Consider the following 50,256-nt stretch of genomic DNA (forward strand, 5'->3'; position numbering starts at 1 on the left):
ACACGCCGAACGGTCACACCATTTCAGGCGCCACCACCGACTTCGACACACGCCCTAGAGGTCTAGGAGGAGGGTGCGGGGGCCTGCGTTGCGGCTGTCGACGAGCATGTGGGTGCGGAAGCGGCCGGTCTCGACCGTCGCGCCCCGGGCGCGCAGCGCCTCGACCACGGCGGTGACCAGGGGCTCGGCGACCTCGGCGGGGGCGGCGGCGGTCCAGCTCGGGCGGCGTCCCTTGCGGGCGTCGCCGTACAGGGTGAACTGGCTGACCACCAGCAGCGGGGCGCCGGTGTCGGCGGCCGACCGGTCGCCGTCGAGGATGCGCAGCTCGTGCAGCTTGCGGGCCATGGTCTCGGCCACCTGCGGGGTGTCCGTGTGGGTCACCCCGAGCAGCACCAGCAGGCCGTCGGTGATCGCGCCGACCACCTCGTCGTCGACGGTGACACTGGCCCGGTCGACGGTCTGCACCACCGCCCGCATCAGCCGGCCACCGGCTCGATGACGCCGCGTTCCACCAGGTGCGCCACGATCGGCCCGGCCGCCTCGGCCAGCTCGTCGACCGTGACGTCGTGCGCGGCGGCGAGCAGGGCGAGCTGGTCCCGCAGCGGCAGCTTCCCGTCCGCGCCGCCCACCAGGGCCAGCACCAGCGGGTCGATCTCCTCGCTCCACCGCAGCCCGTGCGGCATGACGAGCACCTGCCGGTCCACCGCCCAGCCCTCGTCACCCATGGTCGCCTCCTGCCGGAGCTGGAGGCCGTCGGCGGCCCGGTACCGCTGCGCGAGCAGCCCGTCGGTGTCGCGTACCCGCAGCCAGTCCTGGCGGTCGAACCAGTCGGCGATCCGGTCGCCCAGCGGCGGCTCCACCCGCTGCCGCAGGTCCTCCACCCGGACCACCGGGTCGTCGTGGCCGCCCCGGCGCAGCGAGACGATGCCGAACCCGACCGCCTCGATCTTGTGCGCGTCGAACCAGTCCAGCCAGGCGGCGGCCCGCTGCGGGTCGACGGTGCCGCCGACGTCGGCCAGCCACAGGTTCACGTACGCCATCGGGTCGGCGACCTCCCGCTGGAGCACCCAGGCGTCCAGGCCGGTCCCGGCGAACCAGCCGGCCACCCGGTCGCCCCAGTCCTCCCCGGCGACGTGCACCCAGTTCGCCAGGTACTGCATGGTGCCGCCCTCGGTGAGCAGTCCCGGCGCGGCGGCGGCCAGTTCCGCGCCGACCGCGTCGCCGACCCGCCCGGAGTCCCGGTACACGTGGGTGGTGGTCCCCGGGCCCACCACGAACGGCGGGTTGCTCACCACCAGGTCGAAGCGGCGTCCGGCGACCGGGGCGACCAGGTCACCCCGGAGCAGTTCCCAGTCCTGACCGTTGAGCGCGGCGGTGGTGGCGGCGAAGCGCAGCGCCCGCTCCGACAGGTCCGTCGCGGTGACCCGGCGGGCGTGGGTGGACAGGTGCAGGGCCTGCACACCCGAGCCGGTACCCAGGTCGAGCGCGGTCTCCACCGGCCGCCGGACGGTCGCGCCGACCAGCGTCTGGGTCGCCCCGCCGATGCCGAGCACGTGCTCGGCGGGCAGTGGGCGACCCGGCCGGGCGCTGGCCGGCACGTCGGAGAGCACCCACCAGTCGGTGCCGTACGGCTCCAGGTCCAGCCCCATCCGCAGCCCGTCGCCGTACCGCTCGACCAGGCCGGCGGCGAACGCGTCGGCCAGCGGCAGCGGGGCGAGGGCGGCGGCCACCGCCTCTTCCGGCTCGACCTGTTCACCGACGAACAACCGGATCAGCGTGCCGAGCGGGTCCCGGTCCTCGGTCGCCCGCAGGGCGGCGCGGAAGTCGTTGCGGGCCACCCCGGCGGTGGCCTGCGGGCCGAGCCGCGCGGCGATACCGTCCGAGGTGTAACCGGCCCGGGTCAGCGCGGTGCGCAGCGCGTCGACACCGGCGGGGGAGAGCAGCATGTCGTGTCCGTCCACCTCGCCATCCTGCCCTCTGCGGCCCGGCCGGCTCGGCACCACCCGCGACATTCCGGTCCCCGCCGCCCGACCGGGGGCGGGGACCGGCTCCGCGCGGGGGACCACCGCCGCCGGCCGGCGGCGGGCGGCGAGCCGGGCCACCAGCACGGTGTACGCCAGCAGGAGCGGCACGCCGACCGCCAGCACCTGCCCCGGCGCCTGGGGCGTAGCCCACCTCCTGCCCGGGGCGGAGACCGGCGGTGGCGGGCGGTTCGTAGGGTCGTACCCATCATGGATCTCGTCCGCACCTGGCTGCTGCCCACGGCCCTGGTCGGTGGGCAGCTCCTGCTCTGGCCCGGCCTGCCCGTGCTGCGCGGCACGACACCGGAGCCGTGGCGGCTGGTCGTCGTCGTGGTCGCCGCCGTCGTGGTCGGCGGGGCGCTGGGCTGGCGTCGGCGGGCTCCCGTGCCGGCCCTGGTGGTGGTGCTGGCCGCGCAGGCCACGGGTTTGCTGGCGATCACGGCCGACGAGCTGTGGCTGCTCGTCGCCGCCGAGCTGGTCGCGCTCTACTCGGTCGGCGTACGGGCACCGGGTCGGATCACCTGGCTCGCGGTGGCCGCCGCCACCGGCTGCGCCGCAGTGGTCGGCCTGGTGCGGTTCGGCGTCGGCCCGACCTGGCTCGGCGAGGTGGTGCTCGCCCTCCTCGGGTACCTGATCGCCGCCGAGCTGGGGCGCAGCCGGCAGCGGTGGCTGGCCCGGCGCTCGACGGTGGCCGAGCGGCTGGTCGCCGCCGAGGAGGAGCTGCGCCGGGCCGCCGAGGAGGAACGCCACCGGCTGGCCCGGGAACTGCACGACGTCTCCGCCCACCACCTCACCTCGATCGTGGTCACCGTCGGCGCCGCCGAGCGACTGGCCGCCCGGCGTCCCGACCTCGTCGCCGAGGCGGTCTCGTTCGCCGCCACCACCAGCCGGGACACCCTCACCGCGCTGCACCGCCTGGTGGCCGTGATGCGCGACGGCGACCGGGACGCCGACCGTCCCCTGGCGGCCCGGCTGGAGGAACTGGCCGCCGGGTTCCGCCGGCTCGACCAGCCGGTCACCCTCGACGTGCGCGCCGACCTGCCGGCCGGCCTCGCGGAACCGGTGTACGCCCTGGCGCGGGAGGCGCTGACCAACGTGCTGCGCCACGCCCGAGGCGCGCCGGTCCGGGTCCGGGTCGCCGTCGAGGGCGCGACGGCGGTGCTGGAGGTGACCGACGACGGGGCCGGGCACGCCGCCCCGGTGACCCTCGGGGCCGGCCGGGGCATCGTCGGGATGCGGGAGCGCGCCGTCGCTCTCGGCGGCACCCTCACCGCCGGGCCGTCCGGTGCGGGCTGGCGGGTCCGGGCGGTGCTGCCGCTGGGCGGGCCCGGTGCCCCGGTACCCCCGTCGGGGGAGTCGTCCCGGCGGTCGTTGCTGACCGCCAGCCTGGTCGCCGCGGCCACGGCGGTGCCGATCGCCTTGGCCGTGGTGTCGGCGGAGACCGAACCACTCCTGGTGGAGCTGGCCGAGCCGGGCACCCTGGCGGTGATCGCCCTGCTCTGTGCGGTGCACGCGATGCCGCTGCTGCTACGGCGGGACCGACCCTGGCTCGCCCTGGCCGGGGTCGGCGCGGCGATGGCGCTCTGGCCGTCGGCGGCGCTGTGGGGCGGGCTGCCCACGAACGCCTCTCTCGTGCTCTTCACCGCCGGGGTCGCGGAGTTCGCGGCGGTCTACGCCGTCGGGGCGTACGCCGGTCGGCCGGCGGTGAGCTGGCTCGGCGCGCCCCTCGCGGCGGTGGGGCTGGCCGTCGGGCTGGTCGGCACCGCCGCCGCCGACGGTTCCCTCGGCGGCGGGCCGGTGGACCTCTCCGCGGCGGTCGTCCTGGGGCTGCTGGTCGCGGTGCTGCTGACCGGGCCGTTGCTGCTCACCTGGGGGGTCGGCGCGGTGCTGCGGGGCCGGCGGGGGAAGGTGCTCAGCCGGGAGGACGACGCGCTGGCCGCCGCCGCCGCGCAGGCGGTGGTGGCCGCCGCCGCCGAGCGAGCCCGGATCGCCGACGGGCTGCGGGCGGCCGTGCTCGACCGGGCCGGCCGCCTGGTGGCGGTCACCGACGCCGGCCGGCCCGCCGACATCCTGGTCGAGGCGCGGGCCACCCTCGCCGCCATGCGGGAGCTGCTGGAGGAGCTGCGCCCGGCGCCCCCGACCCCGCCCGCCCCGGAGGATGCCGTCCCGGAGGGCGCCGTCCCGGAGGGCGCCCGCGCAGACGGTGCCGGCCCGGAGGGGGCCGCCCTGGAGGGGGCCCGCAAAGACGGCGCCGGCCCGGAGTCTGCCGGGTCGGGTCGGGTCGAGGGGGTACCGGCCTGATCCGGGTGGTCCCGTCGGCCCGGTGCGGTGCTGCCGGGCGGCTCAGGCGGGCCAGGCGCGGGCGGTGCCGTCCACCCGGACCGCCACGTCCGCGCCGACCGGGGCGGTGGCCGCGTCGTCGAGGATCCGGGCGGTGATCCGGGTACCGTCGGCCAGCCGGAGCCCGACCAGCGCGTCGTGGCCGTGAAAGTCGTGCCGCAGCACGGTGGCCGGCACCGTGCCGGGACGCGCCGACGGCACGATGCGGACCTGCTCGGGCCGGAGCAGGACGGTGACCGCGCCCGACGACGACGCCCCGGTGATCGGGATCGCGCCCAGCGGGGTGCGGGCGCTGCCCGCCTCGGCGACCGCCGGCAGCAGCACCGCGTCACCGACGAACCCGGCCACCCACGGGTCGGCCGGCTCCCGGTAGATGGTGGTCGGCGGGCCGGCCTGGACCACCCGGCCGGCGCGGAGCACCACCACCCGGTCGGCCACCGACAGCGCCTCGCCCTGGTCGTGGGTGACCAGCACGCCGGTCGCCCCGTCGGCGCGCAGCGCCTCCCGGATGTCGTGCCGCAGCCCGGCCCGCAGCCCGGCGTCGAGCGCGCTGAACGGCTCGTCGAGCAGGACCAGCGACGGCCGGGGGGCCAGCGCGCGGGCCACCGCCACCCGCTGCTGCTGCCCGCCGGAGAGCTGGTGCGGCATCCGGTCGCCGTACCCGGCCAGCCCGACCAGGGCCAGCACCTCGTCCACCCGGTCGCCGCGCCGGGCGGCCCGGTCCAGGCCGTACCCGATGTTGGCGGCCACGCTCAGGTGCGGGAACAGCGCCCCCTCCTGGGGTACCACGGCGATCCGGCGGCGGTGCGTCGGGACGTGCCGGCCACCGCCGGCCACCGCCCGCCCGTCGAGCCGGATCTCGCCGGCGTCGAGCCGTTCGAAGCCGGCCAGGCAGCGCAGCAGGGTGGTCTTGCCGCAGCCGGACGGCCCGAGGACGGCGGTCAGCTCGCCGGCCGGGACGGTGAGGTCCACCCCGTCCAGGGCGGTCACCGGGCCGTACCGCTTGACCACGCCGGTCAGCACGACCTCGCTCATCACCGATCCTCCTTGTCGAACGGGCGCACCGGGTCGTCCCGGTCGGGCCGGTTCACCGGTCGTCCTTGTCGAGCAGGCCGCTGCGGGCGACGAGCAGCCAGGTGGGCAGCGCCGAGATGACCACCAGCAGCGCGGCGTACGGGGTGGCCGCCGCGTACGCCCCGACGGCCGTGTTGGTCCACAGCTCCGTGGCCAGGGTGTCGGTGCCGGTGGGCCGCAGCAGCAGGGTGGCGGGGAGTTCCTTCATGCCGGTGAGGAAGACCAGCGCCGCGCCCGCCCCGATGCCGGGCAGGGTCAGCGGCAGCGTCACCGTGCGCAGCACCCCCCACGGCCCCCGGCCCAGCGAGCGGGCCACCTCCTCCAGACCGGGCGGGGCCTGCGCGGCGGCCCCGGCCACCGAGCCGACCGCCAACGGCAGGAAGAGTGTGGCGTACGCGAGCGCCAGCAGCCAGGTCGTCTGGTACAGCGGGTAGGCGACGTTGATCCCGAAGAAGATCAGCGACAGCCCGACCACCACACCGGGCAGGGCGTGCGAGAGGTACGCCAGCCGGTCCAGCACCGTGGTCAGCGGCCCCGGCGCCCGCGCGGTGAGCAGCCCCAGCGGGAGGGCGAGCAACATGGTCAGGGCGGCCCCGGCCAGCGCCAGCACCAGCGAGTTGCCGGCGGCGGCGGCCACCTCGGCCAGCGCGCCGGGCCGGGACACCCCGGCGACCAGCCGTCGGGCCAGGCTCACCGCCGGCACCCCGAGGGCGAGCGCGGCCACCCCGAGCAGCCCGGCCAGCGCCGGCCACCGGGCCGGACCCAACCGCAGTCGCGCGGCGGCTCGACGGGCGCCGCCGAGCCGGGCGTACCGGGCGCCGCGCCGCCGGGTGACCGTCTCCCCGGTGAGCAGCAGCAGGGTCAGCAGCACCAGCACGCTGGAGAGCACCAGCGCGCCGGTCCGGTCGAAGCCCAGGTCGAAGGCGACGAAGATGGCCCGGGTGAAGGTGTCCGTCCGCAGGATCGCCACCGCGCCGAAGTCGGAGAGCACGTAGAGGGCGACCAGCAGCGCCCCGGCGGCGGTGGCCGGCCGGATCTGGCGGAGCGTCACCCGCGTGAACGTCTGCCAGCCGCCCCGGCCCAGCGAGCGGGAGACCTCCTCCTGCGCCGGGTCCGCGCCGCGCAGCGCCGCCGCGACCGGCAGGAAGACGTACGGGTACGAGCAGAGGGTCAGCACCAGCGCCGCCGGCCAGAACCCGGCCAGCCCGTCGAACGCGGAGACCCAGGCGAACGCCGCGATGTAGGTCGGCACGGCGAGGGGGAGCGCGGCGAGCACCGCGAAGAACCGCCGGCCCGGCAGGTCGGTCCGGGTGACCAGGTACGCCGAGCCGACCCCGAGCAGCACGCAGGCGCTGGTCACCACGGCGGCCAGGCCCAGGCTGCGCAGCGACAGCCAGGCGACCCGGCCGGTCCACAGTTCGGCGACGATCCGGTCCAGGCCCGCCTCGGCGGTCCGTACCCCGAGGTAGGCCAGCGGGACGACGGCCACCGCCACCGCGGCGGTCGAGGCCACGAGCAGCGCCGGCCTCGGTGCCAGCCGGCGCACCACCGCCGGTACGCCGGACAGGGCCGGACCGCGTCGGCGGTCCGGCCCTGCGGGGGCGACGGTCGGGGTGGTCAGGGGACGAGCCCCGATTCCTTGATCAGGGCGACCGTGGACTCCAGCGCGTCGAGGTCGTTCAGGTCGATGTCCGGCACCTGGAGGTCGGCCAGCGCGGGCACCCCGGCCGGGCCGGTGACCCCCTCGACCACCGGGTACTCGAAGGTCTGCTCGGCGAAGTACGTCTGGGCCTCCGGGCCGAGCAGGTAGTCGACGAACGCCTGCGCGTCCGGGTTGTCGGCGGCCCGCTTCAGCACGCCCACCCCGGCGACGTTGACCAGGCCGCCGGTGTCCCCACCGGGGAAGAAGTGCAGCTTGGCCTTGAGCGCGTCGACCGTGGTCCCCTGCTCCTTGGCGACCTCGCCGAGGTAGTAGTGGTTGACCAGGCCGACCGGGACGGTGCCGGCGATGACGTCTTCGAGGATCTTGCCGTTGCCGTCGCGGACCTGCGGGTCGTTGGCTTTCAGCCCGGCCAGGAACTCCTTGGCCCGCGCCTCACCGTGCTGCACCGTGATCGCGGTGACGAACGCCTGGAAGGACGCGTTGGTGGGGGCCACCCCGACCTTGCCCTTCCACGCCGGGCCGGTCAGCTCGAACACCGACGCCGGCAGCTCCGCCTCGGTGACCGCGTCGGCGTTGTAGACCAGCACCCGGGCGCGGGCGCTCACGCCGACCCAGTGCCCGTTGCGGGCCCGGTAGGTGGCCGGCGCCTTGTCGGTGGTGGTCGACGGGAGGGTGACGAACATGTCCCGCTTGGACACCGTGCCGAGGGCGCCCGCGTCCTGGGCGAGGAAGACGTCGGCCGGGGACTTGTCGCCCTCCTCGACCAACTGCGCGGCGAGCTGCGCGGTGTTCGCGTACCGGGCGTTCACGGTGATCCCGGTCTGCGCGGTGAACTTCTCCAGCAGCGGCTTGATGAGCTGCTCGTTGCGCCCGCTGTAGACGGTGATCTGCTTGTCGCCGGACGTACCCGGCTCGGAGACCGCCTCGTCCTCGGAGCCGCAGGCGACCAGACCGGTGACGAGCAGCCCGGCGGCGGCCAGGGTCGCGGTGGACCTGCGGAGTGAGATGAACACGAGGACGAGCTCCTTCTTCCGGATGAACGGGAAGAAGTTAGCACAGCCTAACCTCAGTATCGTCGGCCGCAGCCTGAGGCACGTGTCACTCCGGTCCTGCTCAGCCCGCTCCTCGCCGGTCAGCCACCCCCTGCCTCGGTGCAGTCCGGCGACCGTACGACCAGAAAGCCTGATGCGGCTTCCGGTTCCGGTCGCACGCGCGGCGCTACGTGCGACGACGGTTCCTCCTGGCGGGACGCCCTCCCATCCGCGCGGCGATCTCTTTCAGGACCCGGTGGGCTTCTCGGGTCAAGGGGTGTTCCCTCCCGAGCTGGCTCGACAGGCCGCGATGAGCCTGCTCGGCCAAACGGCGTGCGGGCAGGAGTTGATTACTGCTCGCCAGGATCGCGGCCAGGCCCGCCATCGTGTGAAGCGTGTCGGGGTGCTGCTCACCGAGGAGGCGCCGGCGTCCCGCAAGCGCTTCTTCCTTGAGTTGACGTGCCCGCACGTAGTCGCCGAGGTCCCTGAGGGTGGTGGCGAGGTTGTTGGTGGCGGTGAGGGTGTCGGGGTGGTGGTCGCCGAGGTCGCGGTACGCCCAGACCAGTTCGGTGGCGGCGCGCAGGGTGTCTGGGTGGTTCTCGCCGAGCCGGGCCCGGCACGGTCGCCACCGCCCCGCAAGCGCACCTGCCGCCACCGGCACCGTCCGGAAGCCGACACCATTCGGAATCCGGATTGGTCTGCCGCAATGCGACAGCCGCGCCGGCTGACACGCGAGGAAGGCCCGGAACCGTCGCCGGGCCTGCGGGGTGCGGGAGGTCAGGTCAGGCGGTGGGGCCGGTGGCCGTCCGGGCGAGGGTGACGAAGGCCTGCCAGGCGGCGGGGGCGAAGTGGAGCGTCCCGCCGTCGCGGTCCTTGGTGTCCCGGACCAGCACCACACCGGGCAGGTTGTCGGCCACCTCGACACACGAACCGCCGTTGCCGCCGGACTTGGTCGACTTCCGCCACCGAGGGGCCATCAGATCCATGACTTCGCCACTTCCTTGATCAGCTCGGCTGACTGCCGACGGGAGAGCGCTTCGTTGCGGACAATCTCCCATGTCCTCGCGAGCCTGGCAACGTCGGTGGGTGAGTCGACGATCTGCGCGGTGAGCTGGTTGTCCGCATGAGCGATCCGGGTGCCGTCGGAGAGTTCGGCGATGATGAACTGGCCGGCGAGGCCCAGGTACATGCCGGCGTCGGTCGGCACGACGTGGACCTGGATGTGCTCCTGGGCGATCCGGCTGACGAGGTGGTCGAGCTGCTCGGCCATCAGCCCCGGCTGGTCGAGCACCGGCCGCCGGAGCACCGCCTCGTCGACCACGACGATGAGCTGGGGCGGCTTCTCCCGGTCCAGGATGGCCTGCCGGTCCAGCCGGGCCGCCACGATCCGGTCGACCTCGTCCGGCGTGAACCGGCCGCCGGCCAGGGTGGCCCGTGCGTAGCGCTCCGTCTGGAGCAGCCCCGGCAGGTACGACAGCTCGAACCAGCGCAACGTGATCGCCTCGCGCTCGAACTGGATCCACTCCCGCAGCCAGGCCGGTGCCGCGTCCAGCCGGGACAGCTCGTGCAGCATCCGGCCGAACCGCTCACCCGTCGAGTACGTGTCGTCGACCGCCTTCATGTACTCCCGGGTCGGCGGACGGCCGCCGGTCTCCACCGAACTGACATGGGAACCCGAATAACCGATGCACCTGCCGAAGTCGTCCTGACTGAGCCCGAGCGCGGTCCGGAAGATCCGTAACTCGCCCAGCACGTATCCGGTGGCGCTGCCCATGAGGTCCCCAATCTCCGCGCGGATTCTCCGGTGTGTTCGCCGGCCCTGCCCAGTCCGCCCGAGAAGGCGGTACGGCTGCGGTGAGCACGTATCGACGCTAGTGGAACACGGTGAAACTGTCACTCACGCGGATCTGTTTCGTGCCTTCCATGACCGGGATGGATTCTGCGCCGGGAGTCGCCGACGTTCCGCCCCGGACCGTCGGCGGCTCCCATTCCAAATCACGACAGGAGAACCGATGAATGCGAGTGTCATTCGCTGTTCTTCGTCCGGTGCGGCCGGCCGATGAATGCGCTTCCGTCGCCCGGACCGGCGCATGTGCCGTCCCGGCCGAGCTGGGCGTGCGCCGGCTGCGGTGCCCCCTGGCCGTGCCCGGCCGCGCGGACGAACCTCACCGGGCAGTACGCGGAGCGCACCGTGGACCTCGCCGTGTACCTCTGCATGCAACTCCACGACGCGACCGGGGACCTGCTGCGGCACCATCCCGACGACCTGCCCGGCCCCGCCGAGTTCCACGCGCGCTTCGTGGGCTGGGTGCGCCACCGACGCCAGCGGTGACCCGACGGTGCCGGAAGGCGCGTGTCGGGCGCGGGCGGCGGGGTGCGCGGGGGTGGTGCGGGGTGTGGGTCGCGTCCGGGGCGGCGGCGGGTACGGCATGATCGGGCCATGGCACTCACCCTCCCGGTCGACCCGGCGGCGAACGACCTGCTCAACCGGGATCCGCTGGCCCTGCTCATCGGGATGACCCTGGACCAGCAGATCCCGCTGGAGAAGGCGTTCAGCTCGCCGTACGTGCTGGCCGAGCGGCTCGGGCACGCTCCGGACGCGCACGAGCTGGCCGGGTACGACCCGGAGGCGCTGGTGGCGGTCTTCGCCCAGCCGCCCGCGCTGCACCGGTTCCCGAAGGCGATGGCCGCCCGGGTGCAGGAGGTGTGCCGGGTGCTGGTCGAGCGGTACGACGGCGACGCGTCCCGGCTCTGGGCCGACGTGGCGGACGGGCGGGAGCTGCTGTCCCGGATCACCGGGCTGCCCGGCTTCGGTACCCAGAAGGCGCAGATCTTCCTGGCGCTGCTCGGCAAGCGGTTCGACGTGCAGCCGCCCGGCTGGCGGGAGGCGGCCGGCGGCTACGGCGACCCGGAGGCGTACCGGTCGGTCGCCGACATCACCGACGCCGAGTCGCTGCGCCGGGTACGCGAGTACAAGAAGCAGGCCAAGGCGGAGGCCAAGGCAGCCAAGGGCTGACCGGGTCGGCTCCTGCTCAGCCGCGGGTGCGGCCCGCCGGTGTTTGTGGTCGGCCGGCGGTGTGGTTGCGCGGCGGTGCGGTCAGGCGGCGGTGCGGTTGGCCGGCGGTGCGGTCAGGCGGCGGCCTCGGGCTGGGCGAGGGCGGCGAGGGCGCGGCGGACGTCGGCGAGCGAGACGGTCGCCGAGTCGTCCAGGTCGGCCAGGCCGGCCTCGATCCACTGGCGCATCAGCGTGGTGACGCCGATGCCCCGGGCCTCGGCGGCCTCCCGGACCCGCTCGTACGTCTCCAGGGGCAGGCGCACCGAGCGGCTGACCATGGGCACGTCGGTGTCGGGGGTGGGCAGCCCGGCGGGGGCCTGCTCGTCGATCAGCTCCGCGATCCGCTCGTCACCGCCGTGGAACTGCTTGATGGCGTCGTTACGGTGCATGGTCGCCGCCTCCTCGTCGGCTCGCTCTCCGTACCGCCTCGTCGTAGCGTTTCGCCTCGCTGTCGCTCAGCTCGCGGGCGGAGAGGATGTCCCAGTCGTTGTCGGTGCCGTCGGCCTCGGCCAGCAGCACGGCCAGCCGCCGCCCCGCCCGGGTCACGGCGTAGACGACCATCACGTCGTCGCCCAGGTGCCGGATCACCCGTCGGCCGCTGTGCAGCGCCGCCCAGACCTCGCCCGGCGTGACGTCGTAGACCCGCAGGTTCGCCAACGCCTCGTCGGTGAAGCTGAACCGGTTGCCCACGTCGGCGAGCGTACCACGCACGTAACACACGGTCGCTGTCCGTGACCATCCGGGGTGGGTTCCTCGCCGAGGAGGCTGACTGACCGCTGTGGTGAAGTGACACAATGGGTCCGATCCCCTCAAGGAGGCCCGTGGTGAAGCGTCAGGCGTACCAGCCGATCCTGATCACCGACGCCTCGCGCAGCCAGCCCGACCAGCTCACCACCCGGCAGAAGCGGTACGTGGTGATGATGCTGATCCGGGTTGCCTGCGTCATCGCCGGCGCGATCCTGGTCGGCGTCAAGGCCCCGCTGCTCTGGCTCTGGCTGCCGTTGTGCGTGATCGGCATGGTCCTCGTGCCGTGGCTGGCCGTGCTGCTGGCCAACGACCGCCCGCCCAAGGAGCAACACCGACTGGCCAACCGCTTCCAGGCGCGTCGCCGGGAGCCGACCCCCCCGATGACCCTCACCACCGAGGCGAACCCCCACAAGATCATCGACGCCGAACCCTGACCCACCCCGGTCCGGACCCCGGCCCCCGTCCCCGCTTCCCGGTTTCCGCGATCATGCACTTGCGGCCCCGAACATGTGGCATTCACGCCATATGTCGGGGCCGTTACTGCAAGATCGGCGCGGGAGTGCGGGAGTGCGGGAGTGCGGGAGTGCGGGAGTGCGGGAGTGCGGGAGTGCGGGAGGGCGGGGGCGGGGGGAGCGCGGGGTCAGTGGGGTGGGCGGGCGCCGGTGGTGGTGACGGCGGTGGCGCCGAGGTCGGCGGCGCGGGCCAGCGCGGTAGGGGCGGGTGCGCCGGTGAGCCAGGCGGCCAGCAGGCCGGCGGCGAAGGCGTCGCCGGCTCCGGTGGCGTCGACCACGGGGACCCGCCGGGGCGCGGTTACCTCGACGAGGGTGTCCCCCTCGACCCAGAGCGCGCCGGCCGCGCCCCGTTTCACCACCACCCGGCGGACCCGCCCCGCCAGCGTCCGGGCCTGCTGCGCCGGGTCCGTCCCGCCGGCCAGTGCGGCGGCCTCGTCGGCGTTGACCAGGAGCAGGTCGGCGTCGCGTACCCAGGTCAGGAAAGCCGCCGCGCCGACCTGCCGCAGCGGGGCCGCGGAGGCCGCGTCGACGCTGGTGGTGAGCCCGTGCTCGTGGGCGGCGGCCAGCGCGCGCAGCCCGGCCGGCCGGGAGGCGGCGTCCAGCAGCGGGTACCCGGACAGGTGCAGGTGCCGGGCGTCCGGCGCGGCGGCGAGCGCGGCCTCGACGTGTTCCGGGCTGAGCCGCAGGTTCGCGCCCCGCTCGGTGATCATGGTGCGCTCGCCCTCGGCGGCCAGCACGATCACCGTGCCGGTGGCGGTGCCGGCGTGCGTCGCCAGGGCGCAGTGGACGCCGCCCCGGGCCAGTTCGGCGGCCCGGTCCCGGCCCGCGTCGTCGTCGCCGACCGCCCCGACCAGGGTCACCGGCACCCCCTGCGCGGCCAGCCAGGCGGCGGTGTTGGCGGCCTGGCCGCCGCCGGTCACTCGGATCGCGGCCGGGGTGTCCGAGCCGGGCGCGACCGGGCCGGCCAGCACCGCGACCACGTCGGTGACGACGTCGCCGACGACGAGGACCCGCCCCGGCCGCAGACCCGCCCCGGTGCCGGAGGCCGCGGCCGTCGCCGATGTCCCGGCCGGGGCCGGTGCCTCGGTCGGGTCGGGCACCCGCGCCCGGGGGCGGTCCCCGGCCGGGCCGGGGGTCGGTGGGGTCACGCCGCCGGGCCGGTGCGGCGCTGTGCCGCGGCCACCGCGATCCGGGCGGCGAGGTCGGCGTTGCGCAGGATGATCCGGATGTTCACCGCCAGGCTGGCGCCCTCGGTGGCGGAGTGGAAGTGGGCCAGCAGGAACGGGGTGACCGCCTTGCCGGTGACCCCGTCGCGGGCCAGCAGGGCCAGGCCCTCGGCGAGCGTGCGGTCGTGCAGGTCGGGGTCCAGTTGCTCGTCGGTGGGGAGCGGGTTCGCCACGATCAGCCCGCCGTGGTGGGTGGCCTGCTGGTCGCGGGCGGCGATCATGTCCGCCACCTGCTCGGGGGACTCCGCCGACCAGTCCAGGTCGAAGCCGCTGTCGGTGAGGTAGAAGCCGGGGAAGCGGCGGGTGCGGTAGCCGACGACCGAGACGCCGAGGGTCTCCAGCCGCTCCAGCGTCGCGCCGACGTCGAGGATCGACTTCACCCCGGCGCAGACCACCGCGATCGGGGTACGGGCCAGGGTGATCAGGTCGGCCGACTCGTCGAAGGTCTGCGCCGCCTCGCGGTGCACCCCGCCGAGCCCGCCGGTGGCGAAGACGCCGATGCCGGCCGCCGCGGCCACCGCGCTGGTCGCCGCGACGGTGGTGGCGCCGTCCGCGCCGGTCGCCGCCGCCACGGCGAGATCGCGGACGGAGAGCTTCGCCACACCGTCGACGGTGGCGAGCCGGGTCAACTGGGCGTCGTCCAGCCCCGCCACCAGCTCACCGCCGATCATCCCGATCGTCGCCGGCACCGCGCCCGCGTCCCGGACGGCCTGCTCGATCTCCCGGGCGACCCGCAGGTTGTCCGGGCGGGGCAGCCCGTGCGAGACGATGGTGCTCTCCAGGGCGACGACCGGGCGGCCGGTGCGCAGCGCCTCGGCGACCTCGGCGCCGAAACGGATGTGAAAGTCGGTCATTTTAGGTACGTTACGGGCCGTCCCCGGGCCGCCTCCTGTGGACCCGGCCGGAGTGACCTGCAAAACTGGAAAGTTGGAGGTGCAGACGTGAGCACACAGGTTCTTGAGCGTCCGGAGCAGAAGGACGCCGACACCGGTCCGGAAATGTTCCACTACGTCCGAAAGGAAAAGATCGCCGAAAGTGCCGTCATGGGTACCTTCGTCGTCGCGCTCTGTGGCGAGACCTTCCCGGTGACCAAGGCCGCCAAGCCCGGCTCGCCGGTCTGCCCCAAGTGCAAGGAGATCTACGACTCCTGGGGCGAGTGAAGCGGGGCGGCCCCCGTGGCCGCCCACGTAACCTGCGGCGGTGACCACCTCCACCGCCCTGCTCCTCGCCGATCTGACCGGGGTGGCCGTCTTCGCCGCCTCCGGTGCCTCCGCGGCGGTGGCCAAACGTCTCGACCTCTTCGGGGTCGTCTTCGTCGGCTTCGTCGCCGCCCTCGGCGGTGGGATCTTCCGTGACCTGGCCATCGGCGAGGTGCCACCACTGGCCTTCGCCGACTGGCGATACGCCGCCACCGCCGCGCTCACCGCCACCGCCGTCTTCTGGCTCCACCCGCAGCTCGCCCGGCTCCGCACCACCGTGCTGGTGCTGGACGCGGCCGGGCTCGGCCTGTTCACCGTCACCGGCACGATCAAGGCGCTCGACGCCGGGGTGCCCCCGGCCGGCGCCGGCGTGATCGGCATGCTCACCGCCATCGGCGGCGGGCTCGGCCGTGACCTGCTCACCGGGGAGATCCCGGTGGTGCTGCGCCGGGAGATCTACGCGGTGGCGGCGCTGGTCGGGGCGGTCGCCGTGGTCGTGCTGAACCTGCTCGGCCAGGCCGGTCCGGTCCCGCTCACGCTGGCCGCCGGGCTGGTCTTCGGGCTGCGCCTGGTCGCCCTGCGGCGGCGTTGGTCGGCGCCGGTCGCGGCGCTGCGCCCACCCCGCCCCGGCGCACCGGACGCCTCCTGACCGCCCCCGTCCTGTCCAGGTGACGGGCCTGGTGGCACCGGCTGCGCCGGACCGCTCGGAGGGCGCGGCACGTGGCGTCGCGTGGGCACCGGGGCGGGCGCTGGTTATGCTGAACCGGCCTTCGCGGCACCCGATGCGCGAGGGCGTTTTCGTGGGCGGCGGTACCCGTGGCCCTGGGCCGGGGGCCGCCTGGGTGCGGTCGGGAAGGAGCGTTCGCGTGGCTGCCCGGTTGCCGGCGATCGAGACGTTTCCGGCGTTGCGCGCCTGGCAACGCAAGGCCCTGGTGGGGTACCTGCGCCGGCCGGCCGAGGACTACACGGCGGTGGCCACACCCGGCGCGGGCAAGACCACCTTCGCCCTGCGGATCGCCGCCGAGCTGCTCGCCGACGGCACGGTCGAGGCGGTCACCGTGGTCGCCCCCACCGAGCACCTGAAGACCCAGTGGGCCCTCGCGGCGGCCCGGGTCGGCGTCCAGCTCGACTCCGCCTTCCGCAACGCCGACCTGCACTCCTCGGCCGACTTCCACGGTGCCGTGGTCACCTACGCGCAGGTCGGGATGGCCCCGCAGGTGCACCGCCGGCGCACCATGACCCGGCGCACCCTGGTCATCCTCGACGAGATCCACCACGCCGGGGACTCCAAGTCCTGGGGCGACGGGGTGAAGGCCGCCTTCGAGCCCGCCGTCCGCCGGCTGATGCTCACCGGTACGCCGTTCCGCTCGGACGACAACCCGATCCCGTTCGTGGAGTACGAGCGCGGTGGCGACGGGCTGCTGCGCTCGCGCGCCGACGCGACCTACGGGTACGCCGACGCGCTGCGCGACGGGGTGGTCCGGCCGGTGCTCTTCCTGGCGTACTCGGGGGAGACCCGGTGGCGGACCAACGCCGGTGAGGAACTGGCGGCCCGGCTGGGTGAGCCGATGACCCAGGACCTGATCGCCCAGGCGTGGCGGACCGCCCTGGACCCGGCCGGCGACTGGATGCCGCAGGTGCTGCGGGCCGCCGACGCCCGGCTGACCGTGCTGCGCAACGGGGGGATGCCCGACGCCGGTGGGCTGGTCATCGCCAGCGACCAGCAGGCCGCCCGGTCGTACGCGAAGCTGCTGGAGCAGGTGACCGGGGAGCGGGCGGTGGTGGTGCTCTCCGACGACGTGGGGGCCTCGGCCCGGATCGCCACCTTCGCCGCCTCCGAGCAGCGCTGGATGGTCGCGGTGCGGATGGTCTCCGAGGGCGTCGACATCCCCCGCCTCGCCGTCGGGGTGTACGCGACCAGCGCCAGCACCCCGCTCTACTTCGCCCAGGCGATCGGGCGGTTCGTCCGGGCCCGCCGCCCGGGGGAGAGCGCCTCGGTCTTCCTGCCCAGCGTGCCGCACCTGCTCGACCTGGCCAGCGAGATGGAGGCGGCGCGGGACCACGTCCTCGGCAAGCCGAAGGACCGGGAGGGCTTCGACGACGACCTGCTGGAGCGGGCCCAGCGCGACGACCAGGCCAGCGGGGAACTGGAGAAGCGGTTCGCGGCGCTCTCCGCGACCGCCGAACTCGACCAGGTGATCTTCGACGGCGCCTCGTTCGGCACCGCCGCCCAGGCCGGTACGCCGGAGGAGGAGGAGTACCTCGGCCTTCCCGGCCTGCTCACCGCGGACCAGGTCACGTTGCTGCTCAACAAGCGGCAGGCCGAGCAGTTGGCCGCCCAGCGGCGCCGGGCCGTGCAGCCGGCTGAGCGGCCCGCTGAGACCTCGGCGGCGCCTCCGGCACCGATGAGTGCCGCCCAGCGTCGGGTGGCCCTACGGCGGCAACTCAACGCTCTGGTGGCCGCCCGCCACCACCGGACCGGACAGCCGCACGGCAAGATCCACGCCGAGCTGCGCCGGCTCTGCGGCGGGCCGCCCAGCGCCCAGGCCACCATCGAGCAGTTGGAGGAGCGGATCGCCACCGTCCAGTCGCTGTAGGGACGGTCGGGCGGTTCGCGGTGCGGGGTTGCACCCGGTGCCCCGGTGACCCTGGGGTGGGATGGTGCCCGGGTGGGGCCGGGCCCCGGGCGGGCAACGGTGGGGCGCCGGGTGGGGCACGCCCTCGCGCCGACCGGACGCGTCCGACCGGAATGGTGACGTCCGGGGCCGAATACGGGAAATGCCGACCGGAGACGCCCTGGGGACGTCTCCGGTCGGCTATGTCGGGTCTGGGGTCAGTTGGCCATCAGGTCGGCGCCACGCCAGCTGAACTCGGGATCCGTCGCGTACCGCACCGTGATCCTGACGAGATCCTCGGCGTACTTGTTGGCGTGGTGTCCGCAGAACACCAACTCGCTTCCACCAGCCAGAGTGATCCGGAGCTTGCCGGCAGCATTGCAGCGGTCGCACCGTTCATCGGCGGCCGGGGGGCTCACCGTCTCGGGCGGCGGCGTGAGGGTCGGGGTCATCGCCTTCCTCCTCTGGTCGTCACCGATGAACAAACTCTTCGGTCGTTGCTCACCAATCCTGCAACACCCACAAGGGGTGATGCCTTCCCTGTGTGCCCGCGGGGGACCGAGGTCACACATGGCAGACACAGTGTGCCGTGCACCAAGGGTGCCACGTCAACGATCAAAGGCGAGCACCCGTGGGGTCAGCTTCGGCTGTTGCACGCCTGGTGATCAAAACGACACTCTTGGTTGACGTGGGCGGTCAGTCCAGGTAGTCGCGGAGCACCTGGGAACGGGACGGGTGGCGCAGCTTCGACATGGTCTTGGACTCGATCTGCCGGATCCGCTCCCTGGTCACCCCGTACACCTGGCCGATCTCGTCCAGGGTGCGGGGCTGCCCGTCGGTCAGGCCGAAGCGCAGCCGGACCACGCCCGCCTCCCGCTCGGAGAGGGTCTGGAGCACCTGCTGGAGCTGGTCCTGGAGCAGCGAGAACGAGACCGCGTCGACCGCGACCACGGCCTCCGAGTCCTCGATGAAGTCGCCGAGCTGGCTGTCGCCCTCGTCACCGATGGTCTGGTCCAGCGAGATGGGCTCCCGGGCGTACTGCTGGATCTCCAGCACCTTCTCCGGTGTGATGTCCATCTCCTTGGCCAGCTCCTCCGGCGTGGGCTCCCGGCCCAGATCCTGGAGCAACTCCCGCTGGATGCGGCCGAGCTTGTTGATCACCTCGACCATGTGGACGGGGATGCGGATGGTGCGGGCCTGGTCGGCCATGGCGCGGGTGATGGCCTGGCGGATCCACCAGGTGGCGTAGGTGGAGAACTTGTAGCCCTTGGTGTAGTCGAACTTCTCGACGGCGCGGATGAGGCCGAGGTTGCCTTCCTGGATGAGGTCGAGGAAGGCCATGCCGCGACCGGTGTACCGCTTGGCCAGCGACACCACGAGGCGCAGGTTCGCCTCCAGCAGGTGGTTCTTGGCCCGCTCGCCGTCCCGGGAGATCCAGAGCAGGTCCCGCTGCATGTCGCGGGCGAACTTCTCCTCGCCCTCCTCGGCCGCGCGCAGCCGCTCGGCGGCGTAGAGGCCCGCCTCGATCCGCTTGGCGAGCTCCACCTCCTGCTCGGCGTTGAGCAGCGGCACCTTGCCGATCTGCTTCAGGTACGCCCGGACGGAGTCGGCGGAGGCGGTCAGCTCGGCGTCCCGCCGGGCCTGCTTGAGCGCCTCGGACTCCTCGTCGTCCCACTCGAAGTCGTTGTCACTGGCCGAGCTCGCGGCGTCGGCCTCGGCGGCCTGGGCCAGCTCGGCCGGCTCCTCGACCACCACGTCCTCGATCTCGGCGGCGAGCTCCTCCGGGTCGATGTCCCCCTCGGCGCCCTCGCCCTTGGCCTTGGTGGTGGCCTTGGCCGGCTTGCCGGCGGCGGCGACCGTGGCCTTCGTGGCCCGGGTGGCGGCCTTGGCGGCCCGGGGCGCGGCGGCCTTCGCGGCGACCTCGGCGGTGGTCCCGGCGGCCTTGCGGGCGGGCGCCTTCCGGGCGGGGGTCGGAGCCTCCTCGGCGGCGGACGCCTGCTTGGGGGCGGGGGCCGCCGCCTTGCGGGTCGTCTTGGCGGTGGTGGCCCGGGAGGCCGGTGTGGCGGAGCGGGCGGCGGCGACCCGGCGGCGGGTGCTGGCCGAACCGTCCACGACCACGGTCACTCCCGCTTCGGAGAGCGCCCGCAGGATCTTCTTGGCCTGGGCCGGAGTCACCTCAGCGGACTCGACCGTGCGCGCGAGCTGGGCCGACGTCAACTGACCGCCGGCGCTCTGCGCGTGCGCGATCAGCGTGTCGGTGAGCGAGCGTACGTCGGCGCCGGTGTGGCGGGGTTCTGTCACGAATGACCTTCCGGAGGCGATGAGCGAGCACGGCCGGGGCGCCCGGCGCAGCGGGGGACACCGTGCCGGACGATGTGGTTGAGGAACCCCCGTGTCCCGGGCCGGCCGGTCGTTGGCGGTCCGTGGCGCGTGGGCAGGGGTGAATTGTAACGCCGTCTGCGGCGATCATCCTGCGCCGCACGGTGCCGTCGGTGATCCCGGAGCCGTCGACCCCACCACGCGGCCCCTGATCAGGGCCACCGACCCCACCACGCGGCCCCTGATCAGGGCCACCGGACCACGCCGTGCGGGCGTGGACCTGGCCGCCGCCGACGCCGCAGATGTGGACTTTGTAAGGATGATACTCGCGCGCGACACCGCAACCCCTCAGTCGTGCCGGAAGGGGACGAAGATGGACCGCTCGGCACCACCGTCACACGACCTGCTGGAGATCGCGGTCGAGGTGGCCCGGGAGGCCGCGGCGACCGCCCACCGGATGCGGGCCGAAGGGGTGTCGACGGTCGCCACCAAGAGCACCGTCACCGACGTGGTCACCGCGGCGGACCGGGCGGTGGAGCGGCAGGTGGTCGACGCGCTGCGCCGGGCCCGCCCGGCGGACGCGGTGCTCGGCGAGGAGTACGGGCCGGGTGGCGGGGGACCGGCCGGCCCCGGCGGCGTGCGGTGGATCGTCGACCCGATCGACGGGACGGTCAACTACCTCTACGGGTTGCCGTACTGCGCGGTCTCGCTGGCCGCCGAGGTCGACGGCGAGGTGGTCGCGGGCGTGGTGCGCAACGTGGTGACCGGCGAGGAGTGGACGGCCACCGCCGGCGGCGGCGCCCACCGGGCCGGTACCCGGCTGCGCTGCTCCACCGAGACCGACCTCGGGCAGGCCCTGGTGGCGACCGGGTTCGGGTACGACCCGGCGCGGCGCGCCCACCAGGCGCGGGTGGTCGCGGAGTTGATCCCGCACGTGCGGGACATCCGCCGGATGGGCGCGGCCTCCCTCGACCTCTGCCTGGCCGCCGAGGGACGGTTGGACGCCTACTACGAGAAGGGGCTGGCCGCCTGGGACCTCGCCGCCGGCGGGCTGATCGCCACCGAGGCGGGGCTGCGGGTGGCCGGGCTGCGCGGCCGGCCGGCCGGACCGGACCTGGTCGTCGCCGCCCCGCCGGCGCTGTTCGAGCCGTTGCACGCCCACCTGGCCGACCTGGACGCCGACGGCGGCCCGTGAGGCTGCGGCCGGCCCCGGCCGTGAGGCTGCGGCCGGCTCTGGCCGTGAGGCCGTGGCCGGCTCTGGCCGGGGGCGCCGGGTGGGCGGTCTTCGGGGACGTTCCGGTCGTTGTCACGGGTCGCCCGCCGGCCCGTCGCGCCTGTTCGGCGACCGGCGACGGCCGTCCGGAGGACCCGGGCGGGCCGACCGATCACGGCACGGTGGGCCGGTCGGCGGCGACCGGGCGGTCGTCGGGCGACGGTCGGTCGACGGTGGTCGATCGCCCGCCGGTGGCTGGTCGACGGTCGGCGCGGGCCCGGCCGGAGCCCGGCCCGCGACCGGTGGTCACTTGTCGACGGGCATCGGGCAGGAGCCGGGCGGTGCCACCGGGGAGCCCAGGTCGCCGAGGGACTGATTGACCTCGGTCAGGGTGGCGAGCTGCTGGAAACCGTTGCCGAGGACCACGTCGACGGTGTCGTCGGTCCGCTTGGGGTCGTAGGCCGTGTCGGCGTTGTTCAGGAAGTACGCCCGCAGCAGGTGGGCGGAGCCGACGCCCTTGGGGCCGTACCGCAGCACGGCGATCTCCTCAAGGCCCTTCTTCTTCTCGTCGGCCACCTTTTTGACCTGGAACTTCCGGTTCCGGAAGTCGTCCGCGGTGGAGGTGGCCCGGCCGGCCTCGTCGGTGGCGTTCAGTACGTTGATCTTCACGTCCTTGGCCTCGCGCAGGGTCACGTCGGCCATCGGCCAGCCCTCGGGACAGCCCCCGCTGGCCCCCGCGTCGCTCTGGGTGTCGCGGACCAGCGCGACCACCACGAAGACCAGGGCGAAGACCGCCAGCAGGCCGACGACAACGAGTGCCCGCACTCGCGCAAAGCTCATCAGGGGGCTCCCCGGACATCAATGGGTGGCGGCGGCCCGGCGGTCGGACCGCCCCGCCGGCCGTCGAGTACGCCGCTGAGGTTAGCGGTTGTCCGACCGTCGCGTGGAAACAGCCGGACATGCCGGCGCGCCACCCCGGAACCGGGTAGTACTACCCCTATCTTCGTGTCGCCTGAGTCACATTGGGAACAACTTCCCGGGCTGGGGCGTACATCTCTGCCACGAGAGCGGTATACATGCCTCGCCCACGAGGGGGGTAAGGTACCGCGCTCGCTGGGGGAGGTTCCCCCGGCGGCTCCGGCGTGACCGTCGGGCGAGTCGGGTGACCGACACGTGACGGTGGCGGGCCAGCGGGAACCGAAACAGCGTCGTCCGGCGTTACAACCGGCAGCGACAACATCGAAATGGGAGAGTGAAACCGATGGCCACCGACTACGACGCCCCGCGTCGAGACGAGGTCGACCTCGGCGAGGACAGCCTCGAAGAGCTCAAGGCCCGGCGGGTCGACTCACAGTCAGGCGCCGTGGACGTCGACGAAGCCGAGGTGGCCGAGAGCTTCGAGCTACCCGGTGCCGACCTCGCCGACGAGGAGCTCACGGTCAAGGTGCTACCGATGCAGCAGGACGAGTTCCGGTGTGCCCGCTGCTTCCTGGTCCACCACCGGAGCCAGCTCGCCGTGGAGCGCAACGGCGAGTTGATCTGCCGCGAGTGCGTCTGACCCGGCGGCGGGCGTCGGTGACGACCGGGTGCCCGTATCCCGGCGGCGGCCTCCTCACGGAGGCCGCCGCCGGAGCTGTCGTGCGCCGTTCGCCGGCACCTGCTTGACTCGGACCGGGGAGTCGTCCCCGTCGGAGGAGCCACGCGGGAGGTCGGGCATCGTGAGCGAGCGAACCAGCGGAGACGGGACCGGCCGGCCCGGGGACGCGGGCGTGAGCGGGCCGGGTGAGCCGGACGTCGCCGTCGGGCGTCCCGACGGCGGCCCTGACGGTGCGTCCGCCGACGTCGCCGGGGCGGTCCCGCCGGGCGGTCCACGACCCGCCGACGACGTCCCGGGCGAGCGCGGCACCGGCGCCGAGGGGGCGGAGCCGGGCGGTGACACCGGTGCCGGCGACCTGGGCGCGACGGTCGCCGCGCTGACCGCCGACGACATCGAGCCGGCCCGCCGCCGGCACCTGCTGTCCCGCCTCGTCGGGCAGACCCGGGCCCGGGGGCTGGGCGACCTGTTCAAGCCGAAGGCCGCGCTGCGGTGGATGACCGAGACGGTGGCCGAGATCGCCCCGCACGTGCCGGTCCGGGACCTGGCCACGCTGCGCCGGCACTACGGCGGACTGGACGGCGACCTGCTCGCCGACCGGCTGGTCCGCAACGCCTCCCGCGCCACGGCCGGCATCGGCGCCGCCGGCGGGGGAGTGGCCGCCGTGAACTGGACCGTCGCGCCCACCCTGCTCTCCGCGCCGGTCCTGCTGGCGGCCGAGACCGTCGCCGTGGTCGCCATCGAACTCAAGCTGGCCGGCGAGCTGCACGAGGTGTACGGCGTCCCGCTGCCCACCGGCGGCACCCAGAAGACGGTGGCCCTGGTCCAGGCGTGGGCCAGCCAGCGCGGGATCAACCCGATGATGCCCGGCGTCGGGGTCGGCGCGGTGCTCGGCAGCGCGGCCCGCAAGGAGCTGCAGAACACCCTGCTCAAGCGGTTCGGCCGCAACCTCACCACGCTCGGGCCGTTCCTCACCGGGGCGGCGGTGGCCAGCTACCTCAACCGCCGGGCCACCCGGTCGCTCGGCGAGCAACTCCGGACGGACCTGCGCCGGCAGCGCCGCGAACTGCCCGGGGCGCCATCCGTCCGGCCCTGACCGATCCGATGATCCCGGCGGCCCTCCCCGAACCCGGGCGTCCCCGAACCCGGGCGTCCCCGGACCCGGGCGTCCCCGGACCCGGCGGGCGTCCCGAGGGCTCGGCCCTGACGGTTCTGTCCTTGGCTGGCCCGTGGCGCGGCGGCTCCGGGGCAGGTAGTCCTGTCGAGCGGAATACCTGTCAGGAATTTTTATTCCTGGCAGGTATTTTCGTTCCCGAGGTATCTCTCCGGCGGAGAGGGCTTTTGTCCTATTGGGTTGCTTTCTGGGTAATGCTGGTTCCGTGCGTGGTGGCCGTTGGTGGGACAGTGCCGGCACGGTGGGGTCCACTGGCACGTCGAGACGTCGGGGCGTGCGCGGAGCCGACTGGCGGCCCCGGTGGCGGGCGAGCGGGCCAGCCGACGTCGCGCGGGACACGTCCGGCCAGGTCAGCGGCGTCGCCAAGTAGGGCCGGCCGGGTCAGGTGGTGGCGCGGGGCAGGGCCGGGGGGCTCAGGTGGCGTCGCGGTCCGCGTCGCGGGCGGCGAGGATCGCCGCGGCCAGCTCGACCGGGCGGCGGGAGCTCACCACCCAGAACGGCGTCGGGTCGGCCGGGTCGTCGAGCACCACCTGGACGGCCCCGCCGATCCAGGGCCGCTGCACCACGAAGGCCAGCGGGTCGGCCCCGACCCCGAGCACCTCGCGGCGGCCGGCGGTGTCCAGCGGCACCGCGTCGGCGACGAAGCGCACCGGCAGCCGGGCGTCGTCCACCCGCAGCTCGCCGTCGCGGACCGCGATCCGGATCCGGCCGAGCCGCCAGAGCCCGAACAGGGCGGCCGGCACCAGCACCGCGAACGGCAGCCAGGCCCGTACCCCGGCCGCGCCCATCCAGACCTCGGCGGCGAGCAGGGCGGCGGCGGCCAGCCCGGCCAGCCACAGCCACCAGGGCAGGGCGAGGCGTTCGGAGTACCCGGGGGGTGCCGCTGCGGACCGGACCGGGGACGACGAGGATGGCGACACGCTCACAGTCCGAGGGTACGGCGCACCACGGTCGGCGTACCGGGCAGGATGGCAGGGGCACCCCGTGGACCGGACGGAAGAGGAGAACGGTGACCGACGTCGTACCCGTGCTGGTGCGCCAGCTCGACCCGGAACTGCCGCTGCCGGCGTACGCGCATCCCGGTGACGCCGGGGCGGACCTGATGGCCGCCGTGGACGTGGAGCTGCCCCCGGGCGGCCGGGCGCTGATCCCGACCGGGGTGGCGATCGCGCTGCCGGACGGGTACGTGGGTCTGGTGCACCCCCGGTCCGGTCTCGCCACCCGGCTCGGGGTGACGCTGCTCAACGCCCCCGGTACGGTCGACGCCGGCTACCGGGGTGAGATCATGGTCAACCTGATCAACCATGATCGGGTGACTCCGGCGAAGATCTCCCGGGGCGACCGCATCGCCCAGCTCGTCGTGCAACGGGTGGAACGGGCCGAGTTCCGGCCCGTACCGGAGCTGCCCGCCTCCCGGCGCGGCACCGGCGGGCACGGGTCGACCGGAGGTCACGCCGGGCTCGTCACGACTCCGGCGCGGGACCGGGCCGGCGGACGTACGGAAGAGGTGGCAGGGTGAGTGCGAACAGCGGAGGGTGGGCGCAGTGATCTTCTCCCGTAAGCGGGCCGGTGCCGGACGGCACTCCCGTGACGAGCGGACCACCGAGGTCCTCGACTCTCCCGACGCCGGGCCGGCGGCTGCCGCCCGGGGCCCGTACGACATCGCGGACGCGCCGGACGGGGTGCAGCGGCTCGACCTGGGCAGCCTGCACATCCCGGCGGTACCCGGGGTCGAGGTCCGGGTGCAGGCCGATCCGCAGGGCGTGGTCCAGCAGGTCGTTCTCGTGCACGGGGACAACGCCCTCCAGCTCGGCGTCTTCGCCGCGCCCAAGACCGAGGGCATCTGGGACGAGGTACGCGAGGAGATCCGGCGCTCGCTGTTCAACGAGGGCGCCGCGGCCCAGGAGGCGACCGGGGAGTACGGCCCCGAGCTGCACGCCCGGGTGCGTACCGAGGACGGCCTGACCGATCTGCGGTTCGTCGGGATCGACGGGCCGCGCTGGATGGTCCGGGGCGTCTACCAGGGTGCCGCCGCCACCGACCCGGCCGCCGCCGGCCCGCTGGCCGAGTGCCTGGACGGGCTGGTGGTCGACCGGGGCCAGGAGGCGAAGCCGGTGCGGGAGCCGCTGCCGCTGCGCCTGCCCCGGGAGGTGGCCGAGCAGGCCGGCCAGTCCGGTGGCGGCTCGACCCCCGGCCCGTCGCCCGCCCCCGACCAGCGCGGGGCCTGAGCCGAGCCGGGCGCCCCCGGGTGTCCCCGGGCCGCCCGACCCCGGCCGTCGGCCGACCCGGTCCCGGTTCCGGTGTGCTTTCACATCGACAGCGGGGCCGGGTGGGCCGCGAACCGGCGTACGCTGGCGGGACGGTACCGGAGGTCTCCGGGGCCGGACGGCACCGGCGTACGCCGGTCGGGCGGAGGGGTGACGCGGAGTCATGACGGCGGCCGAGGAGAGCCGGGTGTCGTTGCGGCGGATGCTGCGCCGGCTCACCGCGAGCGAGGCCGAGATCGAGGCGCAGGAGCTGCTCCGGGAGAGCGCCCAGTCCGGTGGCGTGCCGGCCGGGCAGTGCCGGCGCGGCCAGGTCGTCTCGGTCGCCGGGCGGTTGCGCACGGTCGTCTACACCCCGCGCACCAACCTGCCCACGCTGGAGGCGGACCTCTACGACGGCAGCGACGTGGTCACCCTGGTCTGGCTGGGCCGGCGGCACATCGTCGGCATCGAGCCGGGGCGCCATCTCACCGCGCAGGGCCGGGTCGCCCTCCGTGACGACCGCAAGGTCATCTACAACCCGTACTACGAACTGGAGCCCAGCAGGTGACGGCGGGACGCGGCGAGGTGGAGGACGTGTCGGCGGCCGGGGCGCAGCGCATCGCGCAGCCCGCCGCCGACCCGGGGACGGCGACGACGCCGGGCGGCCCGGCGGACGAGGAGCAACTGCCCAGTCTCGCCGAGCAGATGGCCGACCAGCTCGGCGGCTGGCGGGGGCTGGTCGAGTCGAGCATCCCCGTGGTCGTCTTCGTGCTGGCCAACATCGTCGGCGAGCTGCGCCCCGCGGTGATCGCCTCGGTGGTGGTGGCGCTGCTCATCGCCGGCCTGCGGCTGGCCCAGCGCCGGCCGGTCCGGCACGCGCTCAACGGCCTGTTCGGGATCGCCATCGGCGCGGCCATCGCCTGGCGCACGGGCGACGAGCGGGACTTCTACCTCCCGGGCATCCTCTACGGCATCGGGTACGGCGTCGCGCTGCTGCTCTCGGCGGTGATCCGGCAGCCCCTGGTGGGCTGGATCTGGTCGGTGCTGGTGGCCGGCGGCAAGTCGGAGTGGCGGCAGGACCCTCGGCTGGTGCGGACGTTCACCGGGCTGACCGTGCTCTGGGGCGTGGTCTGGCTGGCCAAGGTCGGCGTCCAGGCCGGCCTCTACCTCGCCCACCAGGACACCGCCCTGGGGGTGGCCCGGCTCGTGCTGGGCTACCCGCCGTACGTGCTGCTGCTGCTGATCACCGTCTGGACGGTCCGCCGGGTCACCCGGGACCCGGAGCCCCTGCAGACCGCCTGAGCGCGCCTCGGAGGCGGTCAGCCGCCGCTGCGGGTGCGCTCCACGCTGTCCGGGCCCAGGATCACCGCGCGGACGTCGTCCTCCACCTCGGTCGTGCAGACGAAGACCAGCTCGTCGCCGGCCTCGATCGGGTCGTCCGGGGTCGGGGCCAGCACCCGCTTGCCGCGCACGATGGCGACCAGCGCGGTGTCCCGGGGCAGCGGCACCGCGCGCAGCGGCTGACCGACGTACGGGGCGTTCGGCGGCAGGGTGATCTCGACGAGGTTCGCCTCGCCCTGCCGGAAGGTCATCAGCCGGACCAGGTCGCCCACGCTGACCGCCTCCTCCACCAGGGCGGCCATCACGCGCGGCTTGCTCACCGCCACGTCCACCCCCCACTGCTCGGTGAAGAGCCACTCGTTCTCGGCCCGGTTCACCCGGGCGACCACCCGGGGTACCGCGAACTCGGTCTTGGCCAGCAGGGAGACCACCAGGTTGGCCTTGTCGTCGCCGGTGGCCGCCACCACCACGTCGCAGTCGGCCAGGTTCGCCTCCTCCAGGCTGGTCAGCTCGCAGGCGTCGGCGCGGATCCACTCCGCGTCGGGCACCCGTTCCGGCCGCAGCATCCGGGACTGCCGCTCGATCAGCAACACCTGGTGGCCGTTGTCGATCAGCTCCTGGGCGATGGACCGGCCGACGTTGCCGGCCCCGGCGATGGCGATCCGCATGCTCAGTGCCCCCCTTCGGGTGCCGCCGCGCCCGCCGTGACGGCCGCGACGATGTCGTCGGTGACCAGCATGAAGACCTGGTCGCCCTCCTGGACGACGGTGGAGGCGGTGGGCAGGGTGCCGATGCCGAACCGGATCAGGTACGCCACCCGGGCCCCGCAGGCCGCCTCCAGGTCGCGGACCTGGCGGCCGATCCAGTCCCGGTGCACCGGCACCTCGACGATCGACACCGTGCTGGTGGCGTCCCGGAAGATCTCCACGGCCCCGTCGGGGACGAGGTGCCGCAGCATCCGCTCGGCGGTCCACCGGACGGTGGCCACGGTGGGGATGCCGAGCCGCTCGAAGACCTGGGCCCGGCGCTGGTCGTAGATGCGGGCGGCGACCCGGGAGACGCCGAACGTCTCGCGGGCCAGCCGGGCCGAGATGATGTTGGAGTTGTCCCCGCTGGAGACGGCGGCGAAGGCGTCCGCCCGCTCGATGCCGGCCTGCCGCAGCACGTCACCGTCGAAGCCGGCGCCGGTGACGGTGGTACCGGCGAAGTCCGGGCCGAGCCGGCGGAACGCGTCGGCGTCGTGGTCGATCACCGCCACGGTGTGCCCCCGGGCCTCCAGGGTCTGCGCCAGGGTCGAGCCGACCCGGCCGCAACCCATGATCACGACATGCACGCTGGCCCTCCAAAGGTGCCACCCGAGGGTGTGTCGTCTGCGAGCCTGCCACGTCGCGGCGGCCGGCGCGGACCCGACGGTACTCCGGTCGCCACCGAGCCTCACCCACCCCCCGGTGCCGGCCGAACCCTGGTCGTACTCTTGGCGGATGTGGCCCGTCCCACCTCGCTGCTGAAGCGGCTGCTGCTCGGTCGACCGTTCCGGTCCGACCGCCTGAAGCACACCCTGTTGCCCAAGCGCGTCGCGCTGCCCGTGTTCGCCTCCGACGCGCTGTCCAGCGTCGCGTACGCCCCGGACGAGATCCTGCTGACGCTCTCCATCGCGGGGGCCTCGGCGTACTTCTTCTCGCCCTGGGTCGCGCTGGCCGTCGTGGTGGTGATGCTGACCGTGGTGGCCAGCTACCGGCAGACGGTGCACGCCTACCCCTCCGGTGGCGGGGACTACGAGGTGGCCATGGTCAACCTCGGCCCCCGGTTCGGCATCGGGGTGGCCAGTGCCCTGCTGGTCGACTACGTGCTGACGGTGGCGGTGTCGGTCTCCGCCGGGGTGGCGAACCTCGGCTCGGTGGTGCCCTTCGTGGCCGAGCACAAGGTGCTCATCGCGGTCAGCGCGGTGGTGCTGCTCACCGCGCTGAACCTGCGGGGCATCCGGGAGTCCGGCAACCTCTTCGCCATCCCCACCTACGGCTTCATGATCGTGATCGTCGGGATGATCCTCACGGGGCTGGTGCGGATCTTCGTCTTCGGGCACGACCTGCGCGCGCCCAGCGCCGCCCTGGAGATCCAGGCCGAGCACAGCGTCACCGGGTTCGCCCTGATCTTCCTCCTGCTGCGGACCTTCTCCTCCGGGTGCGCGGCGCTGACCGGCGTGGAGGCGATCTCCAACGGGGTGCCGGCGTTCAAGGCGCCCAAGAGCCGCAACGCCGCGACCACCCTGCTGCTGCTCGGCACGGTGGCGGTGACCATGCTGGTCGGGATCATCTGGCTGTCCCGGCTGACCGGGCTCCAGTTCGTCGAGGACCCCGCCGTGCAGATCGTCTCCGGCCCCGAGGGGTACGTGCAGAAGACCGTCACCACCCAGCTCGGCGAGACGGTCTTCGGCTCCGGCTCGGTGCTGCTGTTCGTGGTGGCCGCGGCGACCGCGCTGATCCTCTTCCTGGCCGCGAACACCGCGTTCAACGGGTTCCCGGTGCTCGGCTCGATCCTCGCCCAGGACCGGTACCTGCCCCGGCAACTGCACACCCGGGGTGACCGGCTGGCCTTCTCCAACGGCATCGTCTTCCTGGCGGTCTTCGCGATCGTGCTGATCGTCGGCTTCCAGGCCGAGGTGACCAAGCTCATCCAGCTCTACATCGTCGGGGTCTTCGTCTCCTTCACGCTCTCCCAGGCCGGCATGATCCGGCACTGGAACCGGCACCTGCGCACCGAACGCGACCCGGAGGCACGCCGCCGGATGGTCCGCTCCCGGGCGATCAACGCCTTCGGCATGGGCCTGACCGGCGCCGTCCTGGTCATCGTCCTGATCACCAAGTTCCTGCTCGGCGCGTGGATCGCGATCGTCGCGATGGCCGTGATGTACGGGCTGATGGTGGCCATCCGGCGGCACTACGACCAGGTCGCGGTCGAGCTGACCCCGGACGACGGCCGGCCCGTGCTGCCCGCCCGCAACCACGCCATCGTGCTGGTCAGCAAGCTGCACCAGCCGACCCTGCGGGCGGTGGCCTACGCGCGGGCCACCCGCCCCGACACGATCACCGCGGTCACCGTCAACGTCGACGAGTCCGACACCCGCCAGCTCCAGCAGGAGTGGGAGCGGCGGGAACTGCCCATCCCGCTCACCGTGGTCGACTCGCCGTACCGGGAGATCACCCGGCCGATCCTGAACTTCGTCGCCTCCACCCGGCGGGCGTCACCGCGCGACGTGGTCACCGTCTTCATCCCCGAGTACGTGGTCGGCCGCTGGTGGGAACACCTGCTGCACAACCAGAGCGCCCTGCGGCTCAAGGGGCGGCTGCTCTTCGAGCCCGGGGTGATGGTGACCAGTGTCCCCTGGCAGCTCGCCTCGACCGCCACGAAGAACCTCGACCGGTTCGACGCGGCGCTGAGCCAGGGCCCGGCGCGCGGGCCCCGGGTCGCCCCGCGCAGCACCCTGCCGCCGGTCGTCGCGCCGATCGGCGCCGACCAGCCCGGTGGGAGCCTTGGCGGCCCGCAGGACGCGAGCGAGACTGGCACCCGTGACTGAGGCGAGACTGGACCGTACCGGCCCGAGCAGGGGCACCACGACGGCCACCGATCCCACGGCCGGCGATCCCACGGCCGGTGTTCCCACGGCGGGTGTTTCCACGGCGGGTGTTTCCACGGCGGGTGTTCCCACCGCGGCCGGTCCGGAGCCGGTGGAGCGCCCCGGGCTGGTCGAGGCGGACCGGGTCGAGGTCACCGTCGACGCGGTGGCGCCCGGTGGGCACTGCGTGGCCCGGGTGGCCGGCCAGGTGGTCTTCGTCCGGCACGCGCTGCCCGGGGAACGGGTGGTGGCCGAGGTCACCGAGGTGCACCGGGGGTTCGTCCGGGCCGACGCGGTGACCGTGCTGGCGGCGTCGCCGGACCGGGTCGAGGCGCCCTGCCGGTACGCCACACCGGGCGGCTGCGGCGGCTGCGACCTGCAACACGTCGCCCCCGCCGCCCAACTGGCCTGGAAGGCGGCCGTGGTCCGGGAACAGCTCACCCGGCTGGGCGGGCTCACCGACACCGAGGTCGACCGGCTCGGCGTCCGCGTCGAGGCGCTGCCCGGTGGCCCGCTGGGCTGGCGTTCCCGGGTCCGGTACGCGGTCGACGCCGCCGACCGGGCCGGGCTGCTCAAGCACCGGTCCCACGAGGTCGTACCGGTGGACCGTTGTCTGATCGCCCACCCGGAGATCCAGGCGCTACCGGTGCTCGGGGCCACCCGGTGGCCGGACGCGGAGGCGGTGGAGACCGTCGCCAGCACCGGCGGCCAGGTGGGCGTGTCGAGCGTCACGGCCGGCGCGGCGAGTCCGGTCCGTGGGCCGGCGACGGTGCGCGAGGTGGCCGCCGGCCGGGAGTGGGAACTACCGGCGGCGGCCTTCTGGCAGGTGCACCCGGCGGCGGCGGACACCCTGGTCGACGCGGTGCTCGACCTGCTCGACCCGCAGCCCGGCGAGTCCGCCTGGGACCTGTACGGCGGTGCCGGGCTCTTCGCCGCCGCGCTCGCCGACCGGGTCGGCCCGACCGCCCGGATCACCCTGGTCGAGGCCGCCGCGCAGGGCGTCTGGGCCGCCCGGGAGAACCTGCGCGACCTGCCCTCGGTGGAGGTGGTCGCCGCCCGGGTGGAGACCGCGCTGGCCCGGCGCCGGATCACCGGCCCGGTCGACGTGGTGGTGCTCGACCCGCCCCGCAGCGGCGCGGGCGCCCCGGTGGTGCGGGCGCTGGTCGCCGCCGGCCCGCGCGCGGTGGCGTACGTGGCCTGCGACCCGGCCGCCTTCGCCCGGGACGTGCGGACCTTCGCCGGGCTGGGCTGGCGGCTGGCCGCGCTGCGCGGCTTCGACCTGTTCCCGATGACCCAGCACGTGGAGCTGGTCGGCCTGCTGCTCCCGCCCGGCCCCGACGGGTGTTAGGAAGGGGCCCTTCACCTACCGGATGCGTTAACAGGGGGCCCTTCCTTTCCGCCCGTCGGGGTGCTGAGCTGGGTCGACCTTGCGCCGGGCTGCGGAGTACCGGGCGGCCGATAGACTCTGCGGTCATGAGTGGTGAACAGGACACGACCAACCAGGGCCGGCTGCTGGCCACGGTGCGCGGTCCGCAGGACGTCAAGCGGATGTCCGCCGAGGAACTGGACATTCTCAGCGCCGAGATCCGTGACTTCCTGATCGCGAAGGTGTCCCGCACCGGCGGGCACATCGGCCCGAACCTGGGTGTGGTGGAGCTGACCCTCGCCCTGCACCGGGTCTTCGACTCGCCCCGGGACCGGCTCCTGTTCGACACCGGTCACCAGGCGTACGTGCACAAGATCGTCACCGGCCGGCAGGCCGGCTTCGACCGGCTGCGGCAGCGCGGCGGCCTCTCCGGGTACCCGAGCCAGGCCGAGAGCGAGCACGACCTGATCGAGAACTCGCACGCCTCCACCGCCCTGTCCTACGCCGACGGCCTGGCCAAGGCGTACGCCCTGCGGGGGGAGCAGCGCAGCGTGGTGGCGGTCGTCGGGGACGGCGCGCTGACCGGCGGGATGTGCTGGGAGGCGCTGAACAACATCGCCGCCGCCCGCAACCCGCTGGTGATCGTGGTCAACGACAACGGCCGGTCCTACGCCCCGACCATCGGCGGCCTGGCCGACCACCTCTCCTCGCTGCGGCTCAACCCGAGCTACGAGAAGGTGCTGGACACCGTCAAGGACGCCCTCGGCTCCACCCCGCTGGTCGGCAAGCCGATGTACGAGGTGCTGCACGCGGTCAAGAAGGGGATCAAGGACGCGGTCGCCCCCCAGGCCATGTTCGAGGACCTGGGCATCAAGTACGTCGGCCCGGTCGACGGGCACGACGTGGCCGCCGTCGAGTCGGCCCTGCGGGCGGCGAAGAGCTTCGGCGGCCCGGTGATCGTGCACGCGGTCACCCGCAAGGGGTACGGCTACCGTCCCGCCGAGCAGGACGAGGCGGACTGCCTGCACGGTCCCGGCGGGGCCTTCGACGTGGAGACCGGCAAGCTGGTCGCCGCCTCGGCGGTGAAGTGGACCCACGTCTTCGCCGACGAACTGGTGCAGATCGCCGACGAGCGGCCCGACGTGGTGGGGATCACCGCCGCGATGGCCGAGCCGACCGGCATCGCCAAGCTGGCCCGCAAGTATCCCGAGCGCACCTACGACGTCGGCATCGCCGAGCAGCACGCGGCCACCTCGGCCGCCGGGCTGGCCCTCGGCGGGCTGCACCCGGTGGTCGCCGTGTACGCCACCTTCCTCAACCGCGCCTTCGACCAGGTCCTGCTGGACGTGGCGATGCACAAGCTGCCGGTCACCTTCGTGCTGGACCGGGCCGGGATCACCGGCCCGGACGGGCCCAGCCACTACGGCATCTGGGACATGTCCGTCTTCGGGGTGGTGCCGGGCCTGCGCATCGCCGCGCCCCGGGACGCTGTCACGCTCCGCGAGGAACTGCGCGAGGCGATCGCCGTCGACGACGGCCCGACCGTGGTCCGCTTCCCCACCGGGGCGGTCGCCGCCGACCTGCCGGCGCTGCGCCGGGTCGGCCCCGTCGACGTGCTGGCCGAGTCCGCCCGCACCGACGTGCTGCTGGTCGCGGTCGGCTCCTTCGGCCACCTCGGCATGGAGGTCGCCGCCCGGGTCGCCGAGCAGGGGTACGGGGTCACCGTGGTCGACCCGCGCTGGGTCCGCCCGGTCCCGGCCGAGCTGGTCGACCTGGCCGCCACGCACCGGCTCGTGGTCACCGTCGAGGACGGGGTACGGGTCGGCGGGGTCGGCGACGCCCTCGCCCAGGCGATGCGTGACGCCGACGTCCGGGTGCCGCTGCGTGACCTGGGTGTCCCGGCCGGCTGGCACCCGCACGGCAACCGGACGCAGATCCTCGCCGACCTCGGCCTCACCGCCCAGGACGTGGCCCGCGACGTCACCGGCTGGATCTCCGGCCTGGACTCCCGCCCGGTCGAGCCGGTCCGGCTGCGGGCCGGGGAGGCCGGCGCGCAGAACTGACCGACGGAACAGGACCGGGCCGGCCGCCTCGCGCGGCCGGCCCGGTCACGTCCGGGGGCCGGTCACTCCGGGGGCGGTCACTCCGGGGGGCGGTGGTTACCGGCCGCCGACCGAGCGGTAGTACGTCTTCTCCGGCTCGGCCAGGCTGAAGGTCTCCCGGCCGGACGGCTGCGGGATCACCGCCAGCCCCGCCCGGTCCACCAGCCGGGGGGTGCCCGGGGGGACCGACAGCATGCTGTCCCGGTTGTCCTGCCAGCTCAGCACCACCAGCGGCTGCCCCGGCACCGGCAGCTCGTACAACTGGAGCGGGTTGGCCCGGTCGGCGCGGGAGACGACGGGGGCGTCCTCCCCGGCCGGCCGGTACACCACCGCGGTCATCGTGCCCGCGTCGGTGTCCCAGCTCAACTGCTCCAGCTTGCCCCGGTCGCCACCGCCGAGGGAGACCTCGCCGAGGCTCCGCGCGGTCAGCTTCCTGATCGGCCAGGACTCGGGCACCGACCGGGGGGCGTCCCGGTCGCCGATCCGGCGCGGGATGCTGCCGAACGGCCCCTTCTCGCCGGCGAGCACGCAGGTGTCCAGCCCGGTGAGGGCCCGCCGGCCGGAGCCGCCCTCGTCGCGGACCAGCGGGTAGCGCGGGTCGCTGGTGGCCGTACCCAGGTCGAGCAGGCGGTCCGCGGCCCGGCCGCGCGGCAGGGAGGCGGTGGAGCGCAGCGTCGCGGTCACCGGCACGGCGGCGCAGTCCGGCACGTCGACGGGCTCGGTGAGCCCCTCGGCCTTGTCCAGGGCCCGCCCGTTCGGGCCGAGCAGCCGGGTCACCCGCTCGGAGGTGAAGTACCGGCGGCCGTCCGGGGTGTGCACCGGCAGCACGTCGGCGTAGACCAGATAGCCGGAGTCGGTGTACTCGGTGGCCCGCTCGACCCGGTACCCGGCGTCGTCGGCGCGCAGTTGCAGCAGCCAGGACGCGGCCTCGCCGGGCACGTCGGCGGCGACCAGGGCGAGCCGCCCGCCGTCGACCTCGCCGGAGTAGAGGATGCCCGAGGTGGGCATGTGCGCCCGGTCGTCGATCGGGGAACGCCAGTCGCGGACCGCCTCGGTGATCGAGGAGGTCGCCGCCGCGTCGTCGACCAGCGAGCCACGCGCCGGCCACACCTCCAGGTCACCGTCGCGGCTGTCGTAGCCGACGCGCAGGTCGGCCCGGTGCCGGGCGGTGTCGGGGCCACAGGCCGTCGTGACGAGCAGCACTGCCGCTAGGGTGGTGGCCATCGTGCCGGATCGGCGGACTGCAGCCACCTCGTACGCCCCCGATCGTCGTGCCGGTCGTGTGCGGAAGCCACATAGTACGAGATGTCCGGCCAGCGCGGACGGCGGCCTCACCTCGATCGGCGCCGGTCAGTCGAACCCCTGGTCGACCACCACAATGGACTGACCCGGGACATTTTGCCGCAATCTCGCTCGGGTAGACTCCGCCGACTGTGACCCCTGCCGAGACCCGTGCCGCCTCGCTGGACACCGACACCCTGACCGTCGCCGACCCCGCCACCAGGCGCAACGGCGTCGATGGTCGGGGCGCAGCGGTGGCGGTGCCGGAACCTGGGGTCGACCGGCGGTCAGCGGCCGACCCGTCGACCGCCACGGGGGGTGGCTCGCCCGGTGCGGGCGGGGAGTCCGGCGGCCGGCGGCCGTGGTGGGCCAGCCGGCGACGGCGGGACCTGGCCGCGTACGCGCTGTTCCTGCTGGCCGCGCTCTGGGTGACCAGCCAGATCTGGGTGGACCCGGCCGGCCGGGTGGCGTCGCTGTACGTCAGCGACCCGGCGCAGGTGCAGTTCTTCCTCGCCCACTCGGTACGGGTGGTGCTGCACGGCGAGTTCCCCTTCTACACCGACCAGTTCAACTACCCCGACGGGGTCAACCTGATGGCCAACACGGCCATCCTCGCCCTCGGTATCCCGATGGTGCCGATCACCCTGCTCTTCGGCCCGGCCGTGTCGTTCGTGGTGCTCATCACGTTCGCGCTCTCCGGCACCGCCTTCGCCTGGTACTACGTCCTGTCCCGGCACGTGGTGCGCAGCCCGCTCGCGGCGGCGGTCGGCGGCTGGTTCTGCGGCTTCTCGCCGGCGATGCTGTCGCACGCCAGTTGGCACCCGAACATCATCAGCCAGTGGCTGCTCCCGTTCATCGTCTGGCGGGTCATGGTCATCACCCGGTCGACCCGGCCGTGGCGGGACGGCGCGATCCTCGCCCTGCTGGTCGTCTGGCAGGCGTTCATCAACGAGGAGATCCTGCTCTTCACCGCGATGGCCTGCGGCATCTTCCTCATCGCCGTGGTCGTGCAGCGGCCCGGGATGTGGAAGGCGGCCTGGCGGCCCCTGGGCAAGGCGGTGCTGACCTGCACCGTCGTGGCCGGGTCGCTGCTGGCGTACCCGCTCTACATCCAGTTCGCCGGGCCGATGGCGTACCACGGGCTCAGCTCGGCGGTGCAGGACTACGGCAACGACATCGCGGCGCTCTTCGCGCAGGGCTCGCCCACCCTCGGCGGCGACCGGCGGGCCAACGTGAACCTCGCCCCGAACTACTCGGAGGAGAACGCCTTCTTCGGCTGGAGCCTGGCGCTGATCTCGATCGGCATCGTGGCCTGGCTGCGCCGGGAGCTGATCGTCCGGGCGCTCGCCGCGACCGGGGCGTTCTTCATCATCCTCTCCCTCGGTGAGCGGATCACCTGGTGGGACCGGGAACTCATCCCCGGCCCCTGGGAACTGCTGGTCCGGCTGCCGCTGCTCGACGCCGTGGTGCCGACCCGGTTCGGCATGATCACCACCGTGGTGATCGGGATCCTGCTGGCGATCGCCGCCGACCGGGTCCGGGCGCTGAAGATCGCCGACCCGAGGACCCGCCGGACCCTGGCCGTGTCCGGCCTCGTCCTCGCGCTGCTGCCGGTTGCGCCCATGCCGCTGAAGATGACCACCCGACCGCCGGTGCCGGAGTTCATCACCGCCGACCGGTGGCGGGAGTACGTCGGGCCGGACCAGACCCTGGTCCCGATCCCGGTGCCGAGCATGGGCAACACGCACGGGATGCGCTGGGCCGCCTCCACCAACCTCGACTTCAAGATCCCTGGTGGGTACTTCCTGGCCCCGCGCAACGCCACCACCGGCGACCCGGGCCGCTTCGGCGGCCGGCCCAACGGCATGGGCGCGCTGCTGGAGGAGGTCTCCGCCACCGGCCGGACGCCCAAGCTCGACGACCGGCAGCGCCGCCGCTCCCTCGACGAGCTGCGGTACTGGCGGGCGGCGGTGCTGGTGCTCCCGCTCAGCCAGCCCAACTCCGAGCCGTTGCGCCAGACCGTCGAGCAGTTCGCCGGCCCGGCCCGGCAGGAGCTGGACGTCTGGGTGTGGGACGTCCGCCCGTTGACCGAGTCCCGGGGCTGACCCGCCCACCCCTCGCCGCAGGCTGCCGGGGAGCGATGTCCTTCCGCGCCATATACCTGTGCGGAATATTTATTCCTGACGGGTATGCGCGTCACAAGCATCCTTCTCGTCGCGCCCATTACCGTGCGTGACGTCGTGCGGTGACACCGCCGGCCGGCTGCCGGGTGGCCCTACCTGGCTGACCCGGCGGCCGGGCGGTCAGTCGCGGACGTCCCAGAGCCAGACGTCGTCCACCCGTTGCGGCTGGGCGTCGAGCAGGCCGGTCATCAGGTCCCGCAGGACCGCCTCGCGCGGGTGGGCGCCGAGCACCACGACGGAGGCCCGCCAGTAGCGCAGGTCCTCGGCGGCCTGGCGGCGGTTCTCCTCGGTGAGTTCCGGCACCTCGCCCTTGTCCATGGTGGAGTAGATCAGCGTGCTGGTCGGCCGGTTCGGCGCGCCGAAGATCCCCTCGTCGTGGGGGCCGGGGCCGATGAAGTAGCCGGCCGGGATCGGGAACTCGTGCTGGGTCAGCGCGCTCCAGCGCAGCGTGGGCAGGCCGTGCACGTTGCTCGGGATCGGCACCGGCACCAGGGTGCGGCCCGGCGGCACGTACTCCTCCCAGGCCCCGGACATGATGAACTGCGGCGGCAGGTCGATGTGCTCGGCCGGCAGCGGCCGGGGGAAGAGCGGCAGCACGGCGAGCGCGACGGCGGCGTACCCGACCGGCCGCAGCCAGCGGCGGCGCGGGCGGCCCGAGGAGGCCGGGGCCGGTGGCTCGGCGGCACCGTCCGCAGTGGATTCGGTTGGGGCCGGGTCGGCCTCGGGCGCGCGGGGGGCCGGCACCGTGCGGGCCGGCCGGCCGGCCCGGGAGACCCCCTCCCAGGCCAGCGCGAGCAGGACACCGAGCGCGCCGGTGGTGACCAGGGTGAGGCGGGTCGGCATCATCATCTCGATCAGCGGCAGGTCCGCCGGGATGTAGTGCCAGGGGCCGTACACCTCGGTCTCGGTGCCGCCGAGCCGGATGCGCGGGCCCAGCGAGGCGGCTGCGAAGAGCACCGCGACGATCCCGGTGATCCGGGCGACCAGCGACCGACGCCAGAGCAGCACCAGGGCGACCACCGACAGCAGCACCAGCGGCCAGCCGAACCAGGTGTTCTGCTCGGTCAGCCCGATGGTCTGCTCCACCGCCGGGTCACCGGCGATGGTGTCCCGGGGGAAGGTGACGAACGCCGCCAGGTCCTCGCCCCAACTGTGGAAGACCCCGCCCTGCAGACCCCGGTACGACTGGGGTCCGTTGAACTGGAACCAGATCGGGTACGCGGTCAGCAGCAGGGCCAGCCCACCGCCGGTGCCGAGCGCGGCCAGGAAGGTGCCGGCCTGCCGGCGGGCCGCCGCCGGGCGCTGCGCCGCGTACGCCACCACGATGACCAGGCAGGCCAGCGCGGTCAGCAGCAGCATCTCCTCGTTGATGAAGATCTGGTACGCCACCAGCAGCCCGAGCACGATGCCGTTGCGTCGCCACCGTCCCGGCTCGCCGAGCCGGAGCACCCGGATCATGATCAGCGGGAGCAGGAAGTTCGAGACGAAGTTGGGCTGGCCGTTGGCGTGGTGCACGATGCCGGGGGCGAAACCCAGGAACGCGCCGCCGATGAACGCCGCCGTCCGCGACCGCACCAGGTACCGGGAGAGCACCCAGTACGACGTGGCGGCCGTCGCGGCGAGCGCCCCGCCCAGGTAAAGGGCGTACGTCACCTGCGGGCCGAACAGCCAGGTGACCGGGGCCAGCGGCAGGGTCACCCCGAGCATCGAGGTGTTGGCCATCATGTTCACCCCGTCCGGGGCGTTCTGCCGCAACGAGAAGAGCGGGTTCTCCAGGTGCCGGACCGAGTACGCACCGTGCGAGAACAGCCACTCGAACCAACTGTGGTCGGTCGGCAGGTGTGACGAAACCCTCTGCTCGACGTCGACCCAGTAGTTCAAGCAGACGAAGACACCGAGCAGAACATAGGCTCCGATGGCCAGTGTGTCGGCCCGGTTCGGGCGGCGTCGGGGCCGCCGGGGCGGTGGTGTCGCGTCGGGTCCGCCCGGGGCGGATCCGGTCCTGGAATTCACTGAGGGATTAACCACCGGCACAGCCACGACGGGCCATCGTACAGGCGAACCCGCCCGGACCCGGCCGGGCCGGTGGGCGGGGAAGGACGACCGGTGACCATCATCGATCTGGGTGAGGTGCGGCGCGACGCGCCGCCGCCGCCGGCCACCGGCCGACCGCGCCCGCCCCGGCGCGGCCTGTGGTCGGTGCTGGTGCTGGTGCTGGTGTGTGCCACGCCGGCCGCCTCCGGGCCGCTGGAACAGCGGGCGGCGGCCACCCTGCCGGCCACCGTCGGGGCCACCGCGTCGCTCGTCGACGACCGGCTCTTCGTGCTCGAACGGCAGGGCGCGGAGACCGGGGGCACTCCCCGGCTGACCGCCTGGGCGCTGCCCACCGCGGGCCGCCCCGGGGCCGGCCTGGACAAGCTGTGGGAGGCCTCGGTGCCGGGTCTGGTCCGGCTCCTCGACGTCGAGGTGCGCGACGGGCTGGTCATCGCGTCCGGGGTCGACGAGTCCAGTGGCGGCACCGTGGTCCTGGACGCCGCGACCGGCGACCGGCACTGGCGTCAGCCCGGCACCGGGAGCCTGACCACCGGGGGCAACCTGCTGCTCAGCAGCGGCCGGGGCGCCGCCGGTGAGGCCCGGGTGGTGGAGGTGGCCACCGGTCGCCCGATCTGGGTGCTGCCGACCCGCCCGGACGGGGTCGCGCTGGTGACCCGGGACGGCCGGATCGACCGGATGGTGCTGACCGCCCCCGGCGGGCGGATCGAGGTCCGCTCCGCCGACACGGGCGCCGTGCTGGGGCGGGTCACCGTCGCCGCCGACCCGACGGCCCGTCCGTACGTCTCGGTGGTCGACGACCTGGTCCTGGTCAGCCAGGGCGCCACGGCGACGGTCACCGCGTACGGGCTGGACCGGCTCGACGTGCGCTGGACCGGCTTCTTCCCCCGGGTCGAGTACTTCGTCTCCTGCGGGCCGACGATGCTCTGCGCGTTCCAGCGCAACCGTCCCATGTCGGGGGTGGAACGCGGCACCGGCCGGACCCGCTGGCAGACCGACGGCTGGTGGGTCTGGCGGGACCAGGGGGAGCGGTTGCTGGTCCTGGCCGCCACCGGCGGCCAGACCGGGGAGCTGGGCACGTACGGGGTGCTCGACGCCGTCACCGGCCGGGTGCTGGGGCGGGTCGGGGTGTGGGACGCGGCCCGGAGCCGGTCCGGTCGGCCGGGCAACCCGGTCCTGGTGCGCCCGGCCGGGGAGCGGGGACTGCTGGTGGCCGAGCTGGACGTCGAGACGGCCCAGGTGCGGCTGCTCGACGTGCTGCCCGGTGCCGACCGGGACTGCCAGGTGGAGGCCGGCCGGCTGCTCTGCCGGACCCGGGACGGCTTCGGGGTGTGGCCGCTGCGCCACTGAGCGGTGGGCGGCACTAGGTTGGGTCCGGGGCGTGGGGAGGAGGGCCGGTATGCGGGTACTGGTGGTGGAGGACGAGCGCAACCTCGCCGACGCGATCGCGCGCGGGTTGCGCAAGCGGGGCATGGCGGTGGACGTCGCGTACGACGGTGACAGCGGGCACGAGGCCGCCTTCGTCACCCGGTACGACGTGATCATCCTGGATCGTGACCTGCCCGGTGTGCACGGCGACCAGATCTGCGCGGAGCTGGCCGCCTCCGGCGCGCTGACCCGGGTGCTGATGCTGACCGCCAGCGGGACGGTCGCCGACCGGGTGGAGGGGTTGCAGCTCGGCGCGGACGACTACCTACCCAAGCCGTTCGCCTTCGACGAGCTGGTGGCCCGGGTGCAGGCGCTGGGCCGGCGGGCCACCCCGGCCGCGCCGCCGGTCTTCGAGCTGGCCGACCTGGTGCTCGACCCGGCCCGCCGGGTGGTCACCCGGGGCGGGGCGCCGGTCGACCTGACCAACAAGGAGTTCGGGGTGCTGGCCGAGCTGCTCAAGGCGCGCGGGGCGGTGGTCTCCAGCGAGGAGCTGCTGGAGCGGGTCTGGGACGCCAACACCGACCCGTTCACCACCATCGTCCGGGTCACCGTGATGACGTTGCGCAAGAAGCTCGGTGACCCGTCGCTGATCGAGACGGTGGTCGGCGCCGGCTACCGCACCGCCGAGGTGCCGGCGTGACCCGCCGCCCCCGCCTGCGTCCCACCCTGCGCCTGCGGCTCACCCTGCTCAACGGGGTGCTGCTGGTGGGCACCGGGGCGATCCTGCTGTTCCTGGCCTGGCTGCTGGTCCGGGACGGGGTACGGCTCACCGACGAGCTGGCCCCGGAGAGCACGGTGGTGCTCGCCGACGGCCGGGTGCTGGACGCGGGGCGGTGGCAGCAGCAGGTGGCCGACGCGGCCTCCCGGGAGCTGCTGGTCACCGGCCTGCTCGCGCTGGTCGGGATCAGCGTCGTCGGCGTCGCCGGGGCGTACGCGGTCGCCGGCCGGGCGTTGCGCCCGCTGCACCAGGTCACCGCCACCGCCCGGCGGCTCGGCGAGGCCACCCTCGACCAGCGGATCGGGTACCAGGGCGCGGACGACGAGGTGGCCGAGCTGGCGAAGACCTTCGACGCGATGCTGGACCGGCTCGCCGAGGCGTTCGAGGCGCAGAAGCGCTTCGTCGCCAACGCCTCACACGAGCTGCGGACCCCGCTGGCGGTGATGCGTACCGAGATCGACGTGACGCTCAGCGACGACGAGGCGGACACCGCCGAGTACCGCCGGATGGCCACCGTGGTCCGGGACGCCTCCGAGCGGGCCAACGGACTGGTCGACGCGCTGCTGGTGCTCGCCCGCAGCGAGGCCCAGTCCGGTCGGCCGTTGGGCCGGCGGACCGAGTGCGACCTGGCCCACGGCACGGCCAACGCGCTGTCGGCGGTCCGGCGCGAGGTGGAGCGGATCGGCCTGCGGGTGGAGACCGAACTGGCGCCCGCGCCGGTGGTCGGCGATCCGGGCCTGCTGGACCGGCTGGCCGGCAACCTCATCGAGAACGCGGTCCGCTACAACCACCTGCACGGGCGGCTCTGGGTGCGCACCGGCACCGAGGGGGAGCACTCCTGGCTGGTGGTGGGCAACACCGGCTTCGAGGTGGACCAGGCGGACGTGCCGGGGCTGTTCGAGCCGTTCCGGCGCGGTGGCCGGGAACGGACCGGGGCGCGCGGCTCCGGCCTGGGGCTCTCCATCGTCCGGGCCGTCTGCGGCGCGCACGGCGGCCGGGTCCGGGTGGTCGCGCAGAACGGCGGCGGCCTGGAGGTGACGGTCACCCTACCCCGCGCGGGCAGCGTCGAGCGGGTGCCGACCGGCCCGTAGGCTGCCCGGGTGCTCGCGGCCTTCGTCCCGATCTGGCTGCTGACCGGGATCGGTTGGCTGGCCGGCCGGTACCGGCTGCTGGGCGCGGACGCCGACCGGGTGCTCGGCGGGTTCGTCTTCCACCTGGCCATGCCGGCGGCGCTGTTCACCGCGCTGTCGCGCAACCCGCTGACCTTCGACGCCCGGGCCCTCGGCGCGTTCGCGGTCAGCACCGTGGTGACCATGGGACTCGGCTTCGCCCTGACCGGCCCGGTCCTGCGCCGGTTCGGTCGCGCGAGTCGGCCGGACGGGCGCGGCCGGTGGCGTCGGCGTGGCGTTTGGAAGCTGCGTGGCCCCTGGAAGCTGCGGGGCCCGTGGGGGCGGCGGGGCGGGCCGGACGACACCGCCGGCCCGGCGGAGGTCGCCCGGCCCGGGGTGGGGGAGGCGACCATCGCGGCGATGGCCGCCGGGTACGTCAACGCCGCGAACCTGGGCATCCCGGTGGTGTTGCAGGTGCTGGGCAGCGCGGCGTTCCTGACCGAGGTGCTGCTCTTCCAGGTGCTGGTGGTCACCCCGGTGATCCTGATCCTGCTGGATCTGGGCGCGGGGCGCCGACTGCGGCCGGGGCGGCTGCTGAGCCTGCCGCTGCGTAACCCGGTCATCGCCGGCCTGACGCTCGGCGTGGCCTGCTCCGGCTTCGGCTGGCGGGTACCCGATCTGGTGGCCGACCCGTTGGCCCTGCTCGGCGCGGCGGCGGTGCCCGCCGCGCTGGTCACGCTCGGCCTGTCGCTGAACACCCGGGGGGAGCGCCCCGCCGGGGAGGGGGCCCAGGTGGCGGTCTTCTCCGGGCTGAAACTGGTCGTCCAGCCGGCCCTGGCGTGGCTGATCGGCACGCTCGCCGGCCTCGGTCCGACCGCCCTCCTGGCGCTGGTGGTCTGCGCCGCGCTGCCCACCGCGCAGAACACCTACATCTACGCCCGGGAGTACGGCCAGGCCGGCTCGCTGGCCCGGCGCAGCGTCATCGCCAGCACCGCGCTGTCCATGGTCACCCTGGCGGTGATCGCCTGGTGGCTCGGCTGAGCCAGTGGGCCGGGCCGGGTCGCGGGTGGCCGCCCGGCGGCCCGGCTCAGTCGCGCCGCTCGACCTGGCCCCGGATGGTGACGAACTCCGCGCGGGCGTCCGCCCCGGCGGCGTCGAAGAGGACGACCAGGCCGAGGCTGCCCCGGTCCGCCCAGACACAGACCCCGAGCGGCAGGCCCTGGGCCCGCCCGTCGCCGCACCGCGCCGCGCCGCCGAGCGGTCCCGGCTCCACCGGGGCGACGGTCGCCACCCCCAGGTCGGTGGCGAGCCCCTCGACGCTGCGGTCGAGTTCCCGCTCCGGGTCGGCGAGCAGCCCGGCGGTTGCGGCGACCATGACCAGGTCCCCGGTGTCGGGGTCGCCGTAGAAGCCGGCCACGGTGCTGTTCCCGTCCCGCACCGTGGACCGCATCTGGCCGACCGCCTGGTCGGCGAGCCGCTGCAACTCCGGGTCGGTCACCTTCGGCCGGCCGGCCAGGGTCTCCGGGGCCACCACCCGGGTGCCGGTCGCCTCGACGACCTCGACCACCTCGTCCCGCAGGGCGTACCAGGCGACCGCCGTGCCGCCCCCGCAGAGCGCCAGCACCACGGCGACCACGGTCAGCAGGACCCGGGCCGGGCGCGACCCGCGCGCCGGGGGAGGGTACGGGGCGGCCGGCGGCTGCGACATCGGTCGGACTCCAGGCGAGAAGCGATGATCGGGTGGTCGGGTGATCGTAGGGTCTCGCTGCCGCCGGCCGCCGCCCCTGAAGGCCGCCGTCCCTGCCGGCCACTGTCCCTGCCGGCCATCACTCGGGTGGAACGCCGTCGCGGTGGCCGGGGACGTCGGGGACGCCACCGGCCACCGCGACGGGCGGGGGTACGGGGATCAGGCGGGCAGGCTCGCCGCCCCACGCGGCAGGAACCGCCGGCCGGTGACCCGCTCGCTGGCCCCGGTCCGGTCCAGGTACGGCGTGACGCCGCCCAGGTGGAACGGCCACCCCGCGCCGAGGATCAGGCACAGGTCGATGTCCTGCGCCTCGGCGACGACGCCCTCGTCGAGCATCAGCCGGACCTCCTGCGCCAGCGCGTCGAGCGCGTCCCGGCGGACCTGCTCGGCGGTGAGCGGCTGGTCGCCGACCACCAGCAGCGTGGCCACCTCCGGGTTGATCTCGTCGTCGACGACCACCGGCTGACCGGACTCGGCGATCCGCCGCAGGTTCTCGCTGACCGCGAACCGGTCCGGGTAGGCGGCGTGCAGGGTGCCGGCCACGTGGTGCGCCACGGCCGGGCCGACGAGCTGGAGCAGCGAGAGCGGACGCATCGGCAGGCCCAGCGGGTCCAGCGCGCTGTTCGCCACCTCCAGCGGGGTGCCGGCGTCCACGGCGGCGAAGACCGTGCCGAGGAAGCGGGTCAGCAGCCGGTTGACCACGAACGCCGGGGCGTCCTTCACCAGCACGCAGGACTTCCTGAGCTGCTTGCCGACGGCGAACGCGGTGGCCAGGGTGGCGTCGTCGGTCCGCTCGCCCCGCACGATCTCCAGCAGCGGCAGCACGGCGACCGGGTTGAAGAAGTGGAAGCCCACCACCCGCTCCGGGTGCGCCAGGTCGGCCGCCATGGCGGTGACCGACAGCGAGGACGTGTTCGTCGCCAGCACCGCCTCGGGCGTGACGACCTTCTCCAGGTCGGCCCAGACCTGCTTCTTGACCTCCAGGTCCTCGAACACCGCCTCGATGACGACATCGCAGTCGGCGAACGACGTGCGCCGGCCCGACGCCGACGGGTCGAAGGCCTCCGCCGTGGGCGCGCCGCTGACCAGGCCGTACAGCTTGGCGGCGGTGCCCTTGTCCATCCGGCCCTTGCTGACCTGCTTCTCGATCTGGGCGTGCACGTAGCCCACGCCCTTGTCCACCCGGGCCTGGTCGAGGTCGGTCAGCACGACCGGCACCTGGAGGCGGCGGGCGAACAGCAGCGCGAGCTGGCTGGCCATCAGCCCGGCCCCGACGATGCCGACCTTGGTGACCGGCCGGGCCAGCCCCTTGTCCGGCGCCCCGGCCGGCCGCTTGGCCCGCCGCTGCACCAGGTCGAAGGCGTACAGGCCGCTGCGCAGCTCCTCGGAGAAGATCAGGTCCGCCAGCGCCTCGTCCTCGGCGGCGGTGCCGGTGGCGAAGTCGGCGTCCTTCGAGGTCTCCAACAGGTCCAACGCCGCGTACGCGGCCGGCACCGCGCCGTGCAGCCGCTGGTCGAGGGTCTGCCGGGCGAAGTACAGCACGCCGGCCCACATGTCCTTGTCGACCTCGGGCCGGGTCACGGTGACCTCGCCCCGCACCACTCCGGCGGCCCACTCCAGGGACCGCTCCAGGAAGTCCGCCGGCTCCAGCAGCACGTCCGCGACGCCCATCTCGGCGGCCTGCTTCGGCTTGAGCATCCGGTTCTGCATCAGCGGGTTCTGGATGATCACCTGGGTCGCGGCGGGGATGCCGATCAGGTTCGGCAGGAGTTGGGTGCCGCCCCAGCCGGGGACCAGACCGAGCGAGACCTCGGGCAGCGCCAGCGCGTTCGCGCCCGCCGACAGGGTCCGGTAGTGGCAGTGCAGGGCCAGTTCCAGGCCGCCGCCCATCGCCGCGCCGTTGACGAAGGCGAAGGTGGGTACGGCGCTGTCCTTCAACCGGGCGAAGACCCGGTGACCGAGCCGGCCGATCTCCAGCGCCTGGTCCCGGTCGGCCAGCAGCGGCAGGCTGGTGAGGTCCGCGCCGACACAGAAGATGTACGGCTTGCCGGTGACCGCGACGAAGGCCGGGTCCGCCGCCAGGGCGGTGCTGATCGCCTCGTCCAGGCTGGCCAGCCCGGCCGGGCCGAAGGTGTTCGGCTTGGTGTGGTCGTGTCCGTTGTCGAGCGTGATCAGGGCGGCCGGCCGGTCCAGCCCCGGTACGGTCACCTGGCGGACCAGCGCCCGGGTGACCACCTCGTTCGGTGCCGTGAGGCTCACTTGTCGCCACCCTCCCGCTGTGCCGGCTCGCCGGACTCCGTCCAGTGTGGGTTCTCCCAGATCACGCTGCCGCCCATGCCGATGCCCACGCACATGGCGGTGAGGCCGTAGCGGACCTCGGGGTGCTCGGCGAACTGCCGGGCGAGCTGGGTCATCAGCCGGACGCCGGAGGAGGCGAGCGGGTGCCCGATGGCGATCGCGCCACCCCACTGGTTGACCCGGGGGTCGTCGTCGGCGATGCCGAAGTGGTCGAGGAAGGCGAGCACCTGCACGGCGAACGCCTCGTTCAGCTCGAACAGGCCGATGTCGTCGATGGTCAGCCCGGCGACGCGCAGCGCCTTCTCCGTCGATGGGATCGGGCCGACCCCCATCACCTCGGGCTCCACCCCGACGTACCCGTACGACACCAGCCGCATGGCGACCGGCAGGCCCAGCTCGCGGGCGGTGGACTCGGCGGCGATCAGGCTGGCCGTGGCGCCGTCGTTCAGGCCGGCCGCGTTGCCCGCGGTGACCTTCCCGTGCGGCCGGAACGGGGTCTTCAGGGTGGCGAGCTTCTCCAGCGAGGTCTCCCGGGGCGCCTCGTCCGCCGTGGCCAGCCCCCAGCCGCCCTCGTCGTCGCGGATCGCGACCGGGACCAGGTCGGGCTGGAGCTTGCCGTTGGCGTACGCCTTCGCGGTCTTGACCTGCGAGGCGAGCGCGAAGGCGTCGGCGCGCTCCTTGGTGACGTGCGGGACGCGGTCGTGCAGGTTCTCCGCGGTGGCCCCCATCACCAGGGCGGACGGGTCGACCAGCTTCTCGGCCAGGATCCGTGGGTTGGGGTCGACGCCCTCGCCCATCGGGTGCCGGCCCATGTGCTCGACACCACCGGCGATGGCCACGTCGTAGGCGCCCATCGCGATGCCGCCCGCCACGCTGGTGACGGCGGTCATCGCGCCCGCGCACATCCGGTCGATGGCGAAGCCGGGAACGGTCTTGGGCAGGCCGGCCAGCAGGGCGGCGGTCCGGCCGATGGTGAGGCCCTGGTCGCCGGTCTGCGTCGTGGCGGCGACGGCGACCTCCTCGACCCGTTCCGGCGGTAGTTGCGGGTTGCGGCGCAGCAGCTCACGGATGCATCGGATCACCAGGTCGTCGGCGCGGGTGTGGGCGTACATGCCACCCGCCTTGCCGAACGGGGTGCGGACGCCGTCGACGAAGACGACGTCCCGAACTTCACGGGGCACTTGGAGCCTCCTTGCCGGCACTGGCATTTCCCCAAATGCTACTCGCCAGTAACCAACCCCGCACCCCACCCCCGTTCCCCTCCTCCTGCCCGCCCGCCCGGCCGCGTCGATCAAGGGGTTCGCGTCACCGGAAGGCCGGGGCCGGACGCGAACCCCTTGATCGACCAAAGGACGCAGGTCGAGGCGGGATCAGGGCGTAAGGGTCAGGAGGTGGGGAGGAGGGCGGGGGTGAGGGTGGGGACCAGCAGGGTGAGCTGCCACTCGCGCGCGCCGAAGCCGCGCAGCACCTCCGCGACGGTCTGCTCGGTGATCTCCTCGGGGGGCTGCCAGGCGAGCCGGCGGACCGAGTCAGGAGTGATCAGGTTCTCCGGGGGCAGCGTGTGCTCCCCGGCGATGCGGACCACCACCTCCCGGCACCGGGCCAGCCGGCCGGCGGCCACCGGGTCCCGTTCCGCCCACCGGTGCGGTGGCGGGGGGCCCTCGACCGTCGGGTTGACCGGCAGCTCCTCGTCCGGCAGCCGCCGGGCGTCGTCGAGCGCGGACAGCCAGGTCCGCGCCAGCCGGCGTACCGACCGGCCACCGAAACCGGGCAGGGTCAGCAGCGTCTGCTCGTCCTTCGGGTCGAGTTCGGCGGCGGCGACGATCGCCGAGTCGGGCAGCACCCGGCCCGGCGCCGCGTCCCGCCGGGCCGCGATCTGGTCCCGGGCGTACCACAGCGAGCGGACCCGGGCCTGCGCCCGCGCCCCCCGCAGCCGGTGGATACCGGAGGTACGCCGCCACGGCTCGGCCCGGACCCGGGGCGGGCGGGCGCCGGAGCGGACCAGCGCGGCGAACTCCTCCGCCGCCCACTGCGACTTGCCCTGCCGGTGCAACTCCGCGTCGAGCGCGTCCCGCAGCTCGGTGAGCAGCTCCACGTCCAGGGCGGCGTAGGTCAGCCAGGACTCGGGCAGCGGCCGGCTCGACCAGTCGGCGGCCGAGTGGTGCTTCTCCAGCGTGAAGCCGAGGAGCTGCTCGGTCAGCGCGGCCAACCCGACCCGCTCGAAGCCCGCCAGCCGGGCCGCCAGCTCGGTGTCGAAGAGCCGACGCGGGCGCAGCCCCAGCTCGGCCAGGCAGGGCAGATCCTGGCTGGCCGCGTGCAGCACCCACTCGGCCTCGCCGATCACGGCGTCCAGGTCGCCCAGGTCGGGCAACGGCAGCGGATCGATCAGCACCGTGCCCGCCCCGGCCCGGCGCAACTGCACCAGGTACGCCCGCTGGCTGTAGCGGTAGCCCGAGGCGCGTTCGGCGTCCAGGGCGACCGGGCCGGTGCCGGCGGCGAAGCGGGCCACCACGTCGGCGAGGGCGTCCGGTGTCGCCACCGGCTCGGGTGTGCCGTCACGCGGAGCGGTCAACGGTACGGGCCCGCCGGAGGTCGGGGTGCTGTCCGTCGCCGCCTCGATGGTGGGCGACGGGTGCTGCGGTCCGTTTCCCGCACGACTTTCGGCGGCCCGACGGCGCAGGGGTGGTTCGTCGGTCACCTGACAACCCTAGTGCGCGACGTGAACTCTCGTGCGCAGCCGGCCCGGCGTGTGGCGGCTGGACGGCACACGGACGGCACGTGGACACCGGCCGGACGGAGCGTGACCACGCGGGCCGGACCGGGCCCGACCAGGGGCGCGCGGCGGGGGCTTGACCCCGGATGGCAGGGTCGGACATCAGGGAAGACAAACGCCGACCACGCAGGTACGGTCCATCGGGCTGCCGACCGGGCGGAAGTGGGCCGCCGGCCGGGCGGACGAACCGGCAGGGGACAGCGGGGCGGCTATGGG

General features: G+C 74.1%; 46 protein-coding genes. 22 read left to right on the top strand and 24 right to left on the bottom strand.

Annotated features, from left to right (window positions below; all coding sequences use genetic code 11):
* Positions 1 to 54: 54 nt before the first annotated feature.
* Positions 55 to 477, bottom strand: a complete 423-nt coding sequence (gene dtd / locus AWW66_RS13485) for a D-aminoacyl-tRNA deacylase (RefSeq protein WP_067365102.1) — start codon at positions 475 to 477, stop codon at positions 55 to 57.
* A complete protein-coding gene (locus AWW66_RS13490) occupies positions 477 to 1,961 on the bottom strand; it encodes a DUF7782 domain-containing protein (RefSeq protein ID WP_211271940.1) in 1,485 nt (494 codons plus the stop codon). Before AWW66_RS13490 ends, dtd begins: the two co-directional genes overlap by 1 nt.
* A 270-nt stretch (positions 1,962 to 2,231) precedes the next feature.
* Here AWW66_RS13490 and AWW66_RS13495 point away from each other — a divergent pair, with 270 nt between their 5' ends.
* A complete protein-coding gene (locus tag AWW66_RS13495; protein ID WP_067365105.1) occupies positions 2,232 to 4,322 on the top strand; it encodes an ATP-binding protein in 2,091 nt (696 codons plus the stop codon).
* Positions 4,323 to 4,364: 42 nt separating this feature from the next.
* On the opposite strand, the gene AWW66_RS13500 is transcribed toward AWW66_RS13495, so the two are convergent.
* The 6 genes from AWW66_RS13500 to AWW66_RS13525 form a co-directional block, all read right to left on the bottom strand.
* Complete coding sequence (locus AWW66_RS13500; RefSeq protein ID WP_067365107.1) at positions 4,365 to 5,396, bottom strand: ABC transporter ATP-binding protein; 1,032 nt, start codon at positions 5,394 to 5,396, stop codon at positions 4,365 to 4,367.
* A 52-nt stretch (positions 5,397 to 5,448) separates the two neighbouring features.
* A complete protein-coding gene (locus tag AWW66_RS13505; RefSeq protein WP_067365206.1) occupies positions 5,449 to 6,981 on the bottom strand; it encodes an ABC transporter permease in 1,533 nt (510 codons plus the stop codon).
* Between the two features lie 71 nt (positions 6,982 to 7,052).
* Entirely contained in the window at positions 7,053 to 8,111 is a 1,059-nt protein-coding gene (locus AWW66_RS13510; protein WP_067365110.1) for an iron ABC transporter substrate-binding protein, read from the bottom strand.
* Positions 8,112 to 8,316: 205 nt separating this feature from the next.
* Positions 8,317 to 8,790, bottom strand: a complete 474-nt coding sequence (locus AWW66_RS13515; protein WP_211271938.1) for a tetratricopeptide repeat protein — start codon at positions 8,788 to 8,790, stop codon at positions 8,317 to 8,319.
* Positions 8,791 to 8,911: 121 nt separating this feature from the next.
* Entirely contained in the window at positions 8,912 to 9,115 is a 204-nt protein-coding gene (locus AWW66_RS13520; RefSeq protein WP_067365116.1) for a DUF397 domain-containing protein, read from the bottom strand.
* The gene (locus AWW66_RS13525) at positions 9,106 to 9,903 is read right to left on the bottom strand and encodes a helix-turn-helix domain-containing protein (RefSeq protein WP_067365119.1); all 798 of its coding nucleotides are present in this window, start codon (positions 9,901 to 9,903) and stop codon (positions 9,106 to 9,108) included. Before AWW66_RS13525 ends, AWW66_RS13520 begins: the two co-directional genes overlap by 10 nt.
* 417 nt (positions 9,904 to 10,320) lie before the next feature.
* On the opposite strand from AWW66_RS13525, the gene AWW66_RS35300 reads away from it, so the two are divergent.
* Both AWW66_RS35300 and AWW66_RS13535 read left to right on the top strand, forming a co-directional pair.
* Positions 10,321 to 10,461 carry a hypothetical protein gene (locus tag AWW66_RS35300; RefSeq protein ID WP_245648250.1) on the top strand — a complete coding sequence of 47 codons (141 nt, stop codon included), beginning with the start codon at positions 10,321 to 10,323 and terminating at the stop codon, positions 10,459 to 10,461.
* Positions 10,462 to 10,569: 108 nt separating this feature from the next.
* Positions 10,570 to 11,145, top strand: a complete 576-nt coding sequence (locus AWW66_RS13535; protein ID WP_067365125.1) for an HhH-GPD-type base excision DNA repair protein — start codon at positions 10,570 to 10,572, stop codon at positions 11,143 to 11,145.
* Positions 11,146 to 11,258: 113 nt separating this feature from the next.
* Here the strand turns inward: AWW66_RS13535 and AWW66_RS13540 are convergent, their stop codons facing one another.
* Positions 11,259 to 11,573, bottom strand: coding sequence for a ribbon-helix-helix protein, CopG family (locus AWW66_RS13540; protein ID WP_067365128.1), 315 nt, complete (start codon positions 11,571 to 11,573; stop codon positions 11,259 to 11,261).
* A complete protein-coding gene (locus AWW66_RS13545; protein ID WP_245648252.1) occupies positions 11,563 to 11,895 on the bottom strand; it encodes a hypothetical protein in 333 nt (110 codons plus the stop codon). The genes AWW66_RS13540 and AWW66_RS13545 overlap by 11 nt, the downstream gene beginning before the upstream one ends.
* A gap of 113 nt (positions 11,896 to 12,008) precedes the next feature.
* Here AWW66_RS13545 and AWW66_RS13550 point away from each other — a divergent pair, with 113 nt between their 5' ends.
* Positions 12,009 to 12,365, top strand: a complete 357-nt coding sequence (locus AWW66_RS13550; protein WP_067365208.1) for a DUF3099 domain-containing protein — start codon at positions 12,009 to 12,011, stop codon at positions 12,363 to 12,365.
* A gap of 206 nt (positions 12,366 to 12,571) precedes the next feature.
* Here the strand turns inward: AWW66_RS13550 and AWW66_RS13555 are convergent, their stop codons facing one another.
* Together AWW66_RS13555 and AWW66_RS13560 are read right to left on the bottom strand one after the other, a co-directional pair.
* Positions 12,572 to 13,468: a carbohydrate kinase family protein gene (locus AWW66_RS13555; protein WP_067365211.1), complete on the bottom strand. Its 897-nt coding sequence runs from the start codon at positions 13,466 to 13,468 to the stop codon at positions 12,572 to 12,574.
* Between the two features lie 119 nt (positions 13,469 to 13,587).
* The gene (locus AWW66_RS13560; protein ID WP_067365131.1) at positions 13,588 to 14,523 is read right to left on the bottom strand and encodes a pseudouridine-5'-phosphate glycosidase; all 936 of its coding nucleotides are present in this window, start codon (positions 14,521 to 14,523) and stop codon (positions 13,588 to 13,590) included.
* An 87-nt stretch (positions 14,524 to 14,610) separates the two neighbouring features.
* Between AWW66_RS13560 and AWW66_RS13565 the strand changes: the two genes are divergently transcribed.
* From AWW66_RS13565 to AWW66_RS13575, 3 genes are all read left to right on the top strand, one after another.
* Positions 14,611 to 14,829 (top strand): DUF3039 domain-containing protein, encoded by a 219-nt coding sequence (locus tag AWW66_RS13565; protein ID WP_067365134.1) that lies wholly within the window; start codon positions 14,611 to 14,613, stop codon positions 14,827 to 14,829.
* A 40-nt stretch (positions 14,830 to 14,869) separates the two neighbouring features.
* A complete protein-coding gene (locus AWW66_RS13570; RefSeq protein WP_067365136.1) occupies positions 14,870 to 15,517 on the top strand; it encodes a trimeric intracellular cation channel family protein in 648 nt (215 codons plus the stop codon).
* 217 nt (positions 15,518 to 15,734) lie between these two features.
* Positions 15,735 to 17,465: a DEAD/DEAH box helicase gene (locus tag AWW66_RS13575; RefSeq protein ID WP_067365139.1), complete on the top strand. Its 1,731-nt coding sequence runs from the start codon at positions 15,735 to 15,737 to the stop codon at positions 17,463 to 17,465.
* A gap of 236 nt (positions 17,466 to 17,701) precedes the next feature.
* Here the strand turns inward: AWW66_RS13575 and AWW66_RS13580 are convergent, their stop codons facing one another.
* Both AWW66_RS13580 and AWW66_RS13585 read right to left on the bottom strand, forming a co-directional pair.
* On the bottom strand, positions 17,702 to 17,935 hold the full coding sequence (locus AWW66_RS13580) for a DUF7455 domain-containing protein (protein ID WP_067365214.1): 234 nt from the start codon (positions 17,933 to 17,935) through the stop codon (positions 17,702 to 17,704).
* A gap of 244 nt (positions 17,936 to 18,179) precedes the next feature.
* Positions 18,180 to 19,784 (bottom strand): RNA polymerase sigma factor, encoded by a 1,605-nt coding sequence (locus AWW66_RS13585; protein WP_067365142.1) that lies wholly within the window; start codon positions 19,782 to 19,784, stop codon positions 18,180 to 18,182.
* A gap of 391 nt (positions 19,785 to 20,175) precedes the next feature.
* On the opposite strand from AWW66_RS13585, the gene AWW66_RS13590 reads away from it, so the two are divergent.
* Positions 20,176 to 20,997 carry an inositol monophosphatase family protein gene (locus tag AWW66_RS13590; RefSeq protein ID WP_067365145.1) on the top strand — a complete coding sequence of 274 codons (822 nt, stop codon included), beginning with the start codon at positions 20,176 to 20,178 and terminating at the stop codon, positions 20,995 to 20,997.
* Positions 20,998 to 21,321: 324 nt separating this feature from the next.
* Here the strand turns inward: AWW66_RS13590 and AWW66_RS13595 are convergent, their stop codons facing one another.
* The gene (locus AWW66_RS13595) at positions 21,322 to 21,840 is read right to left on the bottom strand and encodes a LytR C-terminal domain-containing protein (RefSeq protein ID WP_211271941.1); all 519 of its coding nucleotides are present in this window, start codon (positions 21,838 to 21,840) and stop codon (positions 21,322 to 21,324) included.
* Positions 21,841 to 22,276: 436 nt separating this feature from the next.
* On the opposite strand from AWW66_RS13595, the gene AWW66_RS13600 reads away from it, so the two are divergent.
* Both AWW66_RS13600 and AWW66_RS13605 read left to right on the top strand, forming a co-directional pair.
* Positions 22,277 to 22,573 carry a DUF4193 domain-containing protein gene (locus AWW66_RS13600; protein ID WP_007075406.1) on the top strand — a complete coding sequence of 99 codons (297 nt, stop codon included), beginning with the start codon at positions 22,277 to 22,279 and terminating at the stop codon, positions 22,571 to 22,573.
* A 394-nt stretch (positions 22,574 to 22,967) separates the two neighbouring features.
* Positions 22,968 to 23,705, top strand: a complete 738-nt coding sequence (locus AWW66_RS13605) for a hypothetical protein (RefSeq protein WP_067365217.1) — start codon at positions 22,968 to 22,970, stop codon at positions 23,703 to 23,705.
* A gap of 491 nt (positions 23,706 to 24,196) precedes the next feature.
* Here AWW66_RS13605 and AWW66_RS13610 read toward each other — a convergent pair whose 3' ends face one another.
* Positions 24,197 to 24,703 carry a DUF3093 domain-containing protein gene (locus AWW66_RS13610; protein ID WP_067365151.1) on the bottom strand — a complete coding sequence of 169 codons (507 nt, stop codon included), beginning with the start codon at positions 24,701 to 24,703 and terminating at the stop codon, positions 24,197 to 24,199.
* Positions 24,704 to 24,792: 89 nt separating this feature from the next.
* Here AWW66_RS13610 and dut point away from each other — a divergent pair, with 89 nt between their 5' ends.
* From dut to AWW66_RS13630, 4 genes are all read left to right on the top strand, one after another.
* Positions 24,793 to 25,302, top strand: coding sequence for a dUTP diphosphatase (gene dut / locus AWW66_RS13615; RefSeq protein WP_067365154.1), 510 nt, complete (start codon positions 24,793 to 24,795; stop codon positions 25,300 to 25,302).
* Between the two features lie 25 nt (positions 25,303 to 25,327).
* Positions 25,328 to 26,011, top strand: coding sequence for a DUF3710 domain-containing protein (locus tag AWW66_RS13620; protein ID WP_067365157.1), 684 nt, complete (start codon positions 25,328 to 25,330; stop codon positions 26,009 to 26,011).
* 202 nt (positions 26,012 to 26,213) lie between these two features.
* Positions 26,214 to 26,597 carry an OB-fold nucleic acid binding domain-containing protein gene (locus AWW66_RS13625; protein WP_067365160.1) on the top strand — a complete coding sequence of 128 codons (384 nt, stop codon included), beginning with the start codon at positions 26,214 to 26,216 and terminating at the stop codon, positions 26,595 to 26,597.
* Positions 26,598 to 26,647: 50 nt separating this feature from the next.
* Positions 26,648 to 27,331 carry a DUF3159 domain-containing protein gene (locus AWW66_RS13630; protein WP_067365220.1) on the top strand — a complete coding sequence of 228 codons (684 nt, stop codon included), beginning with the start codon at positions 26,648 to 26,650 and terminating at the stop codon, positions 27,329 to 27,331.
* A gap of 17 nt (positions 27,332 to 27,348) precedes the next feature.
* Here AWW66_RS13630 and AWW66_RS13635 read toward each other — a convergent pair whose 3' ends face one another.
* Together AWW66_RS13635 and AWW66_RS13640 are read right to left on the bottom strand one after the other, a co-directional pair.
* Positions 27,349 to 28,038, bottom strand: coding sequence for a potassium channel family protein (locus AWW66_RS13635; RefSeq protein WP_211271939.1), 690 nt, complete (start codon positions 28,036 to 28,038; stop codon positions 27,349 to 27,351).
* A 2-nt stretch (positions 28,039 to 28,040) separates the two neighbouring features.
* A complete protein-coding gene (locus AWW66_RS13640; protein WP_067365162.1) occupies positions 28,041 to 28,703 on the bottom strand; it encodes a potassium channel family protein in 663 nt (220 codons plus the stop codon).
* Between the two features lie 150 nt (positions 28,704 to 28,853).
* Here AWW66_RS13640 and AWW66_RS13645 point away from each other — a divergent pair, with 150 nt between their 5' ends.
* From AWW66_RS13645 to dxs, 3 genes are all read left to right on the top strand, one after another.
* A complete protein-coding gene (locus tag AWW66_RS13645; protein ID WP_067365165.1) occupies positions 28,854 to 30,944 on the top strand; it encodes an APC family permease in 2,091 nt (696 codons plus the stop codon).
* A 151-nt stretch (positions 30,945 to 31,095) separates the two neighbouring features.
* The gene (locus AWW66_RS13650) at positions 31,096 to 32,331 is read left to right on the top strand and encodes a class I SAM-dependent RNA methyltransferase (protein ID WP_067365168.1); all 1,236 of its coding nucleotides are present in this window, start codon (positions 31,096 to 31,098) and stop codon (positions 32,329 to 32,331) included.
* A gap of 125 nt (positions 32,332 to 32,456) precedes the next feature.
* Positions 32,457 to 34,412: a 1-deoxy-D-xylulose-5-phosphate synthase gene (gene dxs, locus AWW66_RS13655; RefSeq protein WP_067365170.1), complete on the top strand. Its 1,956-nt coding sequence runs from the start codon at positions 32,457 to 32,459 to the stop codon at positions 34,410 to 34,412.
* Positions 34,413 to 34,508: 96 nt separating this feature from the next.
* On the opposite strand, the gene AWW66_RS13660 is transcribed toward dxs, so the two are convergent.
* Complete coding sequence (locus tag AWW66_RS13660) at positions 34,509 to 35,702, bottom strand: hypothetical protein (protein WP_396890647.1); 1,194 nt, start codon at positions 35,700 to 35,702, stop codon at positions 34,509 to 34,511.
* Between the two features lie 182 nt (positions 35,703 to 35,884).
* Between AWW66_RS13660 and AWW66_RS13665 the strand changes: the two genes are divergently transcribed.
* The gene (locus tag AWW66_RS13665) at positions 35,885 to 37,837 is read left to right on the top strand and encodes a DUF6311 domain-containing protein (protein WP_067365175.1); all 1,953 of its coding nucleotides are present in this window, start codon (positions 35,885 to 35,887) and stop codon (positions 37,835 to 37,837) included.
* 198 nt (positions 37,838 to 38,035) lie between these two features.
* Here the strand turns inward: AWW66_RS13665 and AWW66_RS13670 are convergent, their stop codons facing one another.
* Positions 38,036 to 39,955, bottom strand: coding sequence for a DUF6311 domain-containing protein (locus AWW66_RS13670; RefSeq protein WP_067365178.1), 1,920 nt, complete (start codon positions 39,953 to 39,955; stop codon positions 38,036 to 38,038).
* A 66-nt stretch (positions 39,956 to 40,021) separates the two neighbouring features.
* Between AWW66_RS13670 and AWW66_RS13675 the strand changes: the two genes are divergently transcribed.
* The 4 genes from AWW66_RS13675 to AWW66_RS34390 are packed head-to-tail and all read left to right on the top strand — an operon-like array spanning position 40,022 to position 44,263.
* On the top strand, positions 40,022 to 41,317 hold the full coding sequence (locus AWW66_RS13675) for a PQQ-binding-like beta-propeller repeat protein (protein WP_067365181.1): 1,296 nt from the start codon (positions 40,022 to 40,024) through the stop codon (positions 41,315 to 41,317).
* Positions 41,318 to 41,366: 49 nt separating this feature from the next.
* Positions 41,367 to 42,035: a response regulator transcription factor gene (locus AWW66_RS13680; RefSeq protein ID WP_067365183.1), complete on the top strand. Its 669-nt coding sequence runs from the start codon at positions 41,367 to 41,369 to the stop codon at positions 42,033 to 42,035.
* Positions 42,032 to 43,204, top strand: coding sequence for a sensor histidine kinase (locus AWW66_RS13685; protein ID WP_067365186.1), 1,173 nt, complete (start codon positions 42,032 to 42,034; stop codon positions 43,202 to 43,204). The genes AWW66_RS13680 and AWW66_RS13685 overlap by 4 nt, the downstream gene beginning before the upstream one ends.
* 9 nt (positions 43,205 to 43,213) lie before the next feature.
* Positions 43,214 to 44,263: an AEC family transporter gene (locus AWW66_RS34390; protein WP_067365188.1), complete on the top strand. Its 1,050-nt coding sequence runs from the start codon at positions 43,214 to 43,216 to the stop codon at positions 44,261 to 44,263.
* 46 nt (positions 44,264 to 44,309) lie between these two features.
* Here the strand turns inward: AWW66_RS34390 and AWW66_RS13695 are convergent, their stop codons facing one another.
* The 4 genes from AWW66_RS13695 to AWW66_RS13710 all read right to left on the bottom strand — a co-directional run bounded on the left by AWW66_RS13695 (position 44,310) and on the right by AWW66_RS13710 (position 49,965).
* Positions 44,310 to 44,930, bottom strand: a complete 621-nt coding sequence (locus AWW66_RS13695; protein WP_067365191.1) for a hypothetical protein — start codon at positions 44,928 to 44,930, stop codon at positions 44,310 to 44,312.
* 198 nt (positions 44,931 to 45,128) lie between these two features.
* Entirely contained in the window at positions 45,129 to 47,228 is a 2,100-nt protein-coding gene (locus tag AWW66_RS13700) for a 3-hydroxyacyl-CoA dehydrogenase NAD-binding domain-containing protein (protein WP_067365194.1), read from the bottom strand.
* The gene (locus AWW66_RS13705; protein ID WP_067365197.1) at positions 47,225 to 48,448 is read right to left on the bottom strand and encodes a thiolase family protein; all 1,224 of its coding nucleotides are present in this window, start codon (positions 48,446 to 48,448) and stop codon (positions 47,225 to 47,227) included. The genes AWW66_RS13700 and AWW66_RS13705 overlap by 4 nt, the downstream gene beginning before the upstream one ends.
* A gap of 203 nt (positions 48,449 to 48,651) precedes the next feature.
* Entirely contained in the window at positions 48,652 to 49,965 is a 1,314-nt protein-coding gene (locus AWW66_RS13710; protein WP_067365201.1) for a ribonuclease D, read from the bottom strand.
* Positions 49,966 to 50,256: the final 291 nt, after the last annotated feature.

It is taken from the genome of Micromonospora rosaria (genome assembly GCF_001567585.1).
Classification (GTDB): Bacteria; Actinomycetota; Actinomycetes; order Mycobacteriales; family Micromonosporaceae; genus Micromonospora; species Micromonospora rosaria.

Excerpts from the sequence above, each read along its gene's own strand:
- dtd (WP_067365102.1), bottom strand. The coding sequence starts at position 477 with ATGCGGGCGGTGGTGCAGACCGTCGACCGGGCCAGTGTCACCGTCGAC.
- AWW66_RS13495 (WP_067365105.1), top strand. The coding sequence starts at position 2,232 with ATGGATCTCGTCCGCACCTGGCTGCTGCCCACGGCCCTGGTCGGTGGG.
- AWW66_RS13500 (WP_067365107.1), bottom strand. The coding sequence starts at position 5,396 with ATGAGCGAGGTCGTGCTGACCGGCGTGGTCAAGCGGTACGGCCCGGTG.
- AWW66_RS13520 (WP_067365116.1), bottom strand. The coding sequence starts at position 9,115 with ATGGATCTGATGGCCCCTCGGTGGCGGAAGTCGACCAAGTCCGGCGGC.
- AWW66_RS13525 (WP_067365119.1), bottom strand. The coding sequence starts at position 9,903 with ATGGGCAGCGCCACCGGATACGTGCTGGGCGAGTTACGGATCTTCCGG.
- AWW66_RS13535 (WP_067365125.1), top strand. The coding sequence starts at position 10,570 with ATGGCACTCACCCTCCCGGTCGACCCGGCGGCGAACGACCTGCTCAAC.
- AWW66_RS13540 (WP_067365128.1), bottom strand. The coding sequence starts at position 11,573 with ATGCACCGTAACGACGCCATCAAGCAGTTCCACGGCGGTGACGAGCGG.
- AWW66_RS13560 (WP_067365131.1), bottom strand. The coding sequence starts at position 14,523 with ATGACCGACTTTCACATCCGTTTCGGCGCCGAGGTCGCCGAGGCGCTG.
- AWW66_RS13580 (WP_067365214.1), bottom strand. The coding sequence starts at position 17,935 with ATGACCCCGACCCTCACGCCGCCGCCCGAGACGGTGAGCCCCCCGGCC.
- AWW66_RS13590 (WP_067365145.1), top strand. The coding sequence starts at position 20,176 with ATGGACCGCTCGGCACCACCGTCACACGACCTGCTGGAGATCGCGGTC.
- AWW66_RS13600 (WP_007075406.1), top strand. The coding sequence starts at position 22,277 with ATGGCCACCGACTACGACGCCCCGCGTCGAGACGAGGTCGACCTCGGC.
- AWW66_RS13625 (WP_067365160.1), top strand. The coding sequence starts at position 26,214 with ATGACGGCGGCCGAGGAGAGCCGGGTGTCGTTGCGGCGGATGCTGCGC.
- AWW66_RS13635 (WP_211271939.1), bottom strand. The coding sequence starts at position 28,038 with ATGCGGATCGCCATCGCCGGGGCCGGCAACGTCGGCCGGTCCATCGCC.
- dxs (WP_067365170.1), top strand. The coding sequence starts at position 32,457 with ATGAGTGGTGAACAGGACACGACCAACCAGGGCCGGCTGCTGGCCACG.
- AWW66_RS13680 (WP_067365183.1), top strand. The coding sequence starts at position 41,367 with ATGCGGGTACTGGTGGTGGAGGACGAGCGCAACCTCGCCGACGCGATC.
- AWW66_RS13695 (WP_067365191.1), bottom strand. The coding sequence starts at position 44,930 with ATGTCGCAGCCGCCGGCCGCCCCGTACCCTCCCCCGGCGCGCGGGTCG.